The organism is Campylobacter sp. 2014D-0258 (assembly GCF_008000495.1).
Classification (GTDB): Bacteria; Campylobacterota; Campylobacteria; order Campylobacterales; family Campylobacteraceae; genus Campylobacter_D; species Campylobacter_D jejuni.
Map to the genome: position 1 here is coordinate 1 of NZ_VOAR01000024.1, position 56,542 is coordinate 56,542.

56 protein-coding genes, 6 tRNA genes, 1 rRNA gene, 3 pseudogenes and 1 riboswitch are annotated in these 56,542 nt (G+C 32.1%); of the genes and pseudogenes, 15 read left to right on the plus strand and 51 right to left on the minus strand.

Features of this window, described 5'->3' with window-relative positions:
• The 31 genes and pseudogenes from SR62_RS09485 to nssR form a co-directional block, all read right to left on the minus strand.
• The coding region (locus SR62_RS09485; RefSeq protein ID WP_410002862.1) for a hypothetical protein at positions 1–89 on the minus strand (89 nt) is incomplete at its 3' end.
• Between the two features lie 428 nt (positions 90–517).
• The gene (gene mnmH / locus SR62_RS04445) at positions 518–1,522 is read right to left on the minus strand and encodes a tRNA 2-selenouridine(34) synthase MnmH (protein ID WP_032603993.1); all 1,005 of its coding nucleotides are present in this window, start codon (positions 1,520–1,522) and stop codon (positions 518–520) included.
• Positions 1,512–1,997, minus strand: a complete 486-nt coding sequence (locus SR62_RS04450; RefSeq protein WP_002891823.1) for an HIT family protein — start codon at positions 1,995–1,997, stop codon at positions 1,512–1,514. Before SR62_RS04450 ends, mnmH begins: the two co-directional genes overlap by 11 nt.
• 9 nt (positions 1,998–2,006) lie before the next feature.
• A complete protein-coding gene (gene trpC / locus SR62_RS04455; protein WP_002891821.1) occupies positions 2,007–2,783 on the minus strand; it encodes an indole-3-glycerol phosphate synthase TrpC in 777 nt (258 codons plus the stop codon).
• Positions 2,780–4,057, minus strand: a complete 1,278-nt coding sequence (locus tag SR62_RS04460; protein ID WP_002891819.1) for a tetratricopeptide repeat protein — start codon at positions 4,055–4,057, stop codon at positions 2,780–2,782. Before SR62_RS04460 ends, trpC begins: the two co-directional genes overlap by 4 nt.
• Positions 4,030–4,404 (minus strand): YkgJ family cysteine cluster protein, encoded by a 375-nt coding sequence (locus tag SR62_RS04465; RefSeq protein WP_002857358.1) that lies wholly within the window; start codon positions 4,402–4,404, stop codon positions 4,030–4,032. Before SR62_RS04465 ends, SR62_RS04460 begins: the two co-directional genes overlap by 28 nt.
• Positions 4,394–5,095: a tRNA1(Val) (adenine(37)-N6)-methyltransferase gene (locus tag SR62_RS04470; protein WP_002891817.1), complete on the minus strand. Its 702-nt coding sequence runs from the start codon at positions 5,093–5,095 to the stop codon at positions 4,394–4,396. The genes SR62_RS04465 and SR62_RS04470 overlap by 11 nt, the downstream gene beginning before the upstream one ends.
• Positions 5,096–5,100: 5 nt before the next feature.
• Positions 5,101–5,250, minus strand: coding sequence for a hypothetical protein (locus SR62_RS04475; protein WP_002854981.1), 150 nt, complete (start codon positions 5,248–5,250; stop codon positions 5,101–5,103).
• Between the two features lie 17 nt (positions 5,251–5,267).
• Positions 5,268–5,344 (minus strand) — tRNA-Arg (locus tag SR62_RS04480).
• A gap of 28 nt (positions 5,345–5,372) precedes the next feature.
• Positions 5,373–7,448: an elongation factor G gene (gene fusA, locus SR62_RS04485; RefSeq protein ID WP_002779472.1), complete on the minus strand. Its 2,076-nt coding sequence runs from the start codon at positions 7,446–7,448 to the stop codon at positions 5,373–5,375.
• A 12-nt stretch (positions 7,449–7,460) separates the two neighbouring features.
• The gene (gene rpsG / locus SR62_RS04490) at positions 7,461–7,931 is read right to left on the minus strand and encodes a 30S ribosomal protein S7 (protein WP_002779471.1); all 471 of its coding nucleotides are present in this window, start codon (positions 7,929–7,931) and stop codon (positions 7,461–7,463) included.
• Positions 7,932–8,000: 69 nt separating this feature from the next.
• The gene (gene rpsL, locus SR62_RS04495) at positions 8,001–8,387 is read right to left on the minus strand and encodes a 30S ribosomal protein S12 (RefSeq protein ID WP_002782934.1); all 387 of its coding nucleotides are present in this window, start codon (positions 8,385–8,387) and stop codon (positions 8,001–8,003) included.
• Between the two features lie 119 nt (positions 8,388–8,506).
• Positions 8,507–13,060: a DNA-directed RNA polymerase subunit beta' gene (gene rpoC, locus SR62_RS04500; RefSeq protein WP_002891814.1), complete on the minus strand. Its 4,554-nt coding sequence runs from the start codon at positions 13,058–13,060 to the stop codon at positions 8,507–8,509.
• Entirely contained in the window at positions 13,053–17,189 is a 4,137-nt protein-coding gene (gene rpoB, locus SR62_RS04505) for a DNA-directed RNA polymerase subunit beta (RefSeq protein ID WP_074484225.1), read from the minus strand. The genes rpoC and rpoB overlap by 8 nt, the downstream gene beginning before the upstream one ends.
• 108 nt (positions 17,190–17,297) lie before the next feature.
• On the minus strand, positions 17,298–17,675 hold the full coding sequence (gene rplL / locus SR62_RS04510; RefSeq protein ID WP_002854820.1) for a 50S ribosomal protein L7/L12: 378 nt from the start codon (positions 17,673–17,675) through the stop codon (positions 17,298–17,300).
• A 20-nt stretch (positions 17,676–17,695) separates the two neighbouring features.
• On the minus strand, positions 17,696–18,175 hold the full coding sequence (gene rplJ, locus SR62_RS04515) for a 50S ribosomal protein L10 (protein WP_002858610.1): 480 nt from the start codon (positions 18,173–18,175) through the stop codon (positions 17,696–17,698).
• 151 nt (positions 18,176–18,326) lie between these two features.
• Positions 18,327–19,028, minus strand: a complete 702-nt coding sequence (gene rplA / locus SR62_RS04520; RefSeq protein ID WP_002854928.1) for a 50S ribosomal protein L1 — start codon at positions 19,026–19,028, stop codon at positions 18,327–18,329.
• Positions 19,029–19,082: 54 nt separating this feature from the next.
• Positions 19,083–19,508, minus strand: coding sequence for a 50S ribosomal protein L11 (gene rplK / locus SR62_RS04525; protein WP_002779452.1), 426 nt, complete (start codon positions 19,506–19,508; stop codon positions 19,083–19,085).
• 25 nt (positions 19,509–19,533) lie between these two features.
• Positions 19,534–20,067 carry a transcription termination/antitermination protein NusG gene (gene nusG / locus SR62_RS04530; RefSeq protein ID WP_002851098.1) on the minus strand — a complete coding sequence of 178 codons (534 nt, stop codon included), beginning with the start codon at positions 20,065–20,067 and terminating at the stop codon, positions 19,534–19,536.
• Between the two features lie 9 nt (positions 20,068–20,076).
• Positions 20,077–20,256, minus strand: a complete 180-nt coding sequence (secE, locus tag SR62_RS04535; protein WP_002854985.1) for a preprotein translocase subunit SecE — start codon at positions 20,254–20,256, stop codon at positions 20,077–20,079.
• A gap of 18 nt (positions 20,257–20,274) precedes the next feature.
• Positions 20,275–20,350 (minus strand) — tRNA-Trp (locus SR62_RS04540).
• 12 nt (positions 20,351–20,362) lie between these two features.
• The gene (rpmG, locus tag SR62_RS04545) at positions 20,363–20,521 is read right to left on the minus strand and encodes a 50S ribosomal protein L33 (RefSeq protein ID WP_002793551.1); all 159 of its coding nucleotides are present in this window, start codon (positions 20,519–20,521) and stop codon (positions 20,363–20,365) included.
• A gap of 52 nt (positions 20,522–20,573) precedes the next feature.
• Positions 20,574–21,773, minus strand: coding sequence for an elongation factor Tu (gene tuf, locus SR62_RS04550; protein WP_002855271.1), 1,200 nt, complete (start codon positions 21,771–21,773; stop codon positions 20,574–20,576).
• Positions 21,774–21,841: 68 nt separating this feature from the next.
• Positions 21,842–21,916 (minus strand) — tRNA-Thr (locus SR62_RS04555).
• Positions 21,917–22,020: 104 nt separating this feature from the next.
• Positions 22,021–22,097, minus strand: a tRNA-Gly gene (locus tag SR62_RS04560).
• Between the two features lie 6 nt (positions 22,098–22,103).
• Positions 22,104–22,189 (minus strand) — tRNA-Tyr (locus SR62_RS04565).
• Positions 22,190–22,238: 49 nt separating this feature from the next.
• Positions 22,239–22,314: transfer RNA gene (locus SR62_RS04570), tRNA-Thr, on the minus strand.
• Positions 22,315–22,405: 91 nt separating this feature from the next.
• A pseudogene (locus SR62_RS04575) lies at positions 22,406–23,166 on the minus strand (amino acid ABC transporter ATP-binding protein).
• 1 nt (position 23,167) lies between these two features.
• Complete coding sequence (locus SR62_RS04580) at positions 23,168–23,824, minus strand: amino acid ABC transporter permease (RefSeq protein ID WP_002882400.1); 657 nt, start codon at positions 23,822–23,824, stop codon at positions 23,168–23,170.
• On the minus strand, positions 23,817–24,518 hold the full coding sequence (locus tag SR62_RS04585) for an amino acid ABC transporter permease (RefSeq protein WP_147502281.1): 702 nt from the start codon (positions 24,516–24,518) through the stop codon (positions 23,817–23,819). The genes SR62_RS04580 and SR62_RS04585 overlap by 8 nt, the downstream gene beginning before the upstream one ends.
• 15 nt (positions 24,519–24,533) lie before the next feature.
• A complete protein-coding gene (nssR, locus tag SR62_RS04590) occupies positions 24,534–25,130 on the minus strand; it encodes a nitrosative stress-sensitive transcriptional regulator NssR (RefSeq protein WP_002891803.1) in 597 nt (198 codons plus the stop codon).
• A 94-nt stretch (positions 25,131–25,224) separates the two neighbouring features.
• Between nssR and ctb the strand changes: the two genes are divergently transcribed.
• Positions 25,225–25,608 (plus strand): truncated hemoglobin Ctb, encoded by a 384-nt coding sequence (gene ctb / locus SR62_RS04595; protein WP_002858471.1) that lies wholly within the window; start codon positions 25,225–25,227, stop codon positions 25,606–25,608.
• Here the strand turns inward: ctb and recG are convergent.
• From recG to SR62_RS04610, 3 genes are read right to left on the minus strand one after another with little or no spacing between them, the layout of a single operon-like run.
• Entirely contained in the window at positions 25,605–27,428 is a 1,824-nt protein-coding gene (gene recG, locus SR62_RS04600; RefSeq protein ID WP_147502282.1) for an ATP-dependent DNA helicase RecG, read from the minus strand. The two genes, ctb and recG, sit on opposite strands and share 4 nt — an antisense overlap.
• On the minus strand, positions 27,418–28,638 hold the full coding sequence (locus tag SR62_RS04605; protein ID WP_002891796.1) for a M16 family metallopeptidase: 1,221 nt from the start codon (positions 28,636–28,638) through the stop codon (positions 27,418–27,420). Before SR62_RS04605 ends, recG begins: the two co-directional genes overlap by 11 nt.
• Positions 28,638–29,684 (minus strand): dehypoxanthine futalosine cyclase, encoded by a 1,047-nt coding sequence (locus tag SR62_RS04610; RefSeq protein ID WP_002891794.1) that lies wholly within the window; start codon positions 29,682–29,684, stop codon positions 28,638–28,640. Before SR62_RS04610 ends, SR62_RS04605 begins: the two co-directional genes overlap by 1 nt.
• 75 nt (positions 29,685–29,759) lie before the next feature.
• Here SR62_RS04610 and SR62_RS04615 point away from each other — a divergent pair, with 75 nt between their 5' ends.
• The gene (locus tag SR62_RS04615; protein ID WP_002891791.1) at positions 29,760–30,947 is read left to right on the plus strand and encodes an MFS transporter; all 1,188 of its coding nucleotides are present in this window, start codon (positions 29,760–29,762) and stop codon (positions 30,945–30,947) included.
• Between the two features lie 15 nt (positions 30,948–30,962).
• Here SR62_RS04615 and nusA read toward each other — a convergent pair whose 3' ends face one another.
• On the minus strand, positions 30,963–32,051 hold the full coding sequence (gene nusA, locus SR62_RS04620) for a transcription termination factor NusA (RefSeq protein WP_002891789.1): 1,089 nt from the start codon (positions 32,049–32,051) through the stop codon (positions 30,963–30,965).
• A gap of 126 nt (positions 32,052–32,177) precedes the next feature.
• Here nusA and SR62_RS04625 point away from each other — a divergent pair, with 126 nt between their 5' ends.
• Genes SR62_RS04625 through SR62_RS04650 form a run of 6 tightly spaced genes read left to right on the plus strand, consistent with a single transcriptional unit; the run spans position 32,178 to position 36,324 of the window.
• A complete protein-coding gene (locus SR62_RS04625) occupies positions 32,178–32,420 on the plus strand; it encodes an HP0268 family nuclease (protein WP_002851103.1) in 243 nt (80 codons plus the stop codon).
• Entirely contained in the window at positions 32,417–33,718 is a 1,302-nt protein-coding gene (gene miaB, locus SR62_RS04630; RefSeq protein WP_002891786.1) for a tRNA (N6-isopentenyl adenosine(37)-C2)-methylthiotransferase MiaB, read from the plus strand. Before SR62_RS04625 ends, miaB begins: the two co-directional genes overlap by 4 nt.
• Positions 33,702–34,331 (plus strand): lysophospholipid acyltransferase family protein, encoded by a 630-nt coding sequence (locus SR62_RS04635; RefSeq protein ID WP_002891782.1) that lies wholly within the window; start codon positions 33,702–33,704, stop codon positions 34,329–34,331. The genes miaB and SR62_RS04635 overlap by 17 nt, the downstream gene beginning before the upstream one ends.
• 1 nt (position 34,332) lies before the next feature.
• Entirely contained in the window at positions 34,333–35,292 is a 960-nt protein-coding gene (locus tag SR62_RS04640) for a hypothetical protein (protein WP_002880681.1), read from the plus strand.
• Positions 35,289–35,816 (plus strand): hypothetical protein, encoded by a 528-nt coding sequence (locus SR62_RS04645; protein WP_002858498.1) that lies wholly within the window; start codon positions 35,289–35,291, stop codon positions 35,814–35,816. Before SR62_RS04640 ends, SR62_RS04645 begins: the two co-directional genes overlap by 4 nt.
• Positions 35,806–36,324, plus strand: coding sequence for a hypothetical protein (locus SR62_RS04650; protein WP_002868197.1), 519 nt, complete (start codon positions 35,806–35,808; stop codon positions 36,322–36,324). The genes SR62_RS04645 and SR62_RS04650 overlap by 11 nt, the downstream gene beginning before the upstream one ends.
• On the opposite strand, the gene thiC is transcribed toward SR62_RS04650, so the two are convergent.
• The 3 genes from thiC to rpe all read right to left on the minus strand — a co-directional run bounded on the left by thiC (position 36,316) and on the right by rpe (position 39,197).
• Complete coding sequence (thiC, locus tag SR62_RS04655; protein ID WP_002891780.1) at positions 36,316–37,608, minus strand: phosphomethylpyrimidine synthase ThiC; 1,293 nt, start codon at positions 37,606–37,608, stop codon at positions 36,316–36,318. The genes SR62_RS04650 and thiC overlap by 9 nt on opposite strands.
• 56 nt (positions 37,609–37,664) lie before the next feature.
• Positions 37,665–37,769, minus strand: a riboswitch (TPP riboswitch).
• A 13-nt stretch (positions 37,770–37,782) separates the two neighbouring features.
• A complete protein-coding gene (locus tag SR62_RS04660; protein ID WP_002869522.1) occupies positions 37,783–38,553 on the minus strand; it encodes a 3'-5' exonuclease in 771 nt (256 codons plus the stop codon).
• Positions 38,550–39,197 carry a ribulose-phosphate 3-epimerase gene (gene rpe / locus SR62_RS04665; RefSeq protein ID WP_002859889.1) on the minus strand — a complete coding sequence of 216 codons (648 nt, stop codon included), beginning with the start codon at positions 39,195–39,197 and terminating at the stop codon, positions 38,550–38,552. The genes SR62_RS04660 and rpe overlap by 4 nt, the downstream gene beginning before the upstream one ends.
• Before the next feature lie 139 nt (positions 39,198–39,336).
• Between rpe and rpmB the strand changes: the two genes are divergently transcribed.
• The 4 genes and pseudogenes from rpmB (at position 39,337) to SR62_RS09495 (ending at position 41,038) form a co-directional block, all read left to right on the plus strand.
• On the plus strand, positions 39,337–39,531 hold the full coding sequence (gene rpmB, locus SR62_RS04670) for a 50S ribosomal protein L28 (protein WP_002854974.1): 195 nt from the start codon (positions 39,337–39,339) through the stop codon (positions 39,529–39,531).
• 184 nt (positions 39,532–39,715) lie between these two features.
• Positions 39,716–39,931, plus strand: coding sequence for a YdcH family protein (locus tag SR62_RS04675; protein WP_002855201.1), 216 nt, complete (start codon positions 39,716–39,718; stop codon positions 39,929–39,931).
• A 420-nt stretch (positions 39,932–40,351) separates the two neighbouring features.
• Positions 40,352–40,600, plus strand: a pseudogene (locus SR62_RS09490) (methyl-accepting chemotaxis protein); the annotation flags it as partial.
• Between the two features lie 3 nt (positions 40,601–40,603).
• The gene (locus SR62_RS09495) at positions 40,604–41,038 is read left to right on the plus strand and encodes a CZB domain-containing protein (RefSeq protein WP_370651196.1); all 435 of its coding nucleotides are present in this window, start codon (positions 40,604–40,606) and stop codon (positions 41,036–41,038) included.
• A gap of 31 nt (positions 41,039–41,069) precedes the next feature.
• Here SR62_RS09495 and SR62_RS04685 read toward each other — a convergent pair whose 3' ends face one another.
• The 5 genes and pseudogenes from SR62_RS04685 to acpP form a co-directional block, all read right to left on the minus strand.
• The gene (locus SR62_RS04685) at positions 41,070–41,666 is read right to left on the minus strand and encodes an NUDIX domain-containing protein (RefSeq protein ID WP_002891776.1); all 597 of its coding nucleotides are present in this window, start codon (positions 41,664–41,666) and stop codon (positions 41,070–41,072) included.
• Positions 41,667–41,748: 82 nt separating this feature from the next.
• Positions 41,749–43,822 (minus strand): annotated as a pseudogene (locus SR62_RS04690) (TonB-dependent receptor domain-containing protein).
• A gap of 133 nt (positions 43,823–43,955) precedes the next feature.
• Positions 43,956–44,894: an acetyl-CoA carboxylase carboxyltransferase subunit alpha gene (locus SR62_RS04695; RefSeq protein WP_002859886.1), complete on the minus strand. Its 939-nt coding sequence runs from the start codon at positions 44,892–44,894 to the stop codon at positions 43,956–43,958.
• A gap of 1 nt (position 44,895) precedes the next feature.
• Positions 44,896–46,110, minus strand: coding sequence for a beta-ketoacyl-ACP synthase II (locus tag SR62_RS04700; protein ID WP_002869519.1), 1,215 nt, complete (start codon positions 46,108–46,110; stop codon positions 44,896–44,898).
• 26 nt (positions 46,111–46,136) lie between these two features.
• Entirely contained in the window at positions 46,137–46,370 is a 234-nt protein-coding gene (acpP, locus tag SR62_RS04705) for an acyl carrier protein (protein ID WP_002854831.1), read from the minus strand.
• 109 nt (positions 46,371–46,479) lie between these two features.
• Between acpP and tenA the strand changes: the two genes are divergently transcribed.
• Positions 46,480–47,148: a thiaminase II gene (gene tenA / locus SR62_RS04710; protein ID WP_147502283.1), complete on the plus strand. Its 669-nt coding sequence runs from the start codon at positions 46,480–46,482 to the stop codon at positions 47,146–47,148.
• Positions 47,149–47,171: 23 nt separating this feature from the next.
• On the opposite strand, the gene sdhE is transcribed toward tenA, so the two are convergent.
• The 7 genes from sdhE to gpmI all read right to left on the minus strand — a co-directional run bounded on the left by sdhE (position 47,172) and on the right by gpmI (position 53,877).
• Positions 47,172–48,029 carry an 8-methylmenaquinol:fumarate reductase membrane anchor subunit gene (gene sdhE / locus SR62_RS04715; RefSeq protein WP_002870130.1) on the minus strand — a complete coding sequence of 286 codons (858 nt, stop codon included), beginning with the start codon at positions 48,027–48,029 and terminating at the stop codon, positions 47,172–47,174.
• A 3-nt stretch (positions 48,030–48,032) separates the two neighbouring features.
• Positions 48,033–48,998 carry an 8-methylmenaquinol:fumarate reductase iron-sulfur subunit gene (sdhB, locus tag SR62_RS04720; protein ID WP_002870131.1) on the minus strand — a complete coding sequence of 322 codons (966 nt, stop codon included), beginning with the start codon at positions 48,996–48,998 and terminating at the stop codon, positions 48,033–48,035.
• Positions 48,995–50,830, minus strand: a complete 1,836-nt coding sequence (sdhA, locus tag SR62_RS04725) for an 8-methylmenaquinol:fumarate reductase flavoprotein subunit (RefSeq protein ID WP_002870132.1) — start codon at positions 50,828–50,830, stop codon at positions 48,995–48,997. The genes sdhB and sdhA overlap by 4 nt, the downstream gene beginning before the upstream one ends.
• 336 nt (positions 50,831–51,166) lie before the next feature.
• Positions 51,167–51,577 (minus strand): pyridoxamine 5'-phosphate oxidase family protein, encoded by a 411-nt coding sequence (locus tag SR62_RS04730; protein WP_079744476.1) that lies wholly within the window; start codon positions 51,575–51,577, stop codon positions 51,167–51,169.
• Between the two features lie 6 nt (positions 51,578–51,583).
• Entirely contained in the window at positions 51,584–52,327 is a 744-nt protein-coding gene (gene fabG, locus SR62_RS04735) for a 3-oxoacyl-ACP reductase FabG (protein ID WP_002870134.1), read from the minus strand.
• Positions 52,317–52,415: a hypothetical protein gene (locus tag SR62_RS09450; RefSeq protein ID WP_002869268.1), complete on the minus strand. Its 99-nt coding sequence runs from the start codon at positions 52,413–52,415 to the stop codon at positions 52,317–52,319. The genes fabG and SR62_RS09450 overlap by 11 nt, the downstream gene beginning before the upstream one ends.
• Positions 52,399–53,877, minus strand: a complete 1,479-nt coding sequence (gpmI, locus tag SR62_RS04745; protein ID WP_147502284.1) for a 2,3-bisphosphoglycerate-independent phosphoglycerate mutase — start codon at positions 53,875–53,877, stop codon at positions 52,399–52,401. Before gpmI ends, SR62_RS09450 begins: the two co-directional genes overlap by 17 nt.
• 79 nt (positions 53,878–53,956) lie before the next feature.
• On the opposite strand from gpmI, the gene mraY reads away from it, so the two are divergent.
• Together mraY and murD are read left to right on the plus strand one after the other, a co-directional pair.
• Positions 53,957–55,018: a phospho-N-acetylmuramoyl-pentapeptide-transferase gene (mraY, locus tag SR62_RS04750; RefSeq protein WP_147502285.1), complete on the plus strand. Its 1,062-nt coding sequence runs from the start codon at positions 53,957–53,959 to the stop codon at positions 55,016–55,018.
• Positions 55,018–56,226: a UDP-N-acetylmuramoyl-L-alanine--D-glutamate ligase gene (gene murD / locus SR62_RS04755; protein WP_002867629.1), complete on the plus strand. Its 1,209-nt coding sequence runs from the start codon at positions 55,018–55,020 to the stop codon at positions 56,224–56,226. The genes mraY and murD overlap by 1 nt, the downstream gene beginning before the upstream one ends.
• Positions 56,227–56,421: 195 nt before the next feature.
• Here murD and rrf read toward each other — a convergent pair.
• Positions 56,422–56,538, minus strand: a 5S ribosomal RNA gene (rrf, locus tag SR62_RS04760).
• Positions 56,539–56,542: the final 4 nt, after the last annotated feature.

Genomic DNA, 56,542 nt, shown 5'->3' on the forward strand with positions numbered 1-56,542 from the left:
GTATTTGCTTGAGTGGCTGCAAAAGCGTTGATACTTAAGAAGGTAACAATAGAAAGTTTAAAACAAAATTTCTCTATACCCCCCCCCATGAAGTTAAAAAGCTTAATAGCTGGCATAGATGTCCTTGGAAAATAAAATTAAAATAACAATGTTTTGTAACATCGCAAAAAACGAGTGCAATTCTAATTAAATTTAGCTTAATTATAAATTAAATTAAAATTTATTATTTTATTCTCATTAAAATATAATATCCATATTTTAAACAAAAAAATAAATACATGATTGGCTTTTAAATACTATAAAAACTACATTTAAAAGCCCTAAATAAAATGATTTATGTAATAAATATTACTTTTATATAAAAATTTAGGGTAAATGAAAAAACAATATCTAAAAGCCTAATTTACAATACTTTGAGAAATTAAAAAATAACAATTTCAAAAATAAAAAATAAATTTGTGATTTTTTTTATTTTTTTAAAGAAAATAGTATAATTTTTTTGCAAAGTGATAAAAAATTAAATTAAAATGTAGTTTTTTAGCTTAAAATATCTTAAAATTTCTTCTTTAGCTTTTAAAATATCATCGGTATTTAACTCAAAATCAATCTTATCTGGTTTTTTATAAGTTTTATCATAATACTCCAAAAGCATAGTAATAAGCTTTTGCCATTCTTTTCTCTCATAACTTTGAAGCAAATCTTGGCGTAAATTTAAGCTGATATAAGGACTGATTTTTTGCACACATTGTTGAAATTTCAAAGGAGTTATTTTTTCTTGATAAATTTTTTGTATTCTTCTAACGCGATTTTCCAAAGAACAAAAACAATAAATTTTAAAAGCCTTTTGCATTTTTTCATAAAATTTCAAAGGTAAGATAATATCCCCTATTTTGCGACTTTCGCTTTCTATGAAAGCAAAATTTTCTAAATTTTGAATATTGTGAAAAAGTTCTGCTTCAAAAGCTTTTTGCGTAGGTTGTTTTCCTAAAATATCACCAAAAGACGAGCCTAAATGATTTGCCATTTTTTCTAAATTTATAGCTTGTGGGAGTTGTTCTAAAAGCTCTGTTTTTCCACAACCTGTATTACCACAAAGAGCAAAAAAATCAAAATTTATTTCATTTTCGAAATAATGCGTTACAAAAGTTCTATAAGCTTTAAACCCACCTTTTAAACGCACCACCCTAAAGCCAAGCTCACTTAAAATCACTGCGATAGACTTTGAACGCAAACCCCCACGAGAACAATAAATCCCCACCTTTTCTCCTATGCGAAAATTTTGAGTGATTTCTAATATATGCTTAGCGGTATTTTGACAAATATAACTCGCACCCATAGCCTTAGCTAAAGCTTGATTTTTCTTATAAATTGTTCCTATTTCTTGATATTCTTCATCATTGAGTGCATAAAAATTTAAAGCTCCTATCAAGTGAGAATGCAAAAATTCTCTAGGGCTTCTTGCATCGATTAAAAGAGAGAAATTTTCTTTTTGAAACTCTACAAATTCAACTTCACTGAGCATTTTTAAAAGCCAAAACAAGTTTTTGATAAACTTGCTCTATATTAGTGCCACAAACCCTAGTTTCTCCTATGGTTGTGATAAAATTTGTATCTCCTGACCAGCGTGGCACTAGATGATAATGACAATGAAAAGCTATGCCAGCTCCTGCATCCTTGCTTAAATTCATACCGATATTCACTCCATTTGCATGAATTTGCTCTTTTAAAATTTTTACCCCCAAACGCACAAAATAACTCATTTCTTGCCAAATTTCATCACTTAAATTTTCTATATGCTCTTCATGTATATAAGGAATCACCATAAAATGCCCTGCAGAATAAGGATAACGGTTCATCACTCCAAAACAATGCTTTGCTCTAAAAATCACGCCTAATTCTTCATCGCTTTTGATCTTATTAGCACAATCACAAAATGGACAAACGCTTTTTTCTTTTTCAAAATACTCACTCCGCCATGGTGCATACAAATACTGCATTTTCCCTCCTTAAAGCAAAGCTTTTAAAGCCTTTCCTTCATCTTCTTCACGCATAAAATATTCGCCGATTAAAAAAGCATCAACGCCTAAATTTTGTAAATGCTCTAAAAATTCTTTATTTTCTAAACCACTTTCTGCGATGATGATTTTTGAATTTGGGATTTGTGGGATAAGTTTTTCGCACAAACTCATATCCATAGTAAAATCCTCTAAATTACGATGATTGATACCGATAATATCCGCTCCAGCAAAAATAGCCTTACTCAAATCCTCTTTATCATGAATTTCAACCAAAGCCTCAAGACCTAAATGTCTTGCAAACTCAAGCAGTTTTTTAAGCTCTTTCATGCTTAGCATTTTAGCGATTAACAATACAAAATCTGCCCCATAAACCAAAGCTTCTAAAATTTGATACTCATCAAAGATAAAATCTTTTCTAAGTAAAGGAATTTGTGTATAACGGCGTATAAGACTTAAGTATTCTAAAGAACCTTTAAAAAAATGTGGCTCAGTCAAAACAGAAATCGCCGCAGCTTTGTTCTTCTCATAATTTAAAGCGATACTCAAAGGATCAAAGTCTTCTCTAATAACCCCTTTGCTAGGACTTGCTTTTTTTACTTCTGCTATGATTTTAACTTCTTTTTCTACTCTTTTTAAAGCTTTAATCACATCTTTTGGAAAGAAAGGATTTGAAGCTAAAGAACGCCCTAACATATCATAAGGAAGTTTTAGTTTGCGTTCTTTTAAATCTTCTTTTGTTTTTTCAAAAATTTTATCCAATATCATGGTTTTATACACGCCTTTATCGCTTTTATATGAGCTTTGCTCTCATCAGAATTTGCAAATTCTTTATCATCTAATGTTTGTTTTAAAATTTCCCATGCTTGCTTACAATCGCCTAGTTTATAATACCCCCAAGCTAAAGAATCTAAATAATACAAATTCTGCGGATCTTTTTCTAAGGCAAGTTTCACAAGCTCTATACCTTTTTTAACATCTAAATCATAATCTATAAGCAAATATCCATAGTAGTTTAAATACAAAGCATTGCTATCTTTATCGATAGCTTGTTCGAATTTTTCTTTTACAGAATCAATTACTTTCGGAGTGATTTTTTTAGCTTCATTTGCAGCTTCAAATTCAAAAACTGCTGCTCGTAGAAGATATTCTTTATTTTTTGTTTTATGATAAAGAGCTAAACTCATTTTTTTAGCATCATCAAAGCGTTTTAAATTCTGATACAAAGCGAGTTTAATATCATCATCTAAATCATACTGCAAAGAAATTTTTAAAGCTTCTTCTGTTTTGCCTTGAGAATTTAAAAGCTCAACCAAAGCCAATGCAAAACTTTTATTTTTGGTAAGTTGATAAAGCTCTTTATATATACTTTTTAAAGCTTCGATATTTTTTTCATCAAAATAAATTTTAGCAAGCAAGACGCAAGTTTTGAGAGTGCAACCATTGGTTTTTCTTGAAAATTCTAAAACATTTTTAATATTTAAAGTATCATTCAAAATCGCATAAATTCCTATGAGTTTAAATAAAATTTCTTCATTTTGCACTTGATTATAAGCAGATCTATAGTATTTTGTAGCATTTTTTAAATCATTTTTTTTAACCAAAATATCTCCGTAAAGCTCTAAATTTCTAGGATCACTATCCTTTTTTACCAAAAGTTCTTTCATAAGTTTTTGAGCATTGTTGATATCATTTGAATTTAAAGCATAAAGAGCACTAAGTCGCTTAAGATTGTCATTTTGATTTAAATAAGGCTTTGCTAGATTATTTAACTCTGCTTGCCTGTCAAGATTGTTTGCTAAAGTAAGTAAAAATGCATTTTCTAAAAAATTAGTATTATTATAATCTTGATAAAGACTTAAAAATTCATCTCTGGCTTCTTTGTATTGTTTATAATACTCATAATTATAAGCCTTCATAACCCTTAAATCAAAATCATTGCTTTTATATTTTGTATAATCAGGATAAACAACATTGATTTTTGAACTTCCACAAGCTACCAAAAAAAAGGCTGCTAAGACAAATAACAAATACCTATACATTCTTTTTCTAATTCCTTTTGATGTGTTTTAAAATATTCCCAAAATGGAAAAGTTCTGCATTGTTTTGGACGAAAATCGTAGATACTGCAATTTCTTTTTTGAGTATCAAAAAAAATGCAAGCAAAGCCATCTTCAAATTCGACTTCCTTAAAACTCATTTTAAAGCCCACTTTTCTCAAGTATTTTTCAGCAAATTCTTTGCTTTCTAATTTTAAATGCTTTCTTAATGCTTCTAATTCTTCCTTGCTTGCAAAAATATTGCCACTTTCTCCAGTGCAACACTTTCCACCGCATTTCTCACAAGCATTTTCATCAAAAGCATAAGAAAAATTTTTATCAAATATCATAACTTTTTAACCTAAATCTTAAGTGAATTTCTTGCATTTGTTTGCTTAAAATTTCATTTTCATATACAAAAAAAGGAGGTAAAATCTCACAAGGCGATTTTGAACCTTTTTTTACCTGTATCAAAACAAGTCTTGCTTTTTTGTTTTGATGTGTATGTACAAAGCAAAGCTTTGTTATTTTCATTTTCATATCTTTTAAAATAAAACAAATTTCATCTAAAGCTAAAGCTTCATAGCAAAAATACAAAGTACCATTTGGCTTAAGCATAGAATTTGCTTTAGTTAAAAAGCTATGCAAGGGTAAAAATTCCTGAAATTTACTTATAGCTTTATGCTGATCTTCACTCTTGTAAGCTCCTTGTCTATAAAATGGAGGATTGCAAACTATGAAGTCAAATTTTTTTATGCTTTGAAACTGATTGAAATCATCATAAAAAATATCGCCTTGTATTTTGTTGGATTTTAAATTTTTTTCAATCAATTCTATATTTTCTTTTTGAATATCAATCAAAGATAAACTTAAATTTGCAATATTTTTTTTAAGTAAAATACCTATGATACCACAGCCCGCACCTACATCAAAAACAGCGCCTTTAATTCCTTGTTTTAAAATAAAATCAGCTAAAATTAAAGAATCACTATTGTAACGATACCCTTGTGATAATTGTACTAGCGTAATCAGATCTGACATTATTTTTAATGCGTTGGAATTTTAATGCGTTTTGGAGATTGTTCTTTAAATATATTTCGTTCCTTTGTTATATTATTATCTTCTTTAAAATTTACTGGGCTTTGTGCTGCCAAAAAAGAAATTACAAAAGTTATAAAAAAAGCAATTTTTATCATAATAACACCCCATAAAATGGTGTCCACGGCGAGATTCGAACTCACGGCCTCAAAATTAGGAATTTTGCGCTCTATCCTGCTGAGCTACGAGGACAGAAAGCGGGAAAAATCCCGCTAAAAATTTAACCGTTTCTTTTTTTGATGATTTCATCCGCAACATTTTTAGGAACTTCATCATAGTGATCAAATTCCATAGAATAAGTCGCACGACCTTGAGTTTGACTTCTAAGATCAGTAGAATAACCAAACATTTCAGCCAAAGGACAAAATGCTGTGATGATTTTATTTCCACCACGCTCATCCATACTATTTACTTGACCACGGCGTTTGTTAAGATCTCCAATAACATCACCCATGTAATCTTCAGGAGTTTCTACTTCAACTTTCATCATAGGCTCTAAGATCACAGCACCTGCTTTTCTAGCACCTTCTTTAAAGCCCATAGAAGCAGCAAGTTTAAACGCCATCTCAGATGAATCCACCTCGTGATAACTTCCATCATAAACAGTTACTTTAACATCTTCCACAGGATAACCTGCTAAAACACCATTTTGTAATGCTTCTTGAACACCTTTATCAACTGCAGGAATGTATTCTTTTGGAATTACTCCACCTTTGATATCATTAACAAATTCATATCCACTACCTGGCTCAAGTGGTTCAAGGCGTAAGAATACATGTCCATACTGGCCACGACCACCTGATTGTTTAGCATATTTGTATTCTTGTTCAACAGTTTTTCTAATAGTTTCGCGATAAGCAACTTGTGGTTGACCTACTTCAGCTTCAACTTTAAATTCACGAAGCATTCTATCAACGATAATTTCAAGGTGTAACTCACCCATACCTGAAATGATAGTTTGGCCACTTTCTTCATCAGTTGAAACTCTAAAACTTGGATCTTCTTGTGCTAATTTATTTAAAGCAATAGACATTTTTTCTTGATCAGCTTTAGTTTTTGGCTCAACTGCAACAGAAATAACGGGATCTGGAAAATCCATTCTTTCAAGGATTACCTTATCTTTTTCACTTGCAAGAGTATCCCCTGTTAAAGTATCTTTAAGTCCTACAACAGCACCAATTTCGCCTGCGTAAAGCACTTTAATCTCTTCTCTTTTATTAGAGTGCATTTTTAACAAACGACCAATTCTTTCTTTTTTATCTTTAGTTGAGTTATAAGCATAAGAGCCACTTTCCAAACAACCACGATAAACACGCACGAAAGTAAGTTGTCCTACAAATGGATCTGTCATGATTTTAAATGCAAGCCCTGCAAACTCGCCATCATCAGTTGATTTTACAGAAACTTCTGTACCATCTTCATATTCACCCTTGATATTTGCCACTTCATCAGGAGCTGGCAAATAAGCCACAACAGCATCAAGTAAAGGTTGAACCCCTTTATTTTTAAACGCTGTACCGCAAAGCATAGGAACGATAGAAAGACTTAAACATCCTGCTTTAATCCCTGTTTTAATCTCTTCAAGACTTAATTCTTCTCCGCCTAAATATTTTTCCATCAACTCATCTGAAGTTTCAGAAACTGCTTCTATCATTTTTGTGCGATATTCTTCTGCCTTTTCTTTAAGTTCAGCTGGAATTTCTTTTTCTACATAATCCGTTGGCTTAGTATCATCTTCCCAAACTAAAGCTTTCATAGTTACAAGATCGATTACGCCTTTAAAATTATCCTCAGCACCGATTGGAATTTGAAGTGGAACTGGATTAGCTTTTAAACGGTTGCGAATTTGATCTTCTACATTATAAAAATTTGCACCGATTCTATCCATTTTGTTTACAAATACTATTCTTGGAACACCGTATTTATTTGCTTGTCTCCAAACTGTTTCACTTTGAGGCTGCACCCCACCCACTGAACAAAATACCGCAACAGCACCATCAAGAACACGCATAGATCTTTCAACTTCAATTGTAAAATCCACGTGGCCTGGAGTGTCAATAAGATTGATTTGATGATCTTTCCAAAAACAAGTTGTAGCCGCAGAAGTGATAGTAATCCCGCGCTCTTTCTCTTGTTCCATCCAGTCCATAGTTGCAGCACCATCATGAACTTCACCGATTTTATGACTCATACCTGTAAAGAAAAGAATTCTTTCAGATGTAGTCGTTTTACCCGCATCAATGTGAGCAGCAATACCGATATTTCTAACTTTTTTTAAAGGAGTACTTCTTGACATACACACTCCTTCTTACCAACGATAGTGAGCAAATGCTTTATTTGCTTCAGCCATTTTATAAGTATCTTCTTTCTTCTTAAATGAAGCACCTTTGCTATTTGCTGCATCTAAAAGCTCAGCTGCAAGTTTATCAATCATAGTTCTTTCACTTCTTTTTCTTGCAAAAGAAATAATCCAACGAATCGCCAAAGCTTGTTGTCTAGCAGGACGAACTTCAACTGGAACTTGATAAGTTGCACCACCTACACGACGAGATTTTACTTCTAATAAAGGCTTAATATTTTCAATCGCATCATTAAAAATATCAATACCTTTTTTCTCGCCACCTTTTTTATCAATAGCTTCCAAAGCACCATACATAATTGTTGTAGCTGTGCTTTTTTTACCATCATACATTAAAGAATTAATAAATTTTGTGATTACTTTATTACCATAAATCGGATCAGGCAAGACTTCTCTTACCGGAGCTTTTCTTCTTCTCATTATTTTTCCTTCAAATTTTAAATTTTACTCAAACAAAATCAAATCTAACGGATTTGTCTGTATGAATGATTATTTTGCAGCGCCTGCTTTAGGGCGTTTAGCACCATATTTAGAACGAGAAACTGTTCTTTTTGCAACACCTGCTGTATCAAGAGCACCACGAACGATGTGATATTTAACCCCTGGTAAGTCTTTTACCCTACCACCACGCACTAAAACAATGCTGTGTTCTTGCAAGTTATGACCTTCACCGCCGATATAGCTGATCACTTCAAAGCCACTAGTAAGTCTTACTTTGGCAACTTTTCTTAACGCTGAGTTTGGTTTTTTAGGTGTTGTAGTATAAACCCTAGTGCAAACTCCCCTTCTTTGTGGACAATTTTTAAGCGCTGGAGATTTAGATTTTTCTAAAACTTTTTTGCGCTCTTTTCTAACCAATTGATTTATGGTAGGCACAATAATTCCTTTCTTTAAAAATGTAATAAACTTTGGATGATATCTAAATTTTGCTTATATTTTAGTTAAAAAGATTGAAAATGAAGAAATATAGCCCAGAAGGGCTATAAAATAGAGTTTTATTCTTGTTCTTTAAGTTTTAAATTTTGTTCACCATAAAGCCCTGTTCCAACAGGTATCATTCTACCTAGAATAACATTTTCTTTTAAATCTTCTAAGTAGTCAAATTTACCCGCTATACTTGCTTCGGTTAGAACTTTAGTAGTTTCTTGGAATGAAGCTGCAGAAATCACACTATCGCTTCCAATCGCTGCTCTTGTTACACCTAAAAGCACAGGCTCAGCAATAGCAGGTTCTCCACCCATTCTAATGATTCTTTCGTTTTCTTCACGGAATTTACGTCTTGAAACCAAATCACCCTCGATAAATTTCGTATGTCCACTATCTACAACTTTTACTTGTCTTAGCATTTGAGAAACGATAACTTCTATATGTTTATCAGAAATCACAACACCTTGTCCGCGATAAACTTGTTGAATTTCAGAAATCAAATAATAATGCAAGGCTTTTTCACCTAAAATTTTAAGCACATCATGACTTGAAACAACTCCATCTGTAAGTTTTTCACCTGCATGGATAAACTCGCCATCTCTTACTTGAATATGTTTTGATTTATCGATTAAATACTCAGCACTTGTACCATCTTCTGCTTGGATAATAATTCTTTCTTTAGAACGCAAAGGTTTATCAAAACGAACAACACCATCAATTTCTGCAATCACAGCCGCATTTTTTGGTTTTCTTGCTTCAAAAAGTTCAGAAACTCTTGGAAGACCTCCTGTAATATCTTTTGATTTAGCTGCTGCTTTTGGAGTTTTTGCTAAAATATCTGCTTGAGCGATTTTATCACCATCATGAACAAAAATAACGGTTTTTGGTTCAAGCTGATAACGCACAGCCTTATCACCTTTTCCTGCAATTACCAAAGTCGGTCTAACTCCGCTTGGCAAATACTCATTAATCACTAAAGAACGCTTACCTGTAGCTTCATCAATTTGCTCATCAGCACTATAACCTGCTTCAATATCCTCAAAGCTTATAACACCATCAATTTCTGCAATGATAGTATTATTATAAGCATCCCATTCTGCAATCACTTTTCTTTCTTTTTTAGGAGCACTTGCAATGATAGTATTTGCATCATCGATTTTTTCACTATCGTTAAATTCTATCTTAGATTCTCTTGGGATATAGTGTCTTTTTGCTTCTCTATCATTTTCATCAGCAATCACTACAAAGAATCCTTTTTCTTTAACAATATCGCCTTTTTTAACATTTTTTACTCTATCTAAACCATCGCCTTTAAGGATATAAAATTTAAGCGTTCCTTTTTCGCCTGCTTTGATATTTTGAACTACAGGCTCACCATCTTCTACTAAAATTTCACTCGCAAAAGGGATACGATTTGGCACATTCCAACCCTCTTTAATCACTTCTACGATACTTTCATTTTCTTCTACTTGCATACCGCTTTGATATGGCAAATAAAGTTTTCCATCTATACTGCCACTTACACCTGCTAATTCATTTGGTTTAGCAAGATCGTATTTTCTTAGTATATATTTTACTTCTTGTTTTTTATCTTTAATAGAAACAATCACATCTTCATGAATATTTTCTATATTAATCACACCTTTAAATGGAGTTTTGATTTTTGGCTCCACAAGTAAAATCGCCGCATTTCTACGATTTGCTACTATATTTTTACCTTCTTTATTTTTATAAGTTTTAAGATTATAAAATCTGATAAAACCTTCTTTTTGTGCGCTTACTTGTCTATCTTGTAAATCCGTACTTGCAGTTCCCCCACTGTGGAAAGTTCTTAGAGTTAGCTGAGTTCCTGGTTCACCGATAGATTGAGCGGAAATAATTCCTACTGCTTCGCCTGGTTTTACTAATTTACCTTCTCCAAGATTGATACCATAACATTTTGCACAAATTCCTTTTTTAGCTTTGCAGGTAATAGGAGTGCGGATATTGACACTTTTTATACCGCTTTCTCCAAGAATTTTTGCTTTTTCCTCATCCATTAAAGTACCTTCTGCAAAAAGCACAGAATTTGTAATAGGATCGATCACATCTTCAGCTAAAACCCTGCCTAAAATTCTTTCTTCTAAAGTTTCTATAATAGAACTATCTGCGGTAATTTCATTGATTTCAACACCCTCATGCGTTCCGCAATCTTCAATGGTAATTTTTACATTTTGTGCAACATCGATAAGTTTTCTTGTCAAATAACCCGCATTTGCTGTTTTAAGAGCGGTATCTGCAAGACCTTTTCTAGCACCGTGAGTTGAAATAAAGTATTCAAGAACATTTAGCCCTTCACGGAAATTCGAAATAATAGGAGTTTCGATAATAGAACCATCAGGTTTAGTCATAAGTCCTCTCATCGCAGCAAGCTGAGAAATTTGAGCCGCACTACCCCTAGCACCAGAATCTGCCATCATATAAATAGAGTTAAAACCTTCTTTATCTTTTTCTACAAGCTTCATCATCTCTTTTGAAAGGACATTATTTGTACTTTTCCAAATATCAATGATTTTATTGTATCTTTCCCCTGAAGTAATCAAACCAAGATTATAAGAATTTTGAATTTCTCTTACTTGTTTTTTTGCTTCATCAATAGCTTTTTGCTTGTCATTAGGAACAATAATATCTGCAATAGAAATTGAAATACCTGCTTTAGTTGCATACTCAAAACCCAAATTTTTAAGTCTATCTAAGAAACTTGCTGTAATCTCTAAACCACCTTGTTTATAAACATAATCCACAAGCGCGGCAATGTCTTTTTTCTTTAAGACTTTATTCCAACTATTTTCAGGCACAAAATCAGGTAAAATGGATTTAATAATCAATCTTCCTGCTGTAGTGGTAATCTTTCTACCATCTACCATGGTTTGTATACTCGCATGAATATCCAAACACTTGCTTTCAAGTGCCATCATCACTTCATCAATGCCTGTACAAATTTTATGCGAACCTTTAGCACCGGCTTTTTCCAATGAAAGATAATAAATTCCTAAAACCATATCTTGCGATGGAACGGTTACAGACTTACCACTTGCTGGCAAAAGAATATTCATTGATGAAAGCATAAGCACTTTACATTCTGCAATAGCCTCTTGAGAAAGTGGCACATGCACCGCCATTTGATCCCCATCAAAGTCTGCGTTAAATGCTGCACAAACTAAAGGATGAAGTTGTATAGCCTTACCTTCCACCAAAACAGGATGAAAGGCTTGAATAGAAAGTTTATGCAAAGTAGGCGCACGGTTTAACATAACAGGATGCCCTTTTACCACCTCTTCCAAACATTCCCAAACTTCATTAGTTTTATTTTCTATCATTTTTTTAGCTTGTTTTACTGTGGTTGCATAACCTTTTTCTTCAAGTTTAGCTAAAAGATGTGGTTTAAAAAGTTCTAAAGCCATTTTTTTAGGTAAACCACATTGATCCATTCTAAGTTTTGGACCCACAACAATAACGCTACGACCTGAGAAATCCACCCTCTTACCTAATAAGTTTTGTCTGAAACGTCCCTGTTTACCTTTAATAATTTCACTTAAAGATTTCAATGGGCGTTTATTTGCTCCCTTTACAGCATTAGCACGACGACCGTTGTCAAAAAGTGCATCAACAGCCTCTTGAAGCATTCTTTTTTCATTTCTTATAATGATTTCCGGTGCATCAAGTTCCATAAGTTTTTTAAGACGTGTATTTCTATTGATAACGCGACGATATAAGTCATTCACATCAGAAACTGCAAATTTTCCACCATCTAAAGCCACTAAAGGACGCAAATCTGGCGGTAAAACTGGAAGATTTGTAATCATCATCCATTCAGGACGATTTGGTACGGCTTCATCGCTATCGGTATTGGCGTTTAAATTTGAATTTAAGAAATTTTCTACAACTTTTAAGCGTTTAATGATAGTTTTTTTCTTAGCCTCTGAATTTGTAGCCGCCATTTCTTCTTTAAGCTGATTTAAAAGTGCTACAAGATCTAAATTTGCAAGTAAATCACGAACAACTTCTCCACCCATTCTTGCTTTAAAGCCACTATTTTCATAGCGTTGCATTAAATTTTGATATTGCTCTTCGTTTAAAACATCACAATATTCTACTTTTTTGGTACTTTCATTATCATAGAAAGCATCGCCTGGATTTTCAACGATATAAGCTTCATAATAAAGCACACGCTCAAGATCTTTCATCTTAACACCCAAAAGCGTTCCTATACGACTCGGAAGAGAATTAACATACCAAATATGAGCCACAGGAGTTACAAGCTCGATATGTCCCATTCTAGAACGACGCACTTTTGAATTTGCTACTTCAACACCACATTTTTCACACTTAACGCCTTTAAAACGCATTTTTTTATACTTGCCACAAAGACATTCATAATCTCTTATAGGTCCAAAAATCTTTGCACAAAAAAGCCCATCTCTTTCAGGCTTTAAGGTTCTATAATTGATAGTTTCTGGTTTTTTTACTTCTCCATAAGACCATGATTTGATTTTTTCAGGACTTGCAAGTCTTAGTTGAAACGCTTCAAAATCCCTAGGTCTTGCATCTTCTTTAATTTCTATTACTTTAAATTTACTCATTATCTTCATCCTTATCAAAAATCTCAACATCTAAAGCAAGAGATTTAAGCTCATTGGTTAATACAAAAAATGTTTCAGGAATTCCTGTTGCTGGAACATTTTCACCTTTTGTTAATGCTTTATAAGCACTAAATCTACCTTCTACATCATCTGATTTTATGGTTAACATTTCTCTTAAAGTGTGAGCCGCTCCATAAGCTTCAAGTGCCCAAACTTCCATTTCTCCAAATCTTTGTCCCCCAAAGAGCGCTTTACCACCCACAGGTTGTTGGGTAACTAAGCTGTAAGGTCCTGTACTTCTTGCGTGAACTTTCTCATCAACTAAGTGGTGGAGTTTTAGCATATACATACATCCCACATGAACACGCTCTGCAATTTTTTCACCTGTGCGTCCATCATAAAGTTCTGTTTTGCCGTCCATATCTATCTTGGCCATTTCAAAAAGCTTGCTAAATTCTTCTATATTTACACCTTCAAAAACAGGAGTAGCAAATTTAACTCCTTTACTCCAGTCTCTAGCATAGTTTAAAAGCTCTTCATCGCTTAAGCTTTTAATAAATTCTTTTTCGCTTGCAAGTCTTGGAATAGAACAAATTTCAAGCATTTTTGCTCTTAATTCTTTAAGAAAATCTTTTTGCTTTCTGTCAAAAATTTCTTGAATCTGATCTCCGAGTCTAAGTCCAATTAAACCCAAATGGCTTTCTAAAATTTGGCCTATATTCATACGACTTGGAACGCCAAGTGGATTAAGCGCAATATCCACGCTTTTGCCATTTGGTAAATAAGGCATATCCACTTCAGGAACTATAGTTGAAACTATACCTTTGTTTCCGTGACGTCCTGCCATTTTATCACCGACTTTAAGCTTTCTCTTTGTAGCAATATAAACTTTAACAAGCTTAATTACCCCACTTGGTAAAATATCATCTTTTTCTAAAATTTCAAGCTTTTCATCGTGTTCTGCTTTTAATTTTTTCTTCTCATTTTGGAAATGATTTTTTAAATCATCGTATTCTTTTTGAATCTCTTTAGAATAAGCTTTAATCAAAGTTGTTAAAGTAAAACGATTGATTTTTTCAAGTTCGCTAATATCCGCGGTTTGTCCTTTTTTATAATTTTTATCTCCAATTTTTTGATCGCTATTTAAAGGGGCTTTGGAAAGAAGAGCACAAACACGAAGCATTTCTTCTCTATCCATCATCAAAAGTCTATCATGATGTTCTTTTTCTAAAGCCATTTTTTCTTTATCATAAGATTTTATTGCGCGATCATCTTTTTCATAGCCTTTTTTAGTGAAAATTTTAACATCCACAACAACACCCTCTAAAGAAGCGGTTGCATAAAGGGATTTATTCACAACATGTCCTGCTTTTTCTCCAAAAATAGCTCTTAAAAGTCTTTCTTCAGGAGTTGGTTTAACCTCACCTTTTGGAGAAACCTTACCCACCAAAATCATACCTGGTTTGATATGAGTACCAATTTTTGCAATACCGCTCTCATCAAGATGTGCAACATCTTCTTCTTTTACATTTGGGATATCTTTGGTAATTTCTTCTATACCGTCTTTTAGTTCTCTTGCTTCAATTTCTTTTTCATAAATGTGCACGCTTGTAAAGGTATCTTCACGAATAATTCTCTCACTTACAACTATAGCATCCTCATAGTTATAACCATTCCAAGGCATAAAAGCGATTAAAGCATTTTTACCTATAGCAAGTTCGCCTTGATCCATAGAAGGACCATCTGCGATAATTTGTCCTGCTTTTACTATATCACCTTTTTTAACAATAGGATGTTGAATATAATTTGTATTTTGATTGGTTCTTAAATTTTTTTCCATAGTATAATGGTCAATAAATGGACCTTTATCATCTTCACCTAAAATGAAAATGCTTTTATTATCCACTTTCTCAACCACACCGCCACGCTTTGCTTTAACAGCTTCCCAAGCATCACGTGCAATAATTTGTTCCATGCCTGTTCCTACTATCGGAGCTGAAGCAGTAAGAAGTGGCACAGCTTGACGTTGCATGTTTGAACCCATTAGCGCTCTGTTTGCATCATCGTGCTCTAAAAACGGAATCAAAGAAGCCGCAACCCCAACAACCATACCTGAGCAAAGATCAATTAATTGCACTTCTTCGCGTCTTGCAAGTATAGTTTCACCATCTTGTCTAGCCTCAACAAATTCTTCTACTATATTGCCTTTAGTATCAACCTTAGTTGAAGCTGGTGCGATAAACAAGCCTTCTTCTTGTGTCGCTGTAAGATAAACAACTTCATTAGTCACTTTACCATTTACAACTTTTCTATATGGTGCTTCAACAAAGCCAAGTTCATTTACTTTTGCATAAGTAGAAAGAGTGTTAATCAAACCAATATTTTGACCTTCAGGTGTTTCAACTGGACAAATTCTACCATAATGCGTCGCGTGAACATCACGCACTTCAAAACCTGCTCTTTCTTTTACAAGTCCACCTTCACCAAGCGCTGATAAACGACGCTTATGAGTAACCTCGCTTAAAGGGTTGGTTTGATCCATAAATTGCGAAAGCTGACCTCCTGTAAAAAATTCAATGATAGTTGTAGTAATCATTTTAGGATTGATTAAATCATAAGGCATTACTTTATCAAGATCCGCATTTAAAGAAGTAAATTTATCTCTGATCGCCTTTTGCATTTTTGCAAGACCTAAATGAAGTTCATTGGCCAAAAGTTCACCTATAGAACGGATACGACGATTTCCTAAATGATCTCTATCATCAATATGTCCTTTACCATTTTTTACTTTAATTAAATATTTTGCAGTTTTAATAATATCTTCATTAGTCAAAACAGTAACATACTCAGGTACTTCAAGACCTAATTTATGGTTCATTTTCATACGACCTACCTTGGTAAGATCGTATCTTTCAGGATTGAAGAATAAATCATTTACAAAAGCCTTCGCTGCATCTTTTACCACAGGTTCACCTGGGCGCATAACTTTGTAAATTCTAATCGCAGCTAAATCATTTTCATCATCGATATTTTCACTTTGTTTAAGAAGTTTTAGAGTTTCTCCATCTTGAGCAAAGGAGTTAATAATCGCTGCATCAACGCCATTAGCCAAGTCATTTGCTATATCAAAACTTTTTTGCTCTTTAATCTTAGCAAGCTTACTCTCATCTAACAAAGTTAAAGAATCAAATAAAACCTCTCCACTTTCTTTATCAATAATAGGATTTGCTAAATAACGATTAAGTAAAATTTCTACAGGATATTCTATCCATTTTAAACCGTCTTTAATAAGCTGTTCTGCTTTTTTCTTTGTAAGTCTTTTTCCAGCTTGATGAACGATTTTTCCTTTTTCATCTTTAATATCATATTCTATTCTATCCATAAAATCATTTGGATTAAATTCTGTTAAAAATTTATCTTTTTTCACATGTATAGTCTGAATAGGATAAAACAACTTAATAATATCTTGTTTTTTATACCCTAAAGCTCTAAAAAGCATAGTTACAGGAACTTTTCTACGCTTGTTGATTCTTACATACAAAACATCTTTGGCATCGTATTCAAAATAAAGCCACGAACCACGATCAGGAATAATTTGTGCTGTATAAACAAGCTTATTTGCAACCGTTGAGCTTTCTTCTTCTTTAAAAATAACACCAGGGCTTCTATGTAATTGATTTACAACCACCCTCTCAACCCCATTAATGATAAAAGATACACGATCTGTCATTAAAGGAATTTCGCGGATATAAATTTCTTGTTCTTTAATATCTTTTACTCCAACTTTTTCCCCTGTTTTTTCATCTTTTTCATGCAGAGTAAGACGGATTTTCATTTTTAAATTTACAGAATAAGTCAAACCTCTTTCCATGCATTCGCGAATGGTATATTTTGGCTTGCCTATTTCACTACTAACATATTCAAGACTCAATCTATTTTGCGGATCATGAATAGGAAAAATTGATTTAAAAACTTTTTCTATACCACTTTCACCATTATCAAGATTTAAAAAATAATCAAAACTCTTTTTTTGTAATTGTAGAAGATTTGGGATTTCTATTTGTTTTGAAATGTTTGAGAAGTCTACTCTTAAACGATTTCCTAATTTATTATCTAACATATCGCACATACCTCATGGTAAATTTTGTAAATTTAAAAAAGAAGACCTAAAAATTAGGTAAAAATAAAAAAAGAAGACTTGCCTTGGCAAATCTTCTTCTAACTTTAAAGCTTAAAATTACTTAAGTTCTACTTTAGCACCAGCTTCTTCAAGTTGTTTTTTAGCTTCCTCAGCTTCAGCTTTAGCCACACCCTCTTTTAGAGTTGAAGGAGTTTGCTCAACTGCATCTTTTGCTTCTTTAAGACCAAGGCCTGTAAGAGCACGAACGATTTTAATAACTTCAATCTTTTTAGCACCGCCATCAGTTAAAACGATATCAAATTCAGTTTTTTCTTCAGCAGCAGCTGCAGCACCACCAGCTGCAGCACCACCAGCTACCATTACAGGAGCAGCAGACACACCAAATTTTTCTTCAAATTCTTTTACAAGTTCTGATAACTCAAGAACACTTAAATTTGAAATATATTCTAATACATCTTCTTTAGAAATTGCCATTTTTTATCCTTTTATTTAATTTATTCAGATTCTTTTTTATTTTTAAGCGCATTTAAACCTATTGTGAAATTGGTAATTGGCGCATTCCAAACTTGCAAAAGCATAGCAAGCAACTCATTGCGTGAAGGCATTTTAGCAAGAGCTTTAACCTTAGCAACATCTGCAACTTCGCCTTCAATATGAGCTGTTTTGATTTCAAATTTATCGTTATTTTCTTCAAATTTAGCAGCTACTTTTGAAACACTTAGCTGATCTTCGCCCCAAAGATAAATATTTGTATCTTTAAGAACTAGACCTGTTTTACCGGAATTGTTAAGAGCAATGTTAGCCAAAGTATTTTTAACAATTTGAACTTTTACATTGTTTTCTCTTGCATTATTTCTAAGCTCTTCTAGTTTTTTTGTGCTAAGACCTCTGTAATTACAAACTACAATAGCTTCACTAGCTTTAAAACCTTCTTCAAGTTTAGCAATAATCTCAACTTTTTCGCTTCTAGTCACATTTTCTCCTTTCCGATTGAGATTTCAAGTAGAGTGGAAATCCAATTAAGCTTACGCCTCGACTATCTTCAATCTAAAATAAACATCTCAAAAAATCAAAAATTTTTTCAAATGTTTATTTTAGAACAAAAGAGTTGCAAAAAAACAACTCTTATTTCATATCAAGCAATTCTTGTGTTTCAAGCTTTACAGAAGGGCTCATTGTCAAAGATAAAGCCGCATTTTTAATATATCTACCTTTAGCTGCGGCAGGTTTGTGTTTGTTAATTGCTTTTACAAAAGTGCTAACATTGTCCCATAATTGTTCTTTGGAAAAACTTACTTTACCAAGACCTGCATGGATATTTCCTTGCTTATCAACACGGAAATTTACCTGACCACTTTTTGCATTATTAACTGCTTGAGCAACATCCATAGTCACTGTTCCGGTTTTAGGATTTGGCATTAAACCTTTTGGCCCTAAAATTCTACCAACTTTACCAACAAGTCCCATTAAATTTGGAGTAGCAATCAAAACATCAAAATTCATATTACCTTTTTGAATTTCTTCTACTAAATCATCGCTACCCACAATATCTGCACCAGCATTTTTCGCTTCATCAGCTTTTGCGTCTTTTGCAATTACAGCAACACGAACTTTTTTACCCGTTCCAGCAGGTAAAACAACAGATCCTCTTACCATTTGATCTGCATGTCTTGGATCAACATTAAGTTTTAAAGCAATTTCTACAGTCTCATCAAATTTAGCAGACTTTAAAGTCTTTATTGTATCAATTGCATCGCTTAAAGCATACTCTTTATTTGAATCAATTTTTTGTGATAATTCTTTTAATCTTTTTGCTATCTTAGCCATTTATTTTCTCCGCATTTTAAAGTGCTACCGCCTTTTACCTTGGCGGTGAAAGGATTAATCTACGATTTCAACACCCATAGAACGAGCTGAACCTGCAATAATTTTAGCAGCTTGATCTCTATCTTTAGTATTTAAATCTGCAATTTTCTTATCTACTATTTCTAAAACTTGAGCACGAGTTAACTTACCCACCTTATTTTTAAGTGGATTATCCGTACCTTTAGAAATTCCAGCTGCTTTTTTGATCAAATCCGTAGCTGGCGGTTGTTTTGTAATAAAAGTAAAACTTTTATCTGCATAAACAGTGATAACAACAGGGATATTAAAACCTGCCATATCTTTTGTTCTTTCATTAAAAGCCTTACAAAACTCCATAATATTAACACCTTGCTGACCCAAAGCAGGACCAACAGGTGGTGATGGGTTTGCTTTTGTGGCAGCAATTTGCAATTTAATTTCGCCTACGACTTTTTTAGCCATAACAAATCTCCTTACTTAATATAAATTAAATTATTTTCTCAACTTGAGAATATAAGATCTCCACTGGAGTTGAGCGTCCAAAAATAGAAACATTTAATTTTAATAAACCACGAACCATATCATACTCTTCTACAATTGCAGTAAAGTTTGCAAATGGCCCTTCTGTGATTCTCACATTTTCCCCTTCTTCAAAAGAAATCTTTGGTTTAGGCGCTGCACGATTGTGAACTTTTTCCAAAATCAAATTAATATCTTTTTCTGTTAAAGGGGTTGGCTTTTTGGATTCTCCAATAAAACGACCAACCTTTGGAAGAGATTGAATGCGATGCCAAAGCTCTGTATTTAAATCAAGAAGTGCAAAAACGTATCCTGAATACAAACTTCTTTCGCTAATCTTCTCCTTTCCATTCTTAAATTCAATAACATCTTCAGTTGGAACAACAATTTCTTTAAGTTGTTCTTCAATTCCGTTATCTTTTACTAAATTTTCAATGGCTCTTTTAACTGCCATTTCACTGCCAGCATAAGTTTGAATTGCATACCATTTATGAGTACTCATTTACTCTCCTTATACGATCGCAGAAACAATAGAGGACATAAGCCAATCCACTAACGCCAAAAACAAAGAAATCACCGCAACAACCACAAAAACTGTAATATAGGCATTTCTTACCTGTTCTTTTAAAGGAAAAATTACTTTCCTTAATTCGGCTTTTGATAATTTAAAATAAGTTATTAATTTTTCCATTTATTTAAACCTTAATTATGGCAGGGCAAGAGGGATTCGAACCCCCAACCATCGGATTTGGAATCCGGCGCTCTACCGTTGGAGCTATTGCCCTAAGGGCGCAAGCTTAACTTTTTAGCTTAACTTCTTTGTGAAGTGTATGTTTTTTTAATCTTGGGCAATATTTTTTTAATTCTAATTTTTCAGTAGTATTTTTACTATTTTTATAGGTGCTATAATTAATATCACCACATTCTTCACACTTTAAACCAACTTTAATTCTCATTTCAATTTTCCTTAAAAAATTAAAGCCAAGCTTTTAACTTGGCTTTATTAAATTATTTAATAATTTTAGAAACAACACCTGAACCAACAGTTTTACCACCTTCACGAATAGCAAAACGAGTTCCTTCTTCAAGTGCTACTGGAGCGATCAAGCTTACAGTAATTCTCACATTTTCACCTGGCATAACCATTTCAACACCATCAGCTAATTTAATCGAACCTGTAACATCAGTTGTTCTTACATAAAACTGTGGTCTATAGTTGTTAAAGAATGGAGTATGTCTACCACCTTCATCTTTATTTAAGATATAAACTTCAGCTTCGAAGTCAGTGTGCGGAGTAATTGATTTTGGTTTAGCAAGAACCATACCACGGATAACTTCTTCTTTTTTAGTACCACGAAGAAGAACACCTACGTTATCTCCTGCTTCGCCTTGATCCATTTCTTTTCTGAACATTTCAACACCTGTTACAGTTGTTGTTTGAGTATCTTTAATACCAACGATTTCGATAGTATCACCTACTTTTACAACACCTTTTTCAATTCTACCTGTAACAACAGTACCACGACCTGAAATTGAGAAAACGTCTTCAATTGGCATCAAGAAGTCTTTTTCAGTATCACGAGTTGGAGTTGGAATATAGCTATCAACTGCAGCCATAAGATCCATAATTTTTGCTGACCATTCACCATCTTGTCCAGCTTTAGCTTCTTCAAGAGCTTTTAAAGCAGAACCAGAAATAATAGGTGTATCATCGCCTGGGAAATCATAAGAGCTTAATAATTCTCTAATTTCCATTTCAACTAACTCTAAAAGTTCAGCATCATCAACCATATCTGCTTTATTCATAAAAACAACAATATATGGAACGCCTACTTGACGAGAAAGAAGAATATGTTCTCTAGTTTGTGGCATAGGGCCATCTGCAGCAGAAACAACCAAGATCGCTCCATCCATTTGTGCAGCACCTGTAATCATGTTTTTAACATAATCTGCGTGACCTGGGCAGTCAACGTGTGCATAGTGACGATTGTCTGTTTCATATTCAATATGAGAAGTAGCAATAGTAATACCACGCTCTTTTTCTTCTGGAGCATTATCGATATTATCATAATCTTTAAGCTCTGCTAAACCTCTTCTAGAAAGAACAGCAGAAATAGCAGCTGTTAAAGTAGTTTTACCATGGTCAACGTGACCAATAGTACCAATATTTACGTGTGGCTTATTACGTGAAAATTTTTCTTTAGCCATTTTTTTCCTCCGTATAAAAAATAAATTGAGCAAAGCAAGTCTTATATCTATATAATTTTTTCAATTCATGGAGCTCATAGCGGGAATTGAACCCGCGACCTCTCCCTTACCAAGGGAGTGCTCTACCTCTGAGCCATACGAGCGCTCAGAAAAATTATACATAATAATAGACAACAAAAACTCTTAAATGGGATATATACTGTAAGTTAAAGGTTTTAAAATACAGCTCCCAGTTCTTTTAAATTATTGGAGCGGGAAACGGGACTCGAACCCGCGACCCTCAGCTTGGAAGGCTGATGCTCTAGCCAACTGAGCTACTCCCGCAAAGCATGGTGGTGAGTCGTGGATTCGAACCACGGAAGGCGAAAGCCAGCAGATTTACAGTCTGCCCTCGTTGGCCACTTGAGTAACTCACCATAAAAATATTGCTTTTTCAATATTCTGGTCAAACACTGCTAAAATAAATGGAGCTGGTTAAGGGACTTGAACCCCCGACCTGCTGCTTACAAGGCAGCTGCTCTACCAACTGAGCTAAACCAGCAAAAATAAAAGTAAGATTATAACTCAAAAAAAAAATTTTGTCAAGACTTTTTTAGTTTTTCTATAAAATTTTAGTCTTGTAAATTTTATTATCATAAACCAATATTATTTTTATCTATTTATGATAATCAAATAAATTTAAAAATTTCTTTGCTCTTTCGCTTTTTGGATTTTTAAAAAAACTTTTAGGATCATTTTCTTCGATGATTTTTCCTTTATCCATAAAAATAATTTTATCTGCTACAGCTTTAGCAAAACCCATTTCATGAGTAACAATAAGCATAGTCATACCCTCTTTTGCAAGATTTAACATCACTTCTAAAACTTCTCTGACAATCTCAGGATCCAGCGCTGCTGTAACCTCATCAAAAAGCATTAACTCAGGATTCATGCATAAACTTCTTACTATGGCAATTCTTTGCTTTTGTCCTCCGCTAAGTTCTCTTGGATAAGCATGAATTTTATGCAAAAGCCCCACCTTTTCAAGCCAAATTTTAGCCTCTTTTAAAACCTCATCTTTCTTTCTTTTTTGCACTTTCATAGGCCCTAGAAGTATATTTTCTTCAACACTTAAATGCTCAAAAAGCTCATAAGATTGAAAAACCATACCAACTTTTTGACGCATTCTTGGCCATTCTTTAAAATCTTTATCTATTTTCTCATTATCAATATAAATATTACCACTTGCAATCTCTTCAAGCCCATTAATACAACGCAAAAGCGTAGATTTTCCACATCCGCTAGGACCTAAAATCACCACAACTTCTTTAGCCTTAACTTCCAAATTAATATCTTTTAAGGCGTGATGCGAACCATAATACTTTTGTAAATTTTCTATTTTTAGTATGCTCATTTTAGCTCCATTTTTTCTCTAATTTTCTTGAATATAAAGTGATGGGATAACAAAGTATAAAAAAGATAAAAAAAATCAAACCATAAATAATAAAAGGTGCAAAATCATTTCTATTATGAAATTCTATAATTTGTTGCCCTATCTTGACAAGCTCTACCGCACCGATTAAATAAGCAAAGGTTGTGCTTTTAATCATGCGAGTAAGTAAATTCATGCTCATAGGAGTTAAACGACGCATAGCTTGTGGAATAATAATATAAACAAAACTTTGCACCGTATTTAAACCTAAAGATGATGCACTTTCATACTGATGTTTTGGAATACTCTGCAAGGAAACACGCACCAAATCCATCATCTCAAAACAACCCCAAATGCTAAAAACAATAATAGCTGCACTTACAGAACTCAAATCCCACCCAAACCATCTAGGAAAACCAAAATACACCACAAAAAGCCATACTAAAAGTGGCATAACACGCACAAATTCTAAACCCAAACGACAAAAAGCATAGATATAGGTATTTTTAAAACTCATTAAAATTCCTAAAAATAACCCACCTATCGAAGTAATAATAATGCTGATAAATGAAATTTCAAGAGTGACAAAAAGCCCTTGCCAGAGTCTTAAAAGCGTATCAGTATTTAAAAGTTCAAGCATGAAGCAACCTTTTTTCAAACTTTAGTAAAACAAAAGACAAAGGCAAAATAATGCATAAATATCCCATAAACAACAAAAACAATAGCTCATCTGTCTTATAGGTTAAGGAATTTAAACTCTTCATTAAATTCACCAAATCTGGCAAGGCAATAATACTAACGACTGAAGTTTCTTTGATTAAAAATATAATATTAGCACTAATACTTGGCATAGAAATAGCCAAAGCTTGCGGCAAAATCACATAACACAAATTTCCAAATTTTGAAAAACCCAAAGAAAGTCCCGCTTCAAACTGCTGTTTTCTTATGGCTTCAAATCCCGCTCTTAAACTTTCAGCCATATAAGAACCTCCTAAAAAACTAAGTCCTACTATAACACAAGCAAAAGAAGGCCTTAAAGTTTCTTCTACGCTTAAGCAAATCAAATCAAGCAGTGGAATTTGCTCTAAATGTATATTAAATTTAGGTAAAGCATAATATAAGAAAAAAAGTTGAATTAATAAAGGCGTATTTCTTGAAAACTCTATATAAAGCTTGCAAATATTTTCTAAAATTTTTATTTTAAAATAACTCATTAAAATACAAAACAAACCTATTATCAAAGAAAAAATAATTCCAAAAAAGCTTAGTTTTATCGTAAGCCAAGCAGCCGTTAAAAAAGCAGGAGCTTGAGCTAATATAAAATCAAAATCCATTCTCTACCTTAAATTTTACCAAAGTTCTTTCATGATCATATCTTTATTTAAAATTTCAATTCTACCTTTTTTTGTATCAATAAGTTCTGAAATTTTAAGCTCTTTTAACACTCGAGATAAAGATTGTGCTCTAACATTTAAATCAATTGCAATTTGTTTTTGTGAAATTGTATCTAAATTTTTTTCATTTTCCAAAAGATACTTTAATAATCTCGTCCTTAAATCTAATGCATTTTGAGATAATTTCTTTTCTAAAATTTTAATTTTATCAAAAAGTGAACTGATAAGTAAAAAATTGAATTCTTTATTTTCACTGCATAAATTTTGAAAATTAATAAAATCAATCTCCAAAATTTCCCCATCTTCTTCAAAGATAGCATTAGCAGGATAATTTAATTTTTTAAAAGCAGGCATTTCTGCTATAAAATTTGGAGGATTAAAATAATGCAAAGTAATTTCTTTATCACTTGCTGTACTTTTATAAATGCGTATTTTTCCCTTAAGTAAAATAAAAAAATTTTTGGCTTCTTCGCCCTCATAAAATAAAATACTATTTTTTTGAAATTTTTTTAATTTTCCTACACTAGATAAAAGTTCTAAATAATCTTTCATTATATAATATTTCCATTCTTAACTTATGTTAAATTTAATTTATCTTATTTTTGCTATATTAACGCCATAAAATTAACATTTAAGAAAGGCTTATATGAAATTTGAAACAATTAATCAAGAAAGCATAGCAAAACTCATGGAAATATTTTATGAAAAAGTTAGAAAAGATAAGGATTTAGGTCCTATTTTTAACAATGCTATTGGAACAAGCGATGAAGAATGGAAAGAACATAAAGCAAAAATAGGAAATTTTTGGGCAGGCATGCTTTTAGGCGAAGGTGATTATAATGGGCAACCCTTAAAAAAGCACTTAGATCTACCTCCTTTTCCTCAAGAGTTTTTTGAAATTTGGCTAAAACTTTTTGAAGAAAGTTTAAATATAGTTTATAATGAAGAAATGAAAAATGTCATTTTACAGCGTGCACAAATGATAGCTTCACATTTTCAAAATATGCTTTACAAGTACGGCGGACATTAATTTGGCAATTTTTTTGCCAAATCTTTTTTTGCCTTTTCTAAAATCTCCTCATCCTTGGAAAAATCAAAAAATTTAAACTCATTTCCATGTTGCATAAAACCATCGAGCAAATCTCCACTCAAACGATTTTTAAGATCAAGCTCTGCTATTTTAAACCCATCTAAAGTGCTAGCAAATTCTTTTAAACGACTCGGAATTTCTTTAAGCTTAGTATAAAGATAGCAAGTACTTTTAAGCCCTACACGACCTACACGGCCACGAAGTTGATGTAAAGTAGCAAGTCCTAAACGTTCCGCCCCCACAATCACTATCATACTCAATCTTGGCAAAGAAATGCCCACTTCCACCACTGTAGTGCTTAGTAAAATATTTCCCTCATCTCTAAAACGCTCTAAAATTTCATCTTTTTGTTTATCTTTCCCATGAGTTACAAAAACTTTTTCATAGTGACTCTGCCAATATTCTTTAGCCTGCTCTAAAGAAAGATAAGGAATATTATCACTAGCACTCACTAAGGGATAAATAATGATAATTTGATGATTTTTAGCGATTTCTTCTTTGATCTTCTCGCTAAGCTTAGAAAAGCCTTCATTTTGTATACAATAAGTTGTGATATCTTTTTTAAAAGGCATTTGTTTAATGAAACTAAAATTTAAAAGTTCAGATTGTATCATGCTTAAAGTTCTTGGAATAGGCGTAGCCGAAAACTGTATAAAATGAGGGGCAAATTCTTGTTTACTTAAAGAATGAATTTTCTCACGCTGAGCCGAGCCAAAACGATGTTGTTCATCTATCATTACAAGTACGGCATTATGGCTTTCTAAATGAATTAAAGCATGAGTACCTATAATAAGATTTGCTTTTTGAATATTTTGTTCTAAATCTTTTTCTTTTTTACCCCCTTTAATAAACAAAATATTCATAAAATCAGGCAAAAATTTCTTAGCCTCTTCATAAAGCTGATGCGCTAAAATACTAGTAGGTGCCATCAAAATAGCTTGTTTAGGATAAACCATCAAAGCCGCACCAAGCAAAACCAAGGTTTTACCACACCCTACATCACCCATAATTACACGCCTTCTAGCTTCTTTTGAATGCAAATCTTTTTCTATATCTTTTAAGGCATTAAGCTGATCTTTAGTAAGAGAAAAAGGCAAATCTTTAAGCCAATTAGCTATGTTAAAAACATTGATTTGATGAGCTTTAAAATGTGTTTTTTTAGCTTTTAAACGCTTTAAAAAATTATATATTTCTATATATTTTAAATCTTTGCTAAAATTTTGCAAATTTTCAAACATAAAAAAACTTTTTTCATCATAAGCATGCAAATTTAAAAGAAAATGTATATATTTATCCCCTATGCCACTTTCTTGTAAATTTTCATAATTAAGATATTTATGTATAAAAGCAGCAATTTTTGCATCTTTTAAACCTAAAATTTGGTACTTTGGACTAAAACCCTCAAAAGAAGTTAAAATTTTAGGATTGTTAAATTGCCAAGTATGATTAAAACGCGAGAGTTTAGCATTAAAAATAAGCCCTTTTCCTACCTTACAAATCCCAAAATGCCAAGCTCTAGGATGAAAAAACACAAAAGAAATATTTTCTTGCCATTCTTCACAAAAACCTAAACCAAAAAGTTGATTTTTTCTTGAACTAACGCTTTTTATAGTGATTTTTTGGGTGCAAATTTCATTTTCTTTAGGATTTTTACTTGGATTTAAATTTTCAATTTTTTTAGGTAAAAGAAGCGCTAGATCAATAGCACTTCTAATTTTTAATTTTTTAAAAAATTCAAAATCACTTTCTTTAATTTTCATTTTGTATGCTTGCGAAACTTATATTTAAAAGTTCTTGATGTTTTTTAATATAAGCATTTATGGTTTCAAGCTTAACCTTTTCCATAAGTTTTAATTCTTCTTTATAATATCCTAATTTTAAACCTTGATAAAATTCATTAAAGGCCATAGATAAACGCTTGCTTAAGCTTTCATAACGCAAAGGAGTTGATCCTATGAGAAAATTTTTAGCTTGATCAAGTTCGTTTTGAGTCATGCCATTTTTTATAAAATCTTCAAAAAGCTCTTTTACGATTTTTTTAGCTTCTTTAGTGCTTTCATTTTTAGTTTGTAAATATCCAAAAACTCTAGAAAAAGACATATTCATATCAAGCATAGCATAAGCTGAGTATGCAAGACCTCTTTTAACACGAATTTCTTCCATAATCCTTGAACCAAATCCTCCTTGCCCTAGAACAAATAATGCAATTTTTGCAAGATATAAATCCTTATCTTTAAAATCAGCAAAAAAAGGTGTAGCAAAATAAATATAAGCTTGTTCACTTTCTGGGCGTAGCAAAATTTCATCTTTGATGTTTTTGCTTAACTCATATTTTTTTGGAGTATTTTTCTTACCTATTTGAAGTTTTGATAAGAGTTTTAAAAGATCTGCCTTGGCTTGTTTTTCTTCTAAATCTCCTCCTAAAATCACAACCAAATCACTAAGATGGATAAAATTTTTATAAAAATTTTGCAAATCTTTTAAAGACAAAGTTTCTATACTTTTTTCATCTCCATCATTTGGACTTTGAAATTCTTTACATTTAAAAATTTGAGCATTGAGTAAATTTTTTGCTAAATAATCAAAATCACTATTTTTACTCGCGAGCTCACCTAAGGCATTGATTTTTAATTTTTGCAAAGTTTTTTCTTCTATTCTTGGTTTTAAAAGCAATTTTTCTAAACTCTTTAAAGCAAAATCAAAATTTTCTTTCAAGCAAGAAAGGTTGATTTCCAAGCTTTCAAAACCACTACTTGCCTCTAAATTTATCGCTCTAAATTCTAAATCCTTAAAAAATTTATCATCCACTCCTTCATTTAAAATGCGTGAAAACATTTTAGCCAAACCTGCTATTTCATCATAACTTCTAGCACAATTTCTAAAAACAAGCTTTAAAACAACAATAGGAAAATCAGAATTTTTTTCAAAAATAAAAGGGATTTTAACACCCCTACTCTCTAAATACTGCATTAAAACCTTTCTAAAATTTCATAAGCGGTATTGCGTTTAGCTGGATTTTCGCCTAAACTTCTAATCAGCCTTATCATCTCATCTTGATTCATTCTATAACTTGCTCCTGCAGCGCTTACTACATTTTCTTCCATCATGGTTGAGCCTAAATCATTGGCTCCAAATTTTAAAGCAAGCTGGCCTATAAGTGAGCCTTGAGTTACCCAAGAACTTTGTAAATTTTTAAAATTATCTAAATAAAGTCTTGCTAAAGCTAAAAGTCTTAAATACTTGTTAGAACTTTGTTTCATAATCTCTGGATATTTTTGGATTAAAGCAGTATTATCACTTTGAAAGCTCCATAAAATAAAAGCTCTAAAACCACCTGTTTCATCTTGTAATTTTCTTAAATGTTCAAAATGATCGATGATTTCTTCATCATTTTCAACCGTTCCAAACATCATGGTAGCTGTACTTTTCATACCGATTTTATGAGCTTGGCGATGTACTTCTAACCAAGTAGCCGTATCGCATTTATTGGGTGCGATAATATCACGCACCCTATCACTTAGCACCTCAGCTCCCGCTCCTGGTATAGAAAATAAACCCTTAGCTTGTAATCTTTGAAGCACTTCAGTAATTGAAATTTTAGATGCTTTTGCAATATAAGCGATTTCAACCGCTGAAAAACCATGTACAGTGATATTTGGGTAATGTTCTTTTATCCAAGAAACTAGTTCTTCATACCATTCTATTTTTAATTTTGGGTGCACCCCGCCTTGAAAAAGAATTTGTGTTCCCCCGATAGCCTCAAGCTCTTCTATCTTTTTACCTATTTCTTCAAAACTTAAAATATAAGCATCATATTCTTTATGATGGCGATAAAAAGCACAAAAAGAACAATCAATACAACAAACATTAGTATAGTTAATATTTCTATCTACAACAAAAGTAGTGATTTTTTCAGGATGAAGTTCTAATTTTCTTTTATAAGCCATTTCTCCAAGTTCAGTTAAACTCGCATGATGTAATAAATCTAAAGCTTCTTTTTTATCTAGTCTTTTCAAAATTTTTCCTTGTTTTTTTTACATAATTAAAATAATTATAGCATTTAAAATATAAATTATGCTATAGTTTCGCTTATGAATTACATTGAACTATTAAAAAATAATAAAAATATCAGAATATTGGCTTCGGTTCAGTTTATAGTATATTTTGGAGCATGGTTTTCTCAAACGGGAGTTTTTACCCTTTTAGTCGAGCTTAATGCTCCTACTTGGGCAACAGCTACAAGTGCTATGCTTGCTTTTTTACCTGGAGTTTTGCTTGCTCCTATTAATGGGGTTATAGTAGAGAAAAATAAACCTAAAAAACTTTTACTCAGTATGATTAGCATAGAATTAATTTCTATTTTTTGTCTTATTTTTGTCACAAGTCTTAGTATGCTTTGGCTTTTGTTTATTTTAATTTTCATAAGACTTTGTGTTGCTTCGATTTATTTTCAAGCTGAAATGAGTTTATTGGCCAAAATTTTAACTCCTCAAGAACTTAAACTCGCTAATGAAATGCACAGTGTCATTTGGGCGATTTCTTATACAGCAGGTATGGCAAGTGCGGGAATTTTTATTTATTTTCTAGGAGTTAAAACCGCTTTTCTATTTGACTGTATACTTATACTCATAGGCATTTCTTTTTTAGTAAGATTAAGCATTCCTGATTTTCATCAAAAAACACAAAGTCGCTTTTTTACCATGATAAAAGAAGGATTTTTCTATGTTTTAAACAATAAGATAATTTTTCATCTTATCTTGCTTCACGCTTTTATAGGTTTAACTGCTTATGAAACCTTGGTTACGCTTTTAGCGCAACATCAATATAAAGAAGTTTTATCTGCTGCTTTAGTAATAGGGTTTTTAAATGCAGTACGTGCTTGTTCTTTAGCTATAGGACCTATGGTTTTAAGCAAATTTATTAATGATAAAAATTTATTTTACATGTATCTTGGTCAAGGCTTGGGTATTATACTTTGGGCTTTAACTCAATTTAATTTTTATATTTCTTTTTTAGGTTTAATCGGTGCAGGTTTTTTTACCTCAGCACTTTGGGCTTATACCTACACCATGATACAAAAAAATGCTGACAAAGAATATCATGGTAGAGTGATCGCTTATACAGATATGATTTATCTTAGTTTTAGCGCTATTATTTCAATGCTTATGGGCTTTTTATTTGAAATAGGCTTGAGTTTAGAACTGATTACAGGGTTATTAGGTATGGTTTTTATCTTTGCAGCATTTTATTGGAAGTGGTTTTATAAAAAATATTTGTGAAAATTCACAAATATTTTAAATTTTAAACAAATCTTGAAGATTTTTCATCGCTTCTTCATTACTGATGGCATTATTTAGCTGCGATGAGCTTAATTCATTGAGCTCTATTTCATAACCACTTAACATAGAAGCAAGGCGAATATTAATACCATTTTTTCCTATAGCTTTACTTTTTTGTTCGCTATTTAAACTTACAATAGCTTTTTTATCTTCAATTTTTACAGAATTTACAATAGCAGGAGCCAAGGCACGAGAAATTAAAATTTCACTCTCATTTGTAAATTCTATACAATCAATATTTTCATTATGAAGCTCTTTGCTTACTGCATTAATTCTTACACCTTTAACACCTACTGTAGCGCCTACAGGATCGATATTTGCTCCATTAGCCTGAAGAATGATTTTTGCTCTTTCACCTGGAATTCTAGCACATCCTATAATATTGACATAACCATCTTTGATTTCTGGAACCTCAGCTTCAAGTAAACATTCTAAAAATTTAGGACTCGTACGACTAAGCTCGATTTTAATACCCTTATCTGTATAAACACGGCGTATCACAGCTTTTACCACATCCCCTATTTTAAACTTTTCCCCTTTAATACGATTTTTTCTTGGTAAAAAAGCTCTTAATTCATCTATTTCAATAAAAGTATTTTCTTCATTATCCACTCTAACAACTGTACCAAAAACCATTTGCCCCACTTTGTTTTTATACTTTTCAAAAATAGTTTGTTCTAATAATTTTTGTATATGATATTCAAGTTCTTTATGCAAGGTATTTACCGCAGTTCTTCCTAAATTTTCCAAAGAACATTCATAAGTTAATTCATCTCCTATTTCAACATCTGGAGCTTCTGATTTTGCCTTACTTAACGCGATAAAACTCTCACTTTTATTTTGTAATCTCTCGTCATTATCTGCTACTATGGTAATTTTTTGATAAAGATTTAAATTTTTAAGATCCACAAAAAACTCATATTCTTGTCCATAAATTCTTTTTGCAGTATTGATTAAAGCGGTAGCTACTTTTTCTCTTACATTCTCTAAGTTTAAATTTTTTTCATTAGCAATAGATTCGATAATATCTGCTATCTTTTCCATATTTTATAAAACCTTTTTTGTGGGAAATTTAAAAATGTAGATAAAAATTATATCCTTAATAAGTTTAATTAAAAGTAAAATTTGCTAAAATTATAGATTAAAATGAAAATTCTTAAGGATTTAGCTATGGAATTAAAATTGGCAAGAACTTTGATTAATGAAAAACCTAAAAATATTAGCCTAGAAAAAATCGAAGAGGCTATAGAAAAAGAAGGACAAAAGTTTTTTTATTTTGATAAAGATAATACACACAAACAACTCATTGCCCTTGTAAATCATTTTGAAAAAAAAGGAGTAAGCATTTATCATAGAACCGTAAAATACGGACTTGATGATAATGATTTTATGTATGAGGTACATATTCTTTGAGTGCTAAAAAACTTTTTATTCAAACTTTAGGTTGTGCGATGAATGTCAGAGATTCTGAGCATATGATCGCAGAATTAACACAAAAAGAAAACTACGCACTAACAGAAGATATCAAAGAAGCAGATCTTATTCTTATTAATACCTGTTCAGTGCGTGAAAAACCTGTGCATAAACTTTTCTCAGAAGTGGGTGGCTTTGAAAAAGTTAAAAAAGAAGGTGCTAAAATAGGAGTTTGTGGATGCACTGCATCACATTTGGGAAATGAAATTTTCAAACGTGCTCCTTATGTGGATTTTGTTCTAGGGGCAAGAAATATTTCCAAAATCACTCAAGCTATAAAAACTCCAAAATTTATGGGCGTGGATATAGACTATGATGAAAGTGAATTTGCTTTTGCAGATTTTAGAAATAGTATTTATAAATCCTATATTAATATCTCCATAGGTTGTGATAAACACTGCACTTATTGTATAGTGCCACATACTAGAGGAGATGAAATTTCCATACCTTTTAATATTATCTATAAAGAAGCTCAAAAAGCCGTTGAAAAAGGCGCTAAAGAGATTTTCTTGCTAGGACAAAATGTCAATAACTACGGCAAAAGATTTAGAAACGAACATAAAAAAATAGACTTTTCAGATCTTTTAGAAGAACTTAGCACTATAGAAGGTTTGGAACGCATTCGCTTTACAAGTCCACATCCTTTGCATATGGATGATAAATTTTTAGAAGTTTTTGCCAATAATCCAAAAGTTTGCAAATCCATGCACATGCCTTTACAAAGCGGCTCAAGTGAAATTTTAAAAGCTATGAAGCGTGGCTATACTAAAGAATGGTATTTAAATAGAGCTTTAAAACTTAGAGAACTTTGTCCAAATGTTAGCATTTCTACAGACATTATTGTAGCTTTTCCAGGGGAAAGTGAAAAAGATTTTGAAGAAACTATGGATGTTTTGGAAAAAGTGCGTTTTGAACAAATTTTTTCTTTTAAATACTCCAAACGCCCTTTAACAAAAGCCGCAACCATGCCTAATCAAATCGATGAAGAAACAGCTTCGAGAAGACTTAGCACCTTACAAAATCGTCATAGTGAAATTTTAGATGAAATTGTAAAAAAACAAGAAAATAAAACTTTTAAAGTTTTATTTGAAGAATTAAGAGCAGGCAATAGCATTACTGGAAGAACAGATAATAATTTTTTAGTTCAAGTTGAAGGTAGCGAAGAACTTTTAGGGCAATTTAAAGAAGTAAAAATCACTAATGCAAAGCGTATGGTTTTATATGGGGAAATCGTTTAAAATCCATTGCTTAACATATATAATTTTCATCTTGCAATGGCTTATTTTTTTAAGCTGTAAAAAGCACTATAAAGGTGAAAAAGTTGACCGTAAAGCTAGTGTGATACTTTTTTGGCATGGAAAATTAGCACTCATGCCTTTTGCGTTTAGACATTATAGACAAAAAAATAAAAAAGCCTATGTCATGATCTCCCACCATAAAGATGGAGAACAAATTGCAAAAATCATCAAGCTTTTCGGTCTTGATACTGTAAGAGGAAGCACTTCAAGGGGTGCTAGCAGTGCACTTAGAGCTGCATTTAAAGTTTTAGAACAAAATGACGATATAGTTATCACGCCCGATGGTCCACGTGGGCCTTATCATAGTATTTCAGATGGTTCTATCATTTTGGCTCAAAAAAAAGAACTAAAGATAAGAATTTTAAACTATGAAGCAAATCGTTTTTGGGAATTTAAAAGTTGGGATAAGATGATCTTGCCAAAACCTTTTAGTAAGATTACTTATAGTCTAAGTGAACCTTTGGATATTTTATCTTTAGATAAAGAAAAAGCTAAAGAATTTCTAATGGAACAATTTGATAAAATTAGCTTAGCTGATCAATTTAAGGAATGAAATGTTATTTTTACTTAAAAAAATATTTCCACAACTTTTTATTAGTATTATTTTAGAAGATAAAAAAAATATTGTAAAAGCTTCTATTTACAGAGGAAATAAACTAATCAGTAGCAATGAAAAAACTTTTGATAAAAGTGAAAATTTATTAGAATACATAAAAAATTTAAGCAAGCATTTCTTATTTTACCACACTGCTTTATTTTTAGACGCCAAAGAACAAGGATTAATACCTAGTACAAATATTCAAGATTGTGAGCACTTTAATATAGGAAAAATCAGCTTACAGCATATTTTATTTAATAATGCCCTTGTTTATACGGCTACCGAACATGTGGAATATTATAGCGAGCTTTTTGAAGAATATAGAGGTTTAGATTTTTTATATTCCCCTTTTGCCCTTCTTTACTACAATATACAAAAAGAAAAACAGCCTGATGATCAAATTTTACTTTATGGATTTAAACAAGGACATCTTTTGGCAATTATTGTTGCTAAAGGCAATACTATTTTATACGGTGATTTTAAAATATTTGAGCAAGAATTAGGTTTAGAGCTTGAACTTCCATCAGAAGATAATCAAGAAATTGAAAACAACAACGATGATACTGAAGTTACCTTAGATAACTTCAATGAAGCCTTAAATAATAAATTTGATCTACTTGATCAAGAAAATAATCTTGAAACTTTGGATAATAATGATAATTTTAATCTTGATGAATTAAATCAATTTAGCAATGATATGGAACTTTGCCGTTATATTATTACGAGCATTGAAAAATTTTACAATGATGATAAATATGCTGGGGTATTTATCAATGGTATTTTATTATATAGCGAATCAGATATTAACATAAGTGCTATTGATTTTTTAGAAAGTGAAACTTTTTTAGAGATAAAAACGAAACAAATCAACACCTTAGATCTTATGATAGAGTTGATGCGAAAGGAGCTTAAATGACTTATAGCTTCATACAGCCAAGAAAAAAACCTATTTTCACACTCTTTGATAAAATTTGGCTAGGACTTTTTGGTTTTAGTATATTATTTATCTTGCTAGTATATTTTACATATACAATAAAAATTGCATTAATCAATAGCTCTATCGATGATGAAAAACAACAAGTTATAGTGCTTCAAAATCAAACTAAGCAAAATGAAATGCTTTATGAAATTTTATTTGATCAAAGCCAAATAGCGAAAAATTTTAACACTCAAAATCAAATTGTTAAAGAAAGCTTAAGAAATCTATTTGATATTATTGTAAAAACTGATAATATTACTCTTGAAAGTGTTGAACAAGACGAATATTCCTTAAAACTTATCGGAGTCACTCCTACAAGAGAAATGTTTACTCTACTTTTAGAAACCCCTTTAAAAAGCATCTTTGATCAAAGCTATACAACCTATTATCGCTTAGATAATGGGTGGTATCGTTTTGTTAGTATTAGTAAACAAATTCCAGGAGTTGCAGATGAAAGATAAAAGTCTAGAAGAAATTGATTTATTAAAGCTTATCATTTGCGCGTTAAGTTTTATAAGCGTTTGCACAGCCTTGATCTTATTTTTACTTTTACCGACATTAAAAAATTACAAACAAGCAAATCTTAGAGAAAACTCACAACTTGCTATCTTAAAAGCCGCTAAATCAAAATTTGACTTTAGTGAAGATAAAATATCAACTCTAAGAAGCGAAAACAACAAAAGTTTAGAGCAATTTGAGCAAAATTTTAATATAGGAAATTTTGATATTTTTTTACAAAAATATTTTCAAAACGTAAAAATTCAAGAAACTAAGCCCGAAAAACAAGAAAAATATCTAAAAAACCGCTTAGCCATTAAAGCGACAATGAACAATCCTAGAAGACTTTATGATTTTATTGATGCTCTAAAAAACTATAACAACTTAATCAAGCTTGATTATCCACTTAATCTTAAAGCAGGAGAGCAAGGTATCTCTATAGATCTTACTCTCAAAGTTTATTCAAGCTAAACTCACATCTTCGCCTTTTAAAATTTGATTCATAGTATTCATTGCACACATTTTTCCACACATGGAACATGAGTTTAAATCATCAGGGCGACGCTCATTAAACATTTTTTTAGCCTTTTCTCCATCAATAGCAAGTTTAAACATTTTCTCCCAATCTATCTCTTGTCTAGCCTTACTCATCTCATCATCTCTTGATCTTTCTTGTGGAAGTTTAGCTATATCTCCTGCATGAGCTGCAATTTTAGTCGCAACTATACCCTCTCTAACATCTTCTAAATTTGGAAGTCTTAAGTGTTCAGCAGGTGTTACATAGCACAGCATATCAGCACCGCTAGCTGCAGCCACAGCTCCTCCAATAGCACCACTAATATGATCATACCCTGCGCCAATATCTGTTACCAAAGGTCCTAAGACATAAAAAGGCGCTCCTTTGCATAAACGCTTTTCTAATTGCATATTTGCCTCTATTTCATTAATAGCCATATGCCCTGGACCTTCTATCATTACTTGAACCCCAACATCCCAAGCCCTTTGGGTAAGAAGCGATAATTCTATAAGCTCTGAAATTTGCGCCCCATCACTTGCATCGTGAGTAGAGCCAGGACGCAAAGCATCGCCCAAAGATAAAGTTACATCGTATTTTAAACAAATGTCAAGCAAATCATCATAATACTCAAAAAAAGGATTTTCGGCATCTTTCATCATCATCCAAGCATAAAGCACAGAGCCTCCTCTTGAAACTATATTTGTAAGTCTTTTACTTTGTTTAAAAATATGCGCTGCGCGAGAATTAATACCTGCATGAATTGTCATAAAATCAACCCCACTTTTAGCATGATGATATACAACATCTAAAAAGTCTTTAGCACCAATTTGTTTTAAATCTTTTTCTAAAAATCCTACCGCATCATATACAGGAACTGTTCCTATCATAGCTTTTGAAACATTAACAAGCTCGTCTCTAAAACGACTTGTTTTGCCATAATTGCTTAAGTCCATAATCGCTTCTATGTCAAATTTATGAGCAAGCTCTACTTTTTTCATTTCCTCGCTATAATCAACGCAATCATTTGAAACTCCTAAATTTACATTAACCTTAGTACGCAGTCCAAAACCTATACCATTTGGATCAAGACTTTTATGATTAATATTTGCAGGGATAATAATTTTACCGCAAGCAATATTTTCAAGCAAAAAATCTTTACTTAAATTTTCTTTTTGTGCAACAATCTGCATTTCTTTAGTAAAAATACCTTCTTTCGCATAATTCATTTGAGTTTTCATAAATTTATCCTTTAAAAAATTTGGATAAATGAAGGGTGAGTATAAATTTTTAAAGTATTGAAATTTATAAATCTTCCCGACGCTGGCATTATCCAGATCCGGTTCGGTCTAAGCTTTTAGCTTACTCTCAGCCTGTTACACAAGCTCCCGTCATTTATGTTTTAATTATACACTTTAAATATTTATTTTTGCTTTATGCGTGGCAGTCTTTGTAAAATTTATAAGTTCTTCTGTAGTTTTTATATGATAAGGAAGTTTTCCAAGGCAATATTTCAAAATTTCAGCAGCTGCCAAAGCATCATCTAAAGCCCTATGATGCGTATTTTCCACGCCCAGAAATTCTTTCAAAACCTCTAGTTTATATTTTGGACTTTCTATACAACATTGTGCAAATTCTATAGTACAAATACGACGATTAAGTAAAATGCCAAAACCACACTCATTTAAAGCCTTAGAAATAAAACTATAATCAAAACGCACATTATGTGCTACAAAAATACTGTCTTTTAAAAAAAGCCTAAAATCACTTAAAACCTTTGTTAAACTTGGAGCATTTTCCACCATCTCATAAGTAATACCCGTAAGTTCGGTTATATTTTCTGGAATTTCTTTTACTTTAACAAAACTTTGAAAGCGTCCAATTTCTTTAGAATTTTGAATTTTTACTGCTCCAATTTCTAAAATTTCCCCCTTACTTACACCGCCAGTACTTTCTATATCTACTATACAAAAAATTTCATCTTTAATTTTTGTTGTGCGTGTTTTAAGGATAAAAATATTATCTTTATTCAAAGTTAAGCCCAAACCCAAAAGCTCAAAAGTTTCCAAATCTAAATCAAAATTTTTTAATTCTTCAACTTTGGCAAACTCTTGCATCACCCAATCATAAGGCTTGCTTTGCTTGTTTAATATAGAAATAATCTGATCAATTTGCTGTAAACTCAAAATTCAAGCTTTAAAGATGAAATTGCAGTTTTATAATCATTAGAAGAAAAAATATAACTTCCAGCCACCAAAATATCAGCTCCGGATTCCTCTAAATCGCTAGCATTTAAACCATTAACACCACCATCAACCTCTATAAAAACTTTAGCATTTTTTTTATCAATCATTTGGCGTAATTCTTTGATTTTTTCATGTACCAAAGGTAAAAATTTTTGTCCACCAAATCCAGGATTAACGCTCATTAAAAGCACCATATCTACAAATTCTAGCATGTGTTTAATAGAATCAATAGGAGTGTGTGGATTTAAAACAATAGCAGGATGGATTCCTTGACTTCTTATATATTCACAAAGCCTTATAGGATGAACTTCGCTTTCCATATGAAAAGAAATGAATTTTGGTTTCAAAGGGATAAAAAGATCTATAAATTTACTTACATCTTTAACCATCAAATGCACATCTAATGGCAACTTACTAATAGTTGAAATTTTTTCGATCACGCAAGGTCCGAAAGTCAAATTTGGAACAAAGTGTCCATCCATTACATCAATATGTAAAAGATCTGCACCTGCAGCTTCAATAGCTTTAACTTCTTCTTCTAATTTCAAAAAATTTGCAGACAATAAACTTGGAGCTACATACATGATCAAAACCTTAAAGTATATATAAATGTGATAAATAATATTTTATCGACTTATATATTAAAAAAACTATAAATTATGGAATATTTTAAGCTTAATTTTGATAGAATCTTCATTTAAAAATTTTCATAAGGACAAGAAAATGGCAAGAGTATGTCAAATCACAGGCAAGGGTCCAATGGTGGGTAATAATGTCAGCCATGCTAACAATAAAACAAAAAGACGCTTTTTACCTAATCTCAGAACAGTTCGTGTAACTTTAGAAGATGGCACCACGAGAAAAATGAGAATCGCAGCTTCTACTCTGAGAACTCTAAAAAAACAAAATTCTAAATAATTTTGAGGATTTATTCCTCAATTTTAAAATTTCCAATTTAAAAATAAACTTTAATAAATCACTTATATAACACACATTTAAAAATTATTATTAATTTTATTATTTTTTAAGCCAAAAATATCTTTTAATAGTGTAAAATACCTTGTTAAATGAATTTTAAATTTTACTAATACAAGGAGAGTTTATGCTACATGAATATAGAGAATTAATGTCAGAGCTAAAAGGTAAAGATGCTCATTTTGATAAACTATTTGATCGTCATAATGAACTTGATGACATGATTAAAGATGCAGAAGAAGGTAGAACTTCTCTTAGCAGCATGGAAATTTCAACTTTAAAAAAAGAAAAGCTTCATGTAAAAGATGAACTTAGCCAATATCTAGCAAATTATAAAAAATAAGGCAAAACAATGTTTGGAAGTAAAATAAACCATTCTGATCTTCAAAAACTTGAAGAAGAAAATAAAAATCTTGCACATAAAATTGAAAAATTTCAATCGGAAAATTTAGAATTAAAAAATAAAATTACATCATTAGAACAAGCGGCTTTAGAGTCTAAACTTAAAACAGATCTTTTAAATGTTTTATTAACTGGGGTTTTAAAAAATATTACTATTGTTCAAGGCGATATGTTAGAAAATGTAAATAAGGCAGAAGTTATCTCTAGCTATTCTAAAACTTCTCTTGCTGAAATGGATGAACTTAACCATATTGCTAATTCTATCAATGCTTCCTTAGGGGATATTACAGAATCAGCCAATAAAACAAGAGATGTTGCAGGAACATTGCATAGAAGTGTAGATGAAATTACTAATGTAATTAATCTAATTAAAGATGTTTCTGATCAGACTAATCTTTTAGCCCTTAACGCTGCTATAGAAGCTGCACGCGCAGGTGAACATGGGCGTGGTTTTGCTGTTGTTGCCGATGAAGTAAGAAAACTAGCTGAAAAAACACAAAAAGCAACCACAGAAGTTGAAATGAATATCAACCTTCTAAAGCAAAATGCAAATGAAATGTATACTCAAAGTGAGCAAGTTGAAAAAATTTCTATAGATTCTAATGCTCATATTATGAGTTTTTCCGAAAAATTTACTCACTTAGTAAATGAAGCGCATTCTACTAATTCAAATGCAGTTGGTATCGCTTCAGAAGCTTTCGTATCTTTAGCAAAACTAGATCATATAGCTTTTAAATTAAATGGTTATAAAGAAATTTTTTCCAAATCAGGAAAGCAATTAGCCGATCATACATCTTGTCGCTTAGGAAAATGGCTTGCTAGCACAGGAAAAGAAAGATTTGGGCAAAATAAAAGCTTCTTAAAAATTAACGAGCCACATGAAAAAGTTCATGAAAATATGAATAATGCTATAACAATAGCAAATACAGAAGATATTAGCAAAGATATTACTCAACACAGCATAATTAATAAATGCGAAGTTGCTGAAAATGCATCGCTTGATCTTTTCAATGTATTTAAAGAAATGCTTGATGAGTCAGATCATTAAAATCCTAGGTTGAACCTTTTTAAGGTTTAACCTAAATAATCTTTAATTTTCCCCACTTCTCCTTTAAAAACCACATATAAGCAAAATCAAGCAAAGGCGTTCTTACCATATTTTTACATTTTTTTTCAAAATCCTGCACCTTAACATAAACAGCTTCAATCTCTTCATCATCAACTCCACCTCCAGAAGAAATTTTATCTTTTTCATCAACTTCTGCGAAATAAAAGCTTTGCTTGCTTACACCTGAACCAAACCCTGTATAAAAATCTCCTATTTTTTCTAAATTTTTAGGAGCATATCCTAGTTCTTCTATACATTCTTCTTTTGCTATTTCCTCTAAAGATAATTTTTTATCCACAAGCCCAGAACAAAGCTCTATAGTATAGCCCATATTATCATCTTTTACATAATCTTTATCATGCATTTGATGATACCAAAGTGGTATACGAAATTGGCGTACAAAAATAAAACTTTCTAATTCTTTATGATACAAAAGCACTGAAACGCTATCTTTAGATTCTATAAAATCCCAAGTACAAAACTTACCATTACTTTCATAAGCAAATCTCTTAGGCTTAATATAATTTGATTTTTCAAAAGAAAGTTCTTTTAAATTTTTAAACGCCATAATAAAACCTTTTATTTATTTTTCACATTGTACTTTATTTTTGCTTTTTTGAAAATATAAAGGTGATTAAAGCCTTAAAAAATTAAAAATCATATTTATAACTCAACCAAAAACTCCTTCCTTCTGTATAGTCTTGATAACGATTTGCATATCCAGCAGGATTAGCTCCGTTCCACTTAGTAACTTGCGGATCAAAGAAATTTTTATCAAAAAGATTTTGTACTACAAAACTTAAGCTAGATTGCTTATTGATTTTATAATTTATCCCTAAATCTACTATATAAAAAGGCTTATATTTTTGCCATGGCAAACTACCATTACCGCCACCTTTTGCTTTAGCTATAGTATCGAGTCTTGCTCGTGTTTTTATATAGGAACTAAATTTACCTCGCTCATAGTTTAATTTTAGCATTGCTATATGCCTTGGTAAATTTTCTATTCTATCACCACCAAACCAATTTTTTTGACCATCTTTGTAGCGATTATCCATAAAAGTATAACTTGAATTTAGGCTAAAACCATTGTAAGTTTTAGTATTAAATGCAAATTCTATACCTTTAGTCTGTGTTTTTCCAAGATTAATAGGACGCGTACAAACAGTGCCATTGCTACAATTAATACCATTTTGCGTACCTGTTAAATCTTCACTACTGATTTGATTTGTAAAATCAGTAATAAATCCTGTAATAGAATAATGTGCAAAATCAAATACCATAAAATCAACACCCAATTCATAATTTATACTTTCTTCTGGTTTTAAGTCAGGGTTTCCAAAATAAGCATTATTATTGACATAATTATAATATCCATTTGTCAACTCCTTAGCAGCAGGAGTTTTATAGCCTTTTGAAACACCTCCTTTAAAGGCTATATTATCATTTAAGTGATAAACCAAATAAACCCTAGGAGTAAATTCAGAATCAAACAAATCGCTATAAATATAACGCAAACCTGTAGTAAAAATCAAATCATCTGTTATAAAATACTCATTTTCCCCATAAAGCGCAACCGTGGTTTGATCAAGATTTTTACCTCTTATTTGACTACCTGCGCTTGCTTGATCGTTTTTTAACATCTCATAATCAATCCTTGCACCAAAGGTATTTACTAAATTACCGTATTGACCTAAATTCCAAGGTAAAACAACCTTACCTTCTCCTACCCAAATTTGGCTATGCAGCTCCTTATCCTTAGTGCTACCATATTGTAAATATGAGTTAGTTGAACCAAAATCATAGTTACCATCATGATTTAAAACAATATTATCCTTAAAAAGTTGTCTTTCACTTTTAATAGCCCTACTACTTGTAGAATTCACTGAAATTTCATTAATATATCGTTCTATATCAAAATATATATTATTTTTATCATCTACTGTCCAATTAAGCCTAGAACCAAAACCTAAACTAGTAAAAGCACCTGGACTATGGCTAGCAATTTGATAATTATCAGGTCTTTGGTTGCCATTATTCCAAACCGGTGTAGGCCATTTTAAATCAGAAGCTGCCTTATCATAATACTTCAACCTTGCAGAAATTGATAATGTATCTTCAATCAAAGGAGTTGCCACATAAGCGTTAAATCCCCCAGCATTGCCATAGTGATTAGAGTGCTGTTGCAAAAGAGTGTTAAATTCTATATTTGCTTCGATTTTATCAGGATTTTTCTTAGTGATAATATTTATCCACACCGCCTACAGCATCACTGCCATAAAGTGTAGAAGCTGGACCACGTATAACCTCAATACGCTCTATCATAGACAAAGGTGGCAGATATCCTGACTCACTGCCGCTAAAACCATTATCATAAAACCCATTTGTAACACTTTGACGTTTTCCATCAATTAAAACTAGAGTATAAGAACTACCAAAACCTCGTATGCTAAAATCATAAGTGCCTGTTTTATTCATAGTCACATCTACACCTGGAATATCTCCTATAGCCTCTCCTATATCCTTAATTGGCTTTTTTTCAAGCTCTTCTTTTGTAATGATAGAAATACTAGCAGGCGCATCAACCAAATCTTGTTCAAAACCACTAGCACTAACCACAACATCATTAAGTTGATATTTTTCTTCTGCTTTTAACAAAGCTCCAGATAAAATTAAAAAACACAGTAAACTTTTTTTAAATTTTATATTTTTGATTTGAGTCAAATTAATTCCTTTAAAAATAATTATTTTGATATTTAAAATCATTTTTGAAGTATAAAAAAAGAATACTTTTAATTAACTTAATTTTGATAACAATTATAAATAATAAAATTATTTAAAAAAGCGAAGTAAAAGCCTAAGCCTCTTGATAGGCTCCAAGCTTTAAAATTTTCTGCATACGATTTGCAGAAAGTTCTCGTACATCAATATTTTCAAGTTCATTTAGAGATTTTTTTACATAATCAGCAATAGCTACTGCTGTAGCCTCTTTATTGCGATGTGCACCATTTGTAGGCTCATCTATAACATCATCAATTAAACCTTGAGATTTTAAATCATCAGCCGTTACCTTCATAGCCTTGGTTGCAGCTTCACTTTTTGCAGGATCATTCCAAAGTATTGCAGCACAACCTTCAGGAGAAATTACTGAAAAAACAGAATTTTTCATCATTGCAAGTTTATCTGCAACCCCTATAGCTAACGCCCCGCCACTACCGCCTTCTCCGATAACTATAGCAATGGTCGGTATTTTCAAATCACTTAATTCATATAAATTTCTAGCGATAGCTTCACTTTGTCCTCTTTCTTCAGCACCTATTCCAGGATAAGCACCTGGAGTATCTATCAAAAATAAAATAGGAATTTGAAATTTCTCTGCAAGTCTTGCTACTCTTAAGGCTTTGCGATATCCTTCAGGATGTGGCATCCCAAAATTTCTAGCGATTTTATCTTTTGTTCCACGTCCTTTTTGCTCACCAATTACAATTATTTTTTTCTCTCCTAAATAACCCATAAAACAAACAATAGCAGGATCATCTCTAAAGGCACGATCACCATGTATTTCGTGAGCGTCATTTAAAATAAGTTCAATATAGTCAAGAGCATAAGGGCGATCTGGATGACGCGCTAATTGCAAACGCTGAAAATCACTTAAATTCTTATAAGTTTTAGAAATTTCTTTTTCAAGATTTTTCTTTAAAATCGATACAGCTTCAGTATCTCCTTTAATCTGAGCATTGATAATGTCCTCGTCAATTTGCTGAATATTTTTTTCAAAATCTAAATAAGAAGCCATATTAATCTACTTTTTTAAATACAACACAGCCATTTGTGCCACCAAAACCAAAAGAATTACTCATCACCACTTTTAAATCTACTTTTCTTGATATATTTGGAATATAATCAAGATCACATTCATCATCTTTTACAAGCTGATTGATTGTAGGTGGAACTACCCCATCTCTTAAAGCCATAACACTAACAACTGCTTCAATTGCACCTGCAGCACCCAAGCAATGACCTGTTTGTCCTTTGGTGGAACTTATAAGCGGGATATTATTGCCAAAAAGCTCTTTAATTGCTGCTGTTTCATTTTTGTCATTTACAGGGGTTGAAGTTCCATGTGCATTGATATAATCTACCTTTGGATTCCCTGCCATATTTAAAGCTTTTTTCATAGCTCTTAAAGGCCCATCTAAAGTTGGTGAAGTAATATGATGCGCATCTGCACTTTCTCCAAATCCAATTAATTCAGCATAAATCGTAGCACCGCGTTTTTTAGCCTCTTCATATTCCTCAAAAACTAAAGCTCCAGCACCTTCTCCCATGACAAAACCATCTCTTTCTTTGTCAAATGGTCTTGAAGCATGCTGTGGATCTTCATTTCTAGTTGATAAAGCTTTCATTGAAGCAAAACCACCTATACCTACAGGACAAATCGCAGCTTCTGCACCTATGACTAACATCTTTTTAGCATTTCCCAAAGCTATACTTTTATAAGCTTCTCCTATAGCATGAGTTCCTGCTGCACAAGCTGTAACACAAGAAATATTTGGCCCTTTAAGTCCATGCTCTATAGAAATCAAACCTCCTAACATATTTACAAGTGCTGAAGGTATGAAAAAAGGGGAAATTTTACGCGGACCTCGCTCGGAACAAATAATGGAATTTTTTTCTATGTTAGGCAAACCTCCAATACCAGAAGCCGAAACAATGCCAAATTCTTCTTTATCTAATTCTTCACTAAATCCAGCATCCTGCATTGCTTCTCTTGCTGCTTTAATTCCAAGTTGTATGAAACGGTCAATTTTTTTTACTTCTTTGCCATCAACAACCTCTAATGGATCAAAATTTTTAACTTCAGCTGCAATTTGAACAGGAAAGTCCGTAGCATCAAAAAGAGTAATTTTATTTACTCCGCTTTCTCCATTGCAAATTGCTTTAAATGAACTTTCTTTATCTAAACCAAGGGCATTGATCATACCAATACCTGTAACTACAACTCTTTTCAAGAATAAGCTCCTTGCAAGAAAAAAAATTATTTTTTTAGATTGTCAATATAATTTACAACATCTTCAATTTTAATTAATTTTTCAGCATCACTATCTGGAATTTCTACTTCAAATTTTTCTTCTAAAGCCATAATAAGCTCTACAACATCTAAAGAATCAGCACCTAAATCTTCAATAATTTTTGATTCCATTTTAACTGCATCTGCATCAATACTTAATTGCTCTACTACTACTGCTTTTACATCATCAAATGTTGCCATTTGTTCTCCTTCAAAAAATTAAAATAAAGCGTATTTTACTATAAAAAGCTTAAAATATTTATAGTTTTTCATTATACTTGAAAATAAAATATTAAAACATAAAGGAAAAATGATGCTTTTCTCTAATTTAATCAAAGAAAATCAAAAAATTTGGGATGCTTATCTACATCATGATTTTGTTAAAAAATTAGAAGATAAAAGCCTAAAGCAAGAAAATTTTCTTTTTTATCTCAAGCAAGATTATATTTATTTGCTTAATTACGCAAAATGCTACGCAAGGTTAGCACTTAACTCAAATACTGCAAAAGAACTTCGTTTTGCTATGAAATTTCAAAATTATATAGCTGAAGGAGAAATGGAGCTTCATCGTGCAATTTTATCTCTTGGCATTAATGCAGATGAACTCGATATAAAAGATGAAAGTTTAGTCAATATAGCCTATTCGCGTTATATGTTAAGCGTAGGTGAAAATGGAGATTTTTTAGATATGTTAGTTGCTCTTAGTGCTTGCGCTATAGGCTATGCAAAAATAGGTGCTGAAATTATAAATCGTTTAAAAAATGAAAATTTAAAAGATCATCCTTACAAGGAATGGATTTTGACCTATGGAAGTGAAAATTTTCAAAATGAAGCTAAAGAATTTGAAGATTTTGTTAATTCTTATACTTCAAGTGTTAGTGCACAAAAATTCCAAAAACTCAGCGAAATTTTTCATACTGTAACACGCTTGGAAGTGGCTTTTTGGGAGCATTCTTTAAGAATGGAATTAAATCTTTAAACATGGGCTTTTTGCCCATGTTTTTATGCAATTTTACTTGCATCAATAATATTATAATCTAAACCAACCGTTTCTTTAGAAAGTCCTAATGCAAGTCCTACTAATTGTGATAAATGAATAATAGGCAATCTTGCTTTAGAATTAGTATAATCTTGAAATCTTTCTTGATAGATATCAAGCTGCATTTGACAAAGTGGACAAGGTGTTACAACACAATCAGCTTGATTTTCACTTGCATTATTGACAATTTGACTAGACATTTTTTTCACAGATTTTTCTGCAGGATAAGAAGCATGAAAACCACAACAATCAAGGCGTTTTTCAAAAGGAACTATTTTAGCCCCTAAAACTTCTACTACACTTTCAAAACTTTTTGGATTGGTTGAACTTTCTTTTTTACCGAAAGTATCTTCAGGTCTTAAACTATGGCAACCATAAAATAAAGCTACTTTTAAATTTGAAAGCGGCTTTTTCACCTTGCTTTTTAAATTATCCAAATCCTCATAAAGCTCCCACAAAAGACTTGTAATAGGCGTTGAACCTTGATATTTCATTCCACCTTTTGCTAAAAAAGTATTGATGCGTTCTTTTGCACCCTTATCAAGAGTATTTTTTGCTTTAGCTAAAGTTAGCATACAAGTACTACAAGTTGTAAGCATTGGCATTTTCATCTCTTCTGCTAAAGCAATATTTCTTGCATTAGCTACCAAAGTCGCAATAGGATCAACACACTGCGCTTGAGAAGCCCCACAACAACTCCACCCCTTAATTTCATTCAACTTCCAACCCAAAATAGGTGCAATAGCTTCAAGTGAAATTTTAGATTCTTTTGCAGCTTGAGATAAAACACAACCTGGAAAAAAAGCGTATTCTTTTTGCATATTTTACTCCTTAACAGCAGCTTCTTGTGCCGCCTTTATCATTTTAACCAAATCTTTATGCCATTCTATTTCATCCTCGCCAAAAACATGCATAGGATTCATTTTTCCTGCACGCATAAGTTTAAAAGCTATATCTGTTTTACCCATAGAACCTATAACACCCTCAGAACGCAAAGCAAGATAAATTTCATTCAAGCGTCCTGAACCTTCAACTAAATCTTTATAAAAAGCTTCAGCATGATCAGACCCTAAGCCTTCATTTAAACCTTTTTTAATCGCCATCACTCTTAAATTTGCTATATCACTTACTGAACTTATACCCTTTGGACAACGATCAGCGCACTCTTGACAATGAACACAAAGCCAAAGTCCATTCATTACGCTGGGTTTTACATGCAACATAGGATCCTTACCTCGAGAGTCCGCCGCTGCACGCCAAGCATGAGTAAAAACAAAAGGTTGCATATAATCGCTACTATCTGCTTCTAATTTATTACACTCTGAAGCACAGCTACCACATAAAATACAATCCCATTGCTTGCTAATACGATCAAATTCTTCTTGACTTTGTTTACAGTCCTTTTCCGCTGAAAATTCATTTTTTGCCACCATGGCAGGACGAATTTTTCTTAAATTTTCTATAGAAGGCTCCCAATCCACAATTAAATCAGAAATTACTCTAAAATTTCCAAGCGGAGAAATGCGTATACTTGAAGGATTATCATATTCTTTTAACAAATCTTGCATTTTAGTATCACAAGCAAGATAAGAATGCCCATTCACACGAACTGCACAAGCCCCACAAATTGCAGATTGACAAGAGGCGGTAAAATTTAAAGTAATATCTTTTGTTTTTTTGATAAAAAGCAAAAGAGAGAGCAGAGTTTTTCCTTGTATATCCTTATCATCAATATCATAACTTTGTTCATATTTTTCCTTGCCATTAAAACGATCTATGATAATTTTCATTGTACTCTTCTTCCATCAAGTGAAAACTCAGTTACCACGATATCTTTATAACTAAGTTTTAATTCATCATTTTCTAAATTTACAATGCTATGTTTTAAGAAATTTTTATCATCTCGCTTTGGATAATCTTCTCTAGTATGAGCCCCACGGCTTTCAAGTCTATTTCTAGCTGCTAAACAAGCACAGCGAGAAAGTAAAATCAAATTACCAAGCTCTACATAATCTGTAAAAGCAGTATTCATCACTTCATTAGGATTTGGAATACGAATTTTTTCATATCTTGCTTGTATATCTTCTAAATTTTTTGCTAGAAGATCGAGTTTTTCTTGAGTTCTAAAAATCCCCATATTATCCCAATTTTGACTTCCCAACTCTTCTCGCAATTCATACATTTCTTGACCATTTCCGCCATTATTTGTAATTTCTTTAAATCTAGCCTGCCATTTTTGAGCAAGTTCATGAGTTTTTGCCCCTTTTTCAAAACTTGCATCTTTGGCATAATTTGTCGCACCAATGCCTGCTAAATGCCCCGTTACAACTGCATCGGCTAAAGAATTTCCCCCTAGTCTATTAGCTCCATGTATAGAAATACAAGAAGCTTCTCCACCTACATAAATTCCAGCAATTTTAGTACTCATATCTTCAAATTTAGCCACTTCAATTCCACCCATAGAATAATGCGCCGTTGGACGGATAGGTACAGGAGTATCTACTAAATCAATATTTTCAAAAAGCATTGCAGTGTGACGAATTTTTGGTAAATCTTTTAAAATTTTTTCTTTTCCTAAGTGGCGTACATCGCACAAAACATAAGCTCCAAGTCCCTCGCCATAACCTCTACCTTCACGAATTTCTGTTTCTATAGCACGCGCAACCACATCTCGCGGTGCAAGCTCCATTTTTTCATGGTAATTTTTCATAAAACGCTCACCACGATTATTTAAAAGATATCCCCCTTCACCGCGCGCCGCTTCTGTAATAAGAGTTCCACCATTTGCAACTCCTGTTGGGTGAAATTGTATCATCTCAGGATCTTCAAAACCAAGTCCTGCTCTAAGAGCAGCTGCCACACCATCTCCTGTGGCAATAAAAGGAGTTGAAGTTCTATTATAAAATATCCTTGTGTATCCCCCTGTAGCAATCACCAAAGCTTTGCATAACACAGGATAAATTCCACCGCTTTGTATATCTCTTAAAACGACACCCTCGCATTTTCCATCCACAACACCTATATCCAAAAGTTCATGATCCATTAAAAATTTCACACCACTACTAATAGCATCATCCAAACAAGAATGCATTAAAATATGACCTGTTTTATCTGCAGAATAGTTACAGCGTTTCTTAGAAGCTCCTCCCATTAAACGCTGAGCTACTCCACCTTGCTCATTTCTTGAAAACAAGGTTCCTATAAAATCCATATTAAAAATAGCCTTTCCAGCTAATTCGCAAAATTTTAAAGCCGCGTCTTGATCTACCAAATAAGCTCCGCCTTTAATAGTATCATAAGCATGTAATTTATAGGAATCTCCATTAGAAAAATCAGTAACTCCATTAATTCCACCCTCTGCCATACAAGTTGCGTTACGCGATGGCATCATCTTTGTAGCTACTACAACGCTTAATTTTGGATTTTCTTTTCTCACTGCGGCTGCAGCACGCAAACCTGCTCCACCTGATCCAATTACCAAAACATCGCAAGAAGGTAAATTTGCATCTTTATCCATCTTAGATGAATCATCTAAAGCATAAACTCCACTTGAACTTGCAACTAAAGCTCCTACACTAATACAGGCTGTTTTTATAAAATCTCTTCTAGAAAATTCACCCATATCATTCTCCTTATTTAAAAAAATTAATAATAATTTTTAATGTAAGTCAATCTTACATAACCGCATGCCAAAAATCCAAAAACAAACTCTCCTTTCAATATAAAATGGATTAAAAACAAATTTATAATTTAGTAAATATAAAAAAGCATAAGATAAATAATCAAAGAAGATAGATGAATATAATAAAATAAATATTAAAAAATGTTTGCAATATATCATAATCTATTCCTTGCAAATTAAACGGAATGATTATACCTTAAAAAATAACAAAAAGTTAATATTAATTAAGATAATATTTATCTTAATTAATATATAGTTAATAAAATTATCAAATCATTAAGCCTTAAAAAGCTTAAATTCTCCATTCATAAATTGCATTCTAGCGCTTAAATGATCAAGATAAAAAACTTCAAATTTTGGATTTTGCGGAGTTTCATAAAGATTTACAAGATAAGGATATTTTTTAAACATCATTTTTTTAACTTCTAAATTTGGTTCAAAAACCGCATTAGCTCTAAGTCTTAAAAAAGTCCCATCTTTTGCACAAGAACAAAATTCAATACCATTATAATTTTTTATATGCTTAAAAAGTGCTTTTGTATTTGCTGTGAAAAAATAAATTTTATCTCCCACAAGCAATGGACTTTGTATAGGACGCACTCTAGGATTTCCACAAGTTCCTAAAGTGGCTAAAAATGCTGGTGCATTATCATCTAAAAATTGTGCTATTTCTTTTAAATCCATCATTTCTCCTTACATATATAAACCACCATTGATCTTAAGCACATCGCCTGTCACATAAGAGGCATAATCACTAAGTAAAAACGCTACACAATTAGCCACTTCTTCAGGTTCTGCAAAGCGTTTTAAAGGGATATTGTCTTGATAGGTTTGTTTGATTTCATCACTTAAAACTTCAGTCATATCGCTTTTTATGAAACCTGGAGTCACACAGTTAAAGCGTAAATTTCTACTTGCTCCTTCTTTAGCAAAAGATTTAGTCATAGCTATCATTCCACCTTTACTAGCAGAATAATTTACTTGTCCAGCATTACCCATTTCTCCGACAATAGAAGCGATATTTACAACAGCACCAAAGCGTTTTTTACTCATGGTTTTTAAAGCTTCTCTACAACCTAAAAAAGCTGAGCTTAAATTCGTATCCACAACGCCACTAAAGTCCTCTAATTTCATTCTTAAAGCAAGTTTATCATTTGTAACGCCTGCATTATTTACAAGATAACTTAATTCTCCATCACTCTCAACTATAGTTTTTACACCGTTTTCAAACTCATCTTCTTTGCTTGCATCAAATTTAATCACAGCAGCAACGCCACCACTTGCAATAATTTCATCTTTTAAAGCATCTGCAAGTTCAGGTTTTGAACGATAATTGATCCAAACTTTAAGTCCAAAACCCGCCAAAGTTTTTGCGATAGAAGCACCTATTCCCTTACTTGCTCCAGTAATTAAAACATTTTTTCCACTAAATTTCATTATCTATCCTTAATAAGTTTAATTTTAAAAATTGCAATCTTAACAAATTTCTTATAAAAAAGGCAAACAAACTAAAATAAAGCCTCATTCATTTCTTTTGGAATTTCTAAGTCTAAAATTTTAAGCACGCTTGCAGCGATATTGCTAAGCCCCATATTATCTTTAATCTTTGAAACTCCCTTTGCTTGCACAAAAACAAAAACATCAAAAGTGGTGTGATTGGTAAGCAAATTTCCTTTTTCATCTTGCATAGCCTCGCAATTTCCATGATCACTTGTAATGATAAAAGCATAATCATGCTTTTTTGCACATTCTATAATCTCGCCCAAACAAGTATCCACCGCTTCGACAGCCTTTATAGCAGCATTAAAATCACCTGTATGTCCAACCATATCTCCATTTGCAAAATTTACCACTATAAAATCCTCACCCTTTTCTATGCCTTTTTTCACTGCATCACACACTTCAAAAGCACTCATTTGGGGTTTTTTATCATAAGTTTTTACCTTGGGGCTTGGGATTAAAACCCTTGTTTCATTTTCTAAAAGCTCTTCTTTTCCGCCATTAAAAAAGAAAGTTACATGGGCGTATTTTTCGGTTTCTGCGGTATGAAGCTGACTAAGCCCTGCTTTAGAAATCACTTGCGCTAAAGTATTTTCAATTTTTTCTTTTTCAAAAAGCACAGGGAGTTTAAATTTATCATCATAAACACTCATAGTAAGTAAATTTTCAAAGATTTTTTCGCGTTCAAACTCTTTAAAATCCTTAGAATTTAACACTTCAATAAGTTGTTTCATTCTATCATTTCTAAAATTGATAAAGATAATGCCATCTTCTTCTCTCATGCCCTTGTAATTCTCATTTTGAGCTGCTTTAATAAACTCATCAGTAACATTTTCATCGTAAGATTTTTGTAGGTATTCTAATAAATTTGGCACTTTATAAGCCTTACCTAACAAGCACTCATAATACTCTTTTACCCTATCCCAACGCTTATCTCTATCCATAGCATAAAAACGCCCACAAAGCGTAGCAAAATGCACGCCTAAGTTTTCACAAAATTCTTTTAAATCTTTTATGAAATTTAAGCCACTTTTTGGACTTACATCGCGCCCATCAGTGATTGCATGAGCAAAAACTTCATTGCCATTTTTCGCACAAATTTCAAGCATGGCTTTAAAATGCGTATCCATAGAATGCACCCCGCCATCACTATAAAGCCCTATAATATGCACTCTTTTACATTTTGCTAAAAGTTTTTGCAAATTCTCATTTTTTTCAAGTTCTTTGTTTTCAATGGCTTTATTAATACGCACTAAATTTTGATAAATAATACGCCCACTTCCTATACACATATGCCCTACTTCACTATTTCCCATCTGCCCTTCTGGCAAACCTACAGCTAAACCACTCGTTTTTAGTAAAGAATTTGGGACTTCCTTAAAAAGCTTTTCATAACTTGGTTTTTTAGCTGCTTCAAAAGCATTAAACTTACTATTCTTATTATACCCTATTCCATCTGTGATAATTAAAACGCATTTTTGCTTCATTTTTCTCTCTTTTATAAGAATTTTTTTGGTTAGATTTTACTAAAATTAAACTTTTAAAAACCAAAAAGAAGGCTAGGTTTTGTATTATCTTTCAGATTTAAGTCATTATGCTTTTTTTACTTATATTAGTGTGCGTGCAGGATTTGCTTTTTTTATCGCTTTATGTTTGTCTTTATTTTTAATGCCTAAATTTATTACTTGGGCAAAAGCTAAAAATGCTAGTCAACCTATTTACGAATATGCCCCAGAAACTCATAAAACCAAATGCCATACTCCAACCATGGGTGGGCTTATTTTCATCAGTTCTGCAGTAATCGCAAGTTTATTTTGTATCAAATTTGATAATATTTTTGCTATAAGTGCTTTGCTTTGTTTGATACTTTTTTGTTTGATAGGACTCGTAGATGATTTAGGCAAAGTTCTAAAAAAAGATAATCATTCAGGACTTAGCCCAAAAATGAAGCTTTTAGCGCAAATCATCGCAGGACTTATTTGTATCTTACCTTTATATTTTAGTTCAGAACTTAGCACAGAACTTTTTATACCTTTTTACAAACATCCTCTTTTTGATATGGAAATTTTTGCCATTGCTTTTTGGATTTTGGTTTTAATTTCTAGCTCTAATGCTGTAAATTTAACCGATGGACTTGATGGCTTAGCTACAGTTCCAAGTATTTTTTCTTTATCTACTTTAGGAATATTCTTATATTTGAGCGGAAATTTAAATTATAGTGAATATCTACTTTTGCCAAAAATTCAAGGACTTGGTGAAGTAGTGATTATTTGTGCGGCGCTAATTGGTGCTTTAATGGGATTTTTATGGTACAACTGTTATCCTGCACAAGTTTTTATGGGAGATAGTGGAAGTTTAGCTTTAGGTGGCTTTATAGGATTTTTAGCCGTTATTAGCAAAAATGAAATTTTACTTTTATTCATAGGTTTTGTTTTTGTTCTTGAAACTGTTTCTGTAATTTTACAAGTTGGAAGTTTTAAAATTTTTAATAAAAGAGTATTTAAAATGGCGCCTATTCATCATCATTTTGAAAAAGTTGGCTGGGTGGAAAATAAAATTATAGTGCGTTTTTGGATGATAGCCTTACTTTCAAATTTGCTTGCACTTGCATCAATAAAGCTAAGATAATGAAAATTTCACTTTTTGGATACGGAAAAACCACACGTGCTATTGCTGAAAATTTAGTAGATAAATTTGGACCTTTTGATATTTATGATGATCATTTTACAGAAACAAAAAAAGATACACTAGGAAATTTACTTTTAAATCCTAATGATTTTGATGATAATTTAAGCGACATTGAAATTCCTAGTCCAGGTTTTCCACCAAAGCACAAACTCATTCAAGAAGCAAAAAATTTACAAAGTGAATATGACTTTTTTTACGATGTCATGCCAAAATCTGTTTGGATAAGTGGAACTAATGGAAAAACAACCACTACTCAAATGGCTACACATTTATTATCACATATTGGTGCTGTTATGGGTGGAAATGTTGGAACTCCTTTAGCAGAGCTTAATCCTTATGAAAAACTTTGGATACTTGAAACTTCATCTTTTACCCTACACTACACTCATAAAGCTAAACCTGAAATTTATGCACTTTTACCCATCAGTCCTGATCATCTTTCTTGGCATGGAAGTTTTGATAATTATGTTCAAGATAAGCTAAGCGTTTTAAAAAGAATGAATGAATGTGATGTAACAATACTGCCTAAAATTTATGCAAATACTCCAACAAAAGCTCATAAGATAAGCTATGAAGATGAAAAAGATCTAGCTGTTAAATTTGGCATTGATACGGAAAAAATTTCCTTTAAAAGTCCTTTTTTACTCGATGCTATCATGGCTTTAGCTATAGAAAAAATTCTACTTGATACTTTAAGCTATGAGCTTTTAAATAGCTTTGTAATGGAAAAAAATAAACTCGAAGAGATTAAAGACAGTCAAAATAGGCTTTGGGTAAATGACACTAAAGCCACAAATGAAAGTGCAGTAATGGCTGCGCTTAGTCGCTATAAAGATAAAAAAATCCATCTTATCATAGGGGGAGATGATAAGGGTGTAGATCTTAGCAATTTATTTGATTTTATGAAAGGATTTGATATAGAACTCTATGCTATAGGCATTAGTACCGAAAAAATGCTTGATTATGCAAAAAAAGCGAATTTGAAAGCCTATAAATGTGAAGTTTTATCTAAAGCTGTAAATGAAATTTCAAATCACTTAAGAGTCAATGAAGTAGCTCTTTTAAGTCCCGCTTGTGCAAGTTTAGATCAGTTCAACTCTTACGCAGAGCGTGGAAAAGTCTTTAAAGAATGTGTGAATAAAATTTAATTTATTTTACTTTTCATAGAAAATTTTAAATTTTATCCTTCTAGTATTTTCAAACCCCTAAAAACACCCTATTCTCTCTAAAAACCCTAACCAGCAGCAAACTCTTTTTTAAACACGATTCTAAGTATCATCTAAAACAACAATAAAAATAAACATAGGATTTATATATAAAGTAAGTAATGAAGACATTTAACAAGTCCGCAATGAGCTACTTTCCCCCTGCCAGTAAGGCGTAGTATCATCACCCACGATGTGCTTAGCTTCTTGGTTCGGGATGGAGCAAGGCGTTTCCACATCTGTATAATCACGGACAACT

Coding starts and splice junctions, on each gene's coding strand:
- mnmH (WP_032603993.1), bottom strand. CDS start 1,522: ATGCTCAGTGAAGTTGAATTTGTAGAGTTTCAAAAAGAAAATTTCTCT.
- SR62_RS04450 (WP_002891823.1), bottom strand. CDS start 1,997: ATGCAGTATTTGTATGCACCATGGCGGAGTGAGTATTTTGAAAAAGAA.
- trpC (WP_002891821.1), bottom strand. CDS start 2,783: ATGATATTGGATAAAATTTTTGAAAAAACAAAAGAAGATTTAAAAGAA.
- SR62_RS04460 (WP_002891819.1), bottom strand. CDS start 4,057: ATGTATAGGTATTTGTTATTTGTCTTAGCAGCCTTTTTTTTGGTAGCT.
- SR62_RS04465 (WP_002857358.1), bottom strand. CDS start 4,404: ATGATATTTGATAAAAATTTTTCTTATGCTTTTGATGAAAATGCTTGT.
- SR62_RS04470 (WP_002891817.1), bottom strand. CDS start 5,095: ATGTCAGATCTGATTACGCTAGTACAATTATCACAAGGGTATCGTTAC.
- SR62_RS04475 (WP_002854981.1), bottom strand. CDS start 5,250: ATGATAAAAATTGCTTTTTTTATAACTTTTGTAATTTCTTTTTTGGCA.
- fusA (WP_002779472.1), bottom strand. CDS start 7,448: ATGTCAAGAAGTACTCCTTTAAAAAAAGTTAGAAATATCGGTATTGCT.
- rpsG (WP_002779471.1), bottom strand. CDS start 7,931: ATGAGAAGAAGAAAAGCTCCGGTAAGAGAAGTCTTGCCTGATCCGATT.
- rpoC (WP_002891814.1), bottom strand. CDS start 13,060: ATGAGTAAATTTAAAGTAATAGAAATTAAAGAAGATGCAAGACCTAGG.
- rpoB (WP_074484225.1), bottom strand. CDS start 17,189: ATGTGCGATATGTTAGATAATAAATTAGGAAATCGTTTAAGAGTAGAC.
- rplL (WP_002854820.1), bottom strand. CDS start 17,675: ATGGCAATTTCTAAAGAAGATGTATTAGAATATATTTCAAATTTAAGT.
- rplA (WP_002854928.1), bottom strand. CDS start 19,028: ATGGCTAAGATAGCAAAAAGATTAAAAGAATTATCACAAAAAATTGAT.
- rplK (WP_002779452.1), bottom strand. CDS start 19,508: ATGGCTAAAAAAGTCGTAGGCGAAATTAAATTGCAAATTGCTGCCACA.
- nusG (WP_002851098.1), bottom strand. CDS start 20,067: ATGAGTACTCATAAATGGTATGCAATTCAAACTTATGCTGGCAGTGAA.
- secE (WP_002854985.1), bottom strand. CDS start 20,256: ATGGAAAAATTAATAACTTATTTTAAATTATCAAAAGCCGAATTAAGG.
- rpmG (WP_002793551.1), bottom strand. CDS start 20,521: ATGAGAATTAAAGTTGGTTTAAAGTGTGAAGAATGTGGTGATATTAAT.
- tuf (WP_002855271.1), bottom strand. CDS start 21,773: ATGGCTAAAGAAAAATTTTCACGTAATAAGCCACACGTAAATATTGGT.
- SR62_RS04580 (WP_002882400.1), bottom strand. CDS start 23,824: ATGCTTGAACTTTTAAATACTGATACGCTTTTAAGACTCTGGCAAGGG.
- SR62_RS04585 (WP_147502281.1), bottom strand. CDS start 24,518: ATGGATTTTGATTTTATATTAGCTCAAGCTCCTGCTTTTTTAACGGCT.
- nssR (WP_002891803.1), bottom strand. CDS start 25,130: ATGAAAGATTATTTAGAACTTTTATCTAGTGTAGGAAAATTAAAAAAA.
- ctb (WP_002858471.1), top strand. CDS start 25,225: ATGAAATTTGAAACAATTAATCAAGAAAGCATAGCAAAACTCATGGAA.
- recG (WP_147502282.1), bottom strand. CDS start 27,428: ATGAAAATTAAAGAAAGTGATTTTGAATTTTTTAAAAAATTAAAAATT.
- SR62_RS04605 (WP_002891796.1), bottom strand. CDS start 28,638: ATGCAGTATTTAGAGAGTAGGGGTGTTAAAATCCCTTTTATTTTTGAA.
- SR62_RS04615 (WP_002891791.1), top strand. CDS start 29,760: ATGAATTACATTGAACTATTAAAAAATAATAAAAATATCAGAATATTG.
- nusA (WP_002891789.1), bottom strand. CDS start 32,051: ATGGAAAAGATAGCAGATATTATCGAATCTATTGCTAATGAAAAAAAT.
- SR62_RS04625 (WP_002851103.1), top strand. CDS start 32,178: ATGGAATTAAAATTGGCAAGAACTTTGATTAATGAAAAACCTAAAAAT.
- SR62_RS04635 (WP_002891782.1), top strand. CDS start 33,702: ATGGGGAAATCGTTTAAAATCCATTGCTTAACATATATAATTTTCATC.
- SR62_RS04640 (WP_002880681.1), top strand. CDS start 34,333: ATGTTATTTTTACTTAAAAAAATATTTCCACAACTTTTTATTAGTATT.
- SR62_RS04645 (WP_002858498.1), top strand. CDS start 35,289: ATGACTTATAGCTTCATACAGCCAAGAAAAAAACCTATTTTCACACTC.
- SR62_RS04650 (WP_002868197.1), top strand. CDS start 35,806: ATGAAAGATAAAAGTCTAGAAGAAATTGATTTATTAAAGCTTATCATT.
- thiC (WP_002891780.1), bottom strand. CDS start 37,608: ATGAAAACTCAAATGAATTATGCGAAAGAAGGTATTTTTACTAAAGAA.
- rpe (WP_002859889.1), bottom strand. CDS start 39,197: ATGTATGTAGCTCCAAGTTTATTGTCTGCAAATTTTTTGAAATTAGAA.
- rpmB (WP_002854974.1), top strand. CDS start 39,337: ATGGCAAGAGTATGTCAAATCACAGGCAAGGGTCCAATGGTGGGTAAT.
- SR62_RS04675 (WP_002855201.1), top strand. CDS start 39,716: ATGCTACATGAATATAGAGAATTAATGTCAGAGCTAAAAGGTAAAGAT.
- SR62_RS09495 (WP_370651196.1), top strand. CDS start 40,604: ATGAGTTTTTCCGAAAAATTTACTCACTTAGTAAATGAAGCGCATTCT.
- SR62_RS04685 (WP_002891776.1), bottom strand. CDS start 41,666: ATGGCGTTTAAAAATTTAAAAGAACTTTCTTTTGAAAAATCAAATTAT.
- SR62_RS04695 (WP_002859886.1), bottom strand. CDS start 44,894: ATGGCTTCTTATTTAGATTTTGAAAAAAATATTCAGCAAATTGACGAG.
- acpP (WP_002854831.1), bottom strand. CDS start 46,370: ATGGCAACATTTGATGATGTAAAAGCAGTAGTAGTAGAGCAATTAAGT.
- tenA (WP_147502283.1), top strand. CDS start 46,480: ATGATGCTTTTCTCTAATTTAATCAAAGAAAATCAAAAAATTTGGGAT.
- sdhE (WP_002870130.1), bottom strand. CDS start 48,029: ATGCAAAAAGAATACGCTTTTTTTCCAGGTTGTGTTTTATCTCAAGCT.
- sdhB (WP_002870131.1), bottom strand. CDS start 48,998: ATGAAAATTATCATAGATCGTTTTAATGGCAAGGAAAAATATGAACAA.
- sdhA (WP_002870132.1), bottom strand. CDS start 50,830: ATGGGTGAATTTTCTAGAAGAGATTTTATAAAAACAGCCTGTATTAGT.
- SR62_RS04730 (WP_079744476.1), bottom strand. CDS start 51,577: ATGATGGATTTAAAAGAAATAGCACAATTTTTAGATGATAATGCACCA.
- fabG (WP_002870134.1), bottom strand. CDS start 52,327: ATGAAATTTAGTGGAAAAAATGTTTTAATTACTGGAGCAAGTAAGGGA.
- SR62_RS09450 (WP_002869268.1), bottom strand. CDS start 52,415: ATGAGGCTTTATTTTAGTTTGTTTGCCTTTTTTATAAGAAATTTGTTA.
- gpmI (WP_147502284.1), bottom strand. CDS start 53,877: ATGAAGCAAAAATGCGTTTTAATTATCACAGATGGAATAGGGTATAAT.
- murD (WP_002867629.1), top strand. CDS start 55,018: ATGAAAATTTCACTTTTTGGATACGGAAAAACCACACGTGCTATTGCT.